General features: G+C 65.8%; 45 protein-coding genes and 1 pseudogene. 17 read left to right on the top strand and 29 right to left on the bottom strand.

The window, feature by feature from the left end:
- Window positions 1-1,229, bottom strand: a 1,229-nt coding sequence (locus tag ACFU4Z_RS19490) for a serine hydrolase (protein ID WP_379064826.1), incomplete at its 3' end; no start/stop codon positions are given.
- Window positions 1,230-1,377: 148 nt separating this feature from the next.
- Here ACFU4Z_RS19490 and ACFU4Z_RS19485 point away from each other — a divergent pair.
- On the top strand, window positions 1,378-1,653 hold the full coding sequence (locus ACFU4Z_RS19485) for a YggT family protein (protein ID WP_379064824.1): 276 nt from the start codon (window positions 1,378-1,380) through the stop codon (window positions 1,651-1,653).
- 207 nt (window positions 1,654-1,860) lie between these two features.
- Window positions 1,861-3,024 carry a CHAP domain-containing protein gene (locus tag ACFU4Z_RS19480; RefSeq protein ID WP_379064821.1) on the top strand — a complete coding sequence of 388 codons (1,164 nt, stop codon included), beginning with the start codon at window positions 1,861-1,863 and terminating at the stop codon, window positions 3,022-3,024.
- Window positions 3,025-3,437: 413 nt separating this feature from the next.
- Here the strand turns inward: ACFU4Z_RS19480 and ACFU4Z_RS19475 are convergent, their stop codons facing one another.
- Window positions 3,438-3,911 (bottom strand): hypothetical protein, encoded by a 474-nt coding sequence (locus ACFU4Z_RS19475; protein WP_379064819.1) that lies wholly within the window; start codon window positions 3,909-3,911, stop codon window positions 3,438-3,440.
- Window positions 3,912-4,119: 208 nt separating this feature from the next.
- Here ACFU4Z_RS19475 and ACFU4Z_RS19470 point away from each other — a divergent pair, with 208 nt between their 5' ends.
- Entirely contained in the window at window positions 4,120-5,073 is a 954-nt protein-coding gene (locus ACFU4Z_RS19470) for a GlxA family transcriptional regulator (protein ID WP_379064817.1), read from the top strand.
- A gap of 4 nt (window positions 5,074-5,077) precedes the next feature.
- On the opposite strand, the gene ACFU4Z_RS19465 is transcribed toward ACFU4Z_RS19470, so the two are convergent.
- The 17 genes from ACFU4Z_RS19465 to hypA form a co-directional block, all read right to left on the bottom strand.
- Window positions 5,078-5,839 carry a DUF6390 family protein gene (locus tag ACFU4Z_RS19465; protein WP_379064815.1) on the bottom strand — a complete coding sequence of 254 codons (762 nt, stop codon included), beginning with the start codon at window positions 5,837-5,839 and terminating at the stop codon, window positions 5,078-5,080.
- A complete protein-coding gene (locus ACFU4Z_RS19460; protein ID WP_379064813.1) occupies window positions 5,839-6,177 on the bottom strand; it encodes a hypothetical protein in 339 nt (112 codons plus the stop codon). The genes ACFU4Z_RS19465 and ACFU4Z_RS19460 overlap by 1 nt, the downstream gene beginning before the upstream one ends.
- A gap of 95 nt (window positions 6,178-6,272) precedes the next feature.
- Entirely contained in the window at window positions 6,273-7,358 is a 1,086-nt protein-coding gene (hypE, locus tag ACFU4Z_RS19455) for a hydrogenase expression/formation protein HypE (protein WP_379064811.1), read from the bottom strand.
- Window positions 7,351-8,463 (bottom strand): hydrogenase formation protein HypD, encoded by a 1,113-nt coding sequence (gene hypD / locus ACFU4Z_RS19450; RefSeq protein ID WP_379064809.1) that lies wholly within the window; start codon window positions 8,461-8,463, stop codon window positions 7,351-7,353. The genes hypE and hypD overlap by 8 nt, the downstream gene beginning before the upstream one ends.
- Window positions 8,460-8,801, bottom strand: a complete 342-nt coding sequence (locus ACFU4Z_RS19445; RefSeq protein WP_379064807.1) for a HypC/HybG/HupF family hydrogenase formation chaperone — start codon at window positions 8,799-8,801, stop codon at window positions 8,460-8,462. The genes hypD and ACFU4Z_RS19445 overlap by 4 nt, the downstream gene beginning before the upstream one ends.
- A gap of 18 nt (window positions 8,802-8,819) precedes the next feature.
- The gene (hypF, locus tag ACFU4Z_RS19440) at window positions 8,820-11,144 is read right to left on the bottom strand and encodes a carbamoyltransferase HypF (protein WP_379064805.1); all 2,325 of its coding nucleotides are present in this window, start codon (window positions 11,142-11,144) and stop codon (window positions 8,820-8,822) included.
- Window positions 11,141-11,383 (bottom strand): HypC/HybG/HupF family hydrogenase formation chaperone, encoded by a 243-nt coding sequence (locus ACFU4Z_RS19435; RefSeq protein WP_379064803.1) that lies wholly within the window; start codon window positions 11,381-11,383, stop codon window positions 11,141-11,143. The genes hypF and ACFU4Z_RS19435 overlap by 4 nt, the downstream gene beginning before the upstream one ends.
- Window positions 11,384-11,386: 3 nt before the next feature.
- Window positions 11,387-11,848 (bottom strand): hydrogenase maturation protease, encoded by a 462-nt coding sequence (locus ACFU4Z_RS19430; protein ID WP_379064846.1) that lies wholly within the window; start codon window positions 11,846-11,848, stop codon window positions 11,387-11,389.
- Window positions 11,849-11,895: 47 nt separating this feature from the next.
- Window positions 11,896-12,015 (bottom strand): DUF6893 family small protein, encoded by a 120-nt coding sequence (locus tag ACFU4Z_RS19425; RefSeq protein WP_379064801.1) that lies wholly within the window; start codon window positions 12,013-12,015, stop codon window positions 11,896-11,898.
- Complete coding sequence (locus ACFU4Z_RS19420; RefSeq protein ID WP_379064799.1) at window positions 11,997-13,409, bottom strand: hypothetical protein; 1,413 nt, start codon at window positions 13,407-13,409, stop codon at window positions 11,997-11,999. Before ACFU4Z_RS19420 ends, ACFU4Z_RS19425 begins: the two co-directional genes overlap by 19 nt.
- Complete coding sequence (locus ACFU4Z_RS19415) at window positions 13,406-14,056, bottom strand: DUF6084 family protein (protein WP_379064797.1); 651 nt, start codon at window positions 14,054-14,056, stop codon at window positions 13,406-13,408. Before ACFU4Z_RS19415 ends, ACFU4Z_RS19420 begins: the two co-directional genes overlap by 4 nt.
- Complete coding sequence (locus ACFU4Z_RS19410) at window positions 14,053-14,688, bottom strand: DUF5947 family protein (protein WP_379064795.1); 636 nt, start codon at window positions 14,686-14,688, stop codon at window positions 14,053-14,055. The genes ACFU4Z_RS19415 and ACFU4Z_RS19410 overlap by 4 nt, the downstream gene beginning before the upstream one ends.
- Window positions 14,685-15,620, bottom strand: a complete 936-nt coding sequence (locus tag ACFU4Z_RS19405) for a NifU family protein (RefSeq protein WP_379064793.1) — start codon at window positions 15,618-15,620, stop codon at window positions 14,685-14,687. Before ACFU4Z_RS19405 ends, ACFU4Z_RS19410 begins: the two co-directional genes overlap by 4 nt.
- Before the next feature lie 31 nt (window positions 15,621-15,651).
- Entirely contained in the window at window positions 15,652-17,448 is a 1,797-nt protein-coding gene (locus ACFU4Z_RS19400) for a nickel-dependent hydrogenase large subunit (RefSeq protein WP_379064791.1), read from the bottom strand.
- An 11-nt stretch (window positions 17,449-17,459) separates the two neighbouring features.
- Window positions 17,460-18,515, bottom strand: a complete 1,056-nt coding sequence (locus ACFU4Z_RS19395) for a hydrogenase expression protein HypE (protein WP_379064789.1) — start codon at window positions 18,513-18,515, stop codon at window positions 17,460-17,462.
- Window positions 18,516-18,603: 88 nt separating this feature from the next.
- Entirely contained in the window at window positions 18,604-19,488 is an 885-nt protein-coding gene (gene hypB, locus ACFU4Z_RS19390; RefSeq protein ID WP_379064787.1) for a hydrogenase nickel incorporation protein HypB, read from the bottom strand.
- Entirely contained in the window at window positions 19,446-19,820 is a 375-nt protein-coding gene (gene hypA, locus ACFU4Z_RS19385) for a hydrogenase maturation nickel metallochaperone HypA (protein WP_379064785.1), read from the bottom strand. The genes hypB and hypA overlap by 43 nt, the downstream gene beginning before the upstream one ends.
- Window positions 19,821-19,987: 167 nt before the next feature.
- Here hypA and ACFU4Z_RS19380 point away from each other — a divergent pair.
- From ACFU4Z_RS19380 to ACFU4Z_RS19370, 3 genes and pseudogenes are all read left to right on the top strand, one after another.
- Window positions 19,988-20,303: pseudogene (locus ACFU4Z_RS19380) on the top strand (BTAD domain-containing putative transcriptional regulator); the annotation flags it as partial.
- 122 nt (window positions 20,304-20,425) lie between these two features.
- Window positions 20,426-20,824, top strand: a complete 399-nt coding sequence (locus ACFU4Z_RS19375; protein WP_379064854.1) for a hypothetical protein — start codon at window positions 20,426-20,428, stop codon at window positions 20,822-20,824.
- A gap of 55 nt (window positions 20,825-20,879) precedes the next feature.
- Entirely contained in the window at window positions 20,880-22,094 is a 1,215-nt protein-coding gene (locus ACFU4Z_RS19370) for an FAD-dependent monooxygenase (protein WP_379064783.1), read from the top strand.
- 15 nt (window positions 22,095-22,109) lie between these two features.
- Here the strand turns inward: ACFU4Z_RS19370 and ACFU4Z_RS19365 are convergent, their stop codons facing one another.
- From ACFU4Z_RS19365 to ACFU4Z_RS19355, 3 genes are all read right to left on the bottom strand, one after another.
- Window positions 22,110-22,700, bottom strand: a complete 591-nt coding sequence (locus ACFU4Z_RS19365) for an NADPH-dependent FMN reductase (RefSeq protein WP_379064781.1) — start codon at window positions 22,698-22,700, stop codon at window positions 22,110-22,112.
- Between the two features lie 104 nt (window positions 22,701-22,804).
- On the bottom strand, window positions 22,805-24,166 hold the full coding sequence (locus tag ACFU4Z_RS19360) for an NtaA/DmoA family FMN-dependent monooxygenase (RefSeq protein WP_379064779.1): 1,362 nt from the start codon (window positions 24,164-24,166) through the stop codon (window positions 22,805-22,807).
- Window positions 24,166-25,260 carry an LLM class flavin-dependent oxidoreductase gene (locus tag ACFU4Z_RS19355; protein WP_379064777.1) on the bottom strand — a complete coding sequence of 365 codons (1,095 nt, stop codon included), beginning with the start codon at window positions 25,258-25,260 and terminating at the stop codon, window positions 24,166-24,168. The genes ACFU4Z_RS19360 and ACFU4Z_RS19355 overlap by 1 nt, the downstream gene beginning before the upstream one ends.
- A 616-nt stretch (window positions 25,261-25,876) precedes the next feature.
- Between ACFU4Z_RS19355 and ACFU4Z_RS19350 the strand changes: the two genes are divergently transcribed.
- The 3 genes from ACFU4Z_RS19350 to ACFU4Z_RS19340 all read left to right on the top strand — a co-directional run bounded on the left by ACFU4Z_RS19350 (window position 25,877) and on the right by ACFU4Z_RS19340 (window position 27,220).
- The gene (locus ACFU4Z_RS19350) at window positions 25,877-26,263 is read left to right on the top strand and encodes a hypothetical protein (RefSeq protein WP_379064775.1); all 387 of its coding nucleotides are present in this window, start codon (window positions 25,877-25,879) and stop codon (window positions 26,261-26,263) included.
- Between the two features lie 102 nt (window positions 26,264-26,365).
- On the top strand, window positions 26,366-26,827 hold the full coding sequence (locus ACFU4Z_RS19345) for a roadblock/LC7 domain-containing protein (protein WP_379064773.1): 462 nt from the start codon (window positions 26,366-26,368) through the stop codon (window positions 26,825-26,827).
- Between the two features lie 21 nt (window positions 26,828-26,848).
- Window positions 26,849-27,220 carry a hypothetical protein gene (locus tag ACFU4Z_RS19340; protein ID WP_379064771.1) on the top strand — a complete coding sequence of 124 codons (372 nt, stop codon included), beginning with the start codon at window positions 26,849-26,851 and terminating at the stop codon, window positions 27,218-27,220.
- Between the two features lie 56 nt (window positions 27,221-27,276).
- Here ACFU4Z_RS19340 and ACFU4Z_RS19335 read toward each other — a convergent pair whose 3' ends face one another.
- Window positions 27,277-28,809 carry an FAD-dependent monooxygenase gene (locus tag ACFU4Z_RS19335; RefSeq protein ID WP_379064769.1) on the bottom strand — a complete coding sequence of 511 codons (1,533 nt, stop codon included), beginning with the start codon at window positions 28,807-28,809 and terminating at the stop codon, window positions 27,277-27,279.
- Between the two features lie 210 nt (window positions 28,810-29,019).
- Between ACFU4Z_RS19335 and ACFU4Z_RS19330 the strand changes: the two genes are divergently transcribed.
- The 3 genes from ACFU4Z_RS19330 (at window position 29,020) to ACFU4Z_RS19320 (ending at window position 31,598) form a co-directional block, all read left to right on the top strand.
- Complete coding sequence (locus ACFU4Z_RS19330; RefSeq protein WP_379064767.1) at window positions 29,020-29,874, top strand: helix-turn-helix transcriptional regulator; 855 nt, start codon at window positions 29,020-29,022, stop codon at window positions 29,872-29,874.
- Between the two features lie 77 nt (window positions 29,875-29,951).
- Complete coding sequence (locus tag ACFU4Z_RS19325) at window positions 29,952-30,722, top strand: SDR family NAD(P)-dependent oxidoreductase (protein ID WP_379064765.1); 771 nt, start codon at window positions 29,952-29,954, stop codon at window positions 30,720-30,722.
- 72 nt (window positions 30,723-30,794) lie between these two features.
- Window positions 30,795-31,598 (top strand): aminotransferase class IV family protein, encoded by an 804-nt coding sequence (locus ACFU4Z_RS19320; RefSeq protein ID WP_379064763.1) that lies wholly within the window; start codon window positions 30,795-30,797, stop codon window positions 31,596-31,598.
- A 15-nt stretch (window positions 31,599-31,613) separates the two neighbouring features.
- Here the strand turns inward: ACFU4Z_RS19320 and ACFU4Z_RS19315 are convergent, their stop codons facing one another.
- From ACFU4Z_RS19315 to ACFU4Z_RS19295, 5 genes are all read right to left on the bottom strand, one after another.
- Window positions 31,614-32,351, bottom strand: a complete 738-nt coding sequence (locus ACFU4Z_RS19315) for a PP2C family protein-serine/threonine phosphatase (protein WP_379064761.1) — start codon at window positions 32,349-32,351, stop codon at window positions 31,614-31,616.
- Between the two features lie 87 nt (window positions 32,352-32,438).
- Complete coding sequence (locus ACFU4Z_RS19310; RefSeq protein WP_379064759.1) at window positions 32,439-33,200, bottom strand: tyrosine-protein phosphatase; 762 nt, start codon at window positions 33,198-33,200, stop codon at window positions 32,439-32,441.
- Between the two features lie 69 nt (window positions 33,201-33,269).
- On the bottom strand, window positions 33,270-33,749 hold the full coding sequence (locus ACFU4Z_RS19305) for a carboxymuconolactone decarboxylase family protein (protein ID WP_379064757.1): 480 nt from the start codon (window positions 33,747-33,749) through the stop codon (window positions 33,270-33,272).
- Complete coding sequence (locus ACFU4Z_RS19300) at window positions 33,746-34,825, bottom strand: dihydrodipicolinate reductase (protein WP_379064755.1); 1,080 nt, start codon at window positions 34,823-34,825, stop codon at window positions 33,746-33,748. Before ACFU4Z_RS19300 ends, ACFU4Z_RS19305 begins: the two co-directional genes overlap by 4 nt.
- 82 nt (window positions 34,826-34,907) lie before the next feature.
- Complete coding sequence (locus ACFU4Z_RS19295) at window positions 34,908-35,336, bottom strand: MarR family winged helix-turn-helix transcriptional regulator (RefSeq protein ID WP_379064753.1); 429 nt, start codon at window positions 35,334-35,336, stop codon at window positions 34,908-34,910.
- Window positions 35,337-35,390: 54 nt separating this feature from the next.
- Here ACFU4Z_RS19295 and ACFU4Z_RS19290 point away from each other — a divergent pair, with 54 nt between their 5' ends.
- The 3 genes from ACFU4Z_RS19290 (at window position 35,391) to ACFU4Z_RS19280 (ending at window position 39,238) form a co-directional block, all read left to right on the top strand.
- The gene (locus tag ACFU4Z_RS19290; RefSeq protein WP_379064751.1) at window positions 35,391-36,428 is read left to right on the top strand and encodes a hypothetical protein; all 1,038 of its coding nucleotides are present in this window, start codon (window positions 35,391-35,393) and stop codon (window positions 36,426-36,428) included.
- A 424-nt stretch (window positions 36,429-36,852) separates the two neighbouring features.
- Window positions 36,853-37,467 carry a hemerythrin domain-containing protein gene (locus ACFU4Z_RS19285; RefSeq protein WP_379064844.1) on the top strand — a complete coding sequence of 205 codons (615 nt, stop codon included), beginning with the start codon at window positions 36,853-36,855 and terminating at the stop codon, window positions 37,465-37,467.
- A gap of 91 nt (window positions 37,468-37,558) precedes the next feature.
- Complete coding sequence (locus ACFU4Z_RS19280; RefSeq protein ID WP_379064749.1) at window positions 37,559-39,238, top strand: hypothetical protein; 1,680 nt, start codon at window positions 37,559-37,561, stop codon at window positions 39,236-39,238.
- Here ACFU4Z_RS19280 and ACFU4Z_RS19275 read toward each other — a convergent pair.
- Complete coding sequence (locus tag ACFU4Z_RS19275) at window positions 39,217-39,789, bottom strand: NADAR family protein (RefSeq protein WP_379064747.1); 573 nt, start codon at window positions 39,787-39,789, stop codon at window positions 39,217-39,219. The two genes, ACFU4Z_RS19280 and ACFU4Z_RS19275, sit on opposite strands and share 22 nt — an antisense overlap.
- Before the next feature lie 359 nt (window positions 39,790-40,148).
- On the opposite strand from ACFU4Z_RS19275, the gene erm reads away from it, so the two are divergent.
- Together erm and ACFU4Z_RS19265 are read left to right on the top strand one after the other, a co-directional pair.
- A complete protein-coding gene (gene erm / locus ACFU4Z_RS19270) occupies window positions 40,149-40,958 on the top strand; it encodes a 23S ribosomal RNA methyltransferase Erm (RefSeq protein WP_379064745.1) in 810 nt (269 codons plus the stop codon).
- 55 nt (window positions 40,959-41,013) lie between these two features.
- A complete protein-coding gene (locus ACFU4Z_RS19265; RefSeq protein ID WP_379064743.1) occupies window positions 41,014-43,260 on the top strand; it encodes a serine/threonine-protein kinase in 2,247 nt (748 codons plus the stop codon).
- Window positions 43,261-43,362: the final 102 nt, after the last annotated feature.

The raw sequence follows: 43,362 nt of genomic DNA, 5'->3' as shown, positions 1-43,362 counted from the left end.
GCCAGATGGTGGTGACCACGATCAGCGGTCCCGCCGCATTCGGCAGCACATGACGCAGCAGGGTCCGTCGCCTTGCCACTGGTCAGAATCGCCCCCGACAGCCCGCGGGCCGGATCGGCCCAGCCGTATTGGGTCGTCAATCCGCTACGCCCGAAATGAGATTCGGTGTGGCGGCCGAACTTCGACCGCCGCCCGCCCAGTTCGAAGCCCGCCCGGCTCACCGCGCCGGCCAGGCCCGGCATCCACTTCGCCGGTTGCACCGCCTGCCGCAATGTATCTGGTTCGATGATCCTGATGCCATCCAGTTCGCCACCGCGCGTGAGGATTTCATAGAACCGCGACAACTCGAACGCCGTCGTGACGAGATTGCCAGAGGGAAGCTCCGCGGTGAGTAAGGCCCGCGTCGCAGCGTCGGACACCCGACCGTTCATCCCGCCACCGAGCGCTTTGCGCGCCAGGAAGGTCGACAAACGGGACGCCCGCGGCCCGGTCTTCACGCTGGGGACCACCTTGTCGACATCCTCGGGGGCCACACCGAAGTTCGTCCACCGGAAGCCGAGCGGGTCGAGCACCTGCTCGGCCAAATGCTCACGCATCCGTTTTCCTGTCGCCCGCTGGACCAGCAGCCGTTGGATGAGACCACTGGTCAACGCGTGATAGACCCGGAACCGCCCCGGCGGCCAGCTCGGGACGAGATCGGCCAGGCCCCGCACCGCCAACTCCTCGTCGACCACCAACTCCATGCCCTTGTACGGCGGCGTGACGAAGGGGACGCCCGCCGAATGGGACAGGACGTCACCGATCGTGATGGCCGCCTTGCCATTGGCGGCGAACTCCGGAATGTATTGGCACACTGGATCGTTCAATGCGAATGCGCCCTGCTCGATGAGCATGAACATCAGTGCCGCCGACACACCCTTCGCTGTGGAGAACCCACAGAACGGCGTTTCCGGCGTGACGAGCACTTTTGCCGCGCCGGGCCCGTCCGCGGGCGCGTTCCCCCAGCCGTGTCCGATGGCCCGGTTCAACACGACTTTCTCGTTGCGTCGCAGACACACCTGGATCGCGGGTGTCGTCCCCAACCGATACCACGCCCGCACCGACGCCCACAGCGACTCGACGTCACCTCGAGTCAGCCCGGCGGTTGCCGGATCGTCCTCGTTCCCTACCGTCGTCACCGATTCCATATCCTCGGCGACCATCACCAACGAGCCAGACGATGTACTCATCCACCCACCATAGGTGCGTTCACACCGTCACCCCTCCCTGGTCAGACCTGATAGTCCGCTGAGAACTTCGCGATTGTGGCACCTTGGACCGCACCGGTCGCGTTGATACCAGCAGGACGGCCGATACGGCCACTACCAAGGAGTCGTGATGACCCTCATCGGATTGCTGATCGGGTACGCGTTGACGGCGTTCGTACTCCTGCTGCTCGCCAGGATGGTGTTGGACTGGGTGGGTGTACTTGCCGATGCCCCCTCCTGGACGAACCGGGCCCACACCCTGACCCGAAACTGGACCGAGCCGGTGATCGCACCGGTGCGCAAGGTGCTGCGCCCGGTGCGGGCGGGTGGATTGTCGATCGATCTGGCGTTCACGGCGGTGTTCGTCGTCGCGCTGGTTCTGCGCACGATCGCCTTCAGTCTCTAGAAGCGCAGATCTCGGCGGCTACCTGCGACCGATCGGACACATCTCGCACTCGGGCTTACCAATGTCGGGAATGCCCGATAATCGAAGGTGTTTCGCAAGGTCGGCCGTGCACGGCCGGATGGGTCGTAACCGAGTGAGGTAACGGATGCCGCTGTTGGTATACCCACGGGTGGGTGCCCCGCTGACCGTCGACGGCCAGGTGCCCCGATGAGCCCGGGACCCACAATCGCGTACAGACCCGAAGAAACAATCCCGGACGTTTTCGAAGTCGACCTGCCGAACGAACTTCCTGGATGGCCTCCCCCGCTCGTCTTGCTCGTCAACTTCATCGACGAGAACCTGCAGGCCAGCGTCCTCAACCTTGCCGCAGGCACGCCGGGCACGCAGCCGGACGCGATGGACAGTCTTCGCAAAGTGGACATCCTCGCCAAATCCGCAGACGGCAAACCCACCTCGACACTGGCAGATGACTACGAACAGAAAATCACCAAGGTCGACGACATCAAGAAACGCCTGCATGCGCAGAACACGAGCGTCGACGCCTCCGCCTTCGCCACGTTCGATAAGTCCAGCACGACATTCAACTCGGTCATGACGAAGGTTCGCGATCTCGAGAACAACCTCCGCAGCTCCGACGGCCCCAAGGAGCCATCGCCGATCATCTCAGCCACTACGTTCAGATACATTCTCGACCAGTTATTCGGCACCCTCAGCTCCGTACACGACGAGATCGCGATGGCGGTCGATGATATTCAGACGGAAGCGGACCGAATTCACCGCTCGATCCCCCCGGGCTTTCCCTCCTACGCTGCACCCTCCTACGGTCCGCGCCCGACCGCGCTCGCCCAACCGCACAGCAACGGCGAGTACGTGCCCGCCAATCCAACGGACGGCGTCGGCAACGCAGTCAAAGCCGCATGGGGCGAACTCAAGCGGGGCGTCCGCGAAACCAATGGAAACAACGTCGTCGACGCGGAGTACAACATCAACGACGCGTGGTGTGCGGCCTTCGCCACCTGGGCGTGGGGGAAGGGAGACATCGACGTGGACTGGAACAACCCGAACTTGGTGTCGTCCATTTGGTCCCAGGCTCAGGGCGGCATCGAGGCGCAGAACGGCATGGGCCGCGTAACGACAGGCCCCATATCCACCGCAGGCGCGGGCGACCTCCTCATCTGGGGCGACCAGGGGCACATCGGCCTCGTGGTCGCCCGTAACGGCAACATGATCACCACAATCGAAGGCAATTCCAGTGACCAGGTGGCCGAACGCACCTATGACATCACCAAGGGTGGCTTCGCAGGTGTCGTCCATCCGCCCCCCGGCTCCAAGTCTTCAGCCGTGGGAAGTTCTGCGCAAGCCGCTATGTGATTCCTTGGCTACGGTCCTCCCACGTCGTCCGCACTGTGACGGCCGCGACGCTGAGGCCCACGGATCGAGCTCGTCGGTATGTGGCGAACCGGTCCGCTGATGTCGCTTCACCTACCGGGATCCACGATCTCAGCGCGGATCCCCCGAAAAGAAGAGTGAGCAATGGATATTCAAGGAATCCTGGGTCTGATCCTCGGTGCGGGCAGCAGCGTGCTCAGCCTCGGTAGCAGCTTGATCCGCTAACGCTCCGACTATAGGCAGGCAATCGCTCACCTGGCGAATGCCGCCGATGCGGAAGACCGGGCGCTCACGCGAGCGTCCGGTTCGCCGATCAGCAAGGCGCCCGTGGATAACGAATATCAGTGCCATACAGCATTATTCGGCTGATTCGCGGGAAGGGGAGCAATCCCACCTCAAGCCGCGGTTGTGGACCCCGGACGAATGATCATCAGGACGGTCACAGTCGCCCACAGCAGGTTGAATGTTCCGGTGTACATCGCCAATTGACTGATCACGGCGCGCGCCGGTGCGTTGGGATGCGGCATCCCGGTGAGTCCGGTGAGAATCTTCGCCTGGTCAGGAAGCACCATCAGGGCAAGGACCCCCGCCGCAGCGGCGGTCAGGACGATCGAGACCATCAACCACCTATCCCCCAGCACGCCGAGGCTGATCGCGGTGGCGAATCCGAACACCGGGACAACGATCCCGACGGCCGCGTACACCCGGCAGATGCGATGCAAGGTCCGCAGCACCACAATGGGTTGTCCGGCAACGGGTTCGGCTACGGCGCGACGCGCGAAGGCGGGGAACATACTGGCCGCGACCGTGACCGGGCCGACCGCGATGATCGCGGCGAGGACATGGACCGAGAGCAAAAACTTGGTCACGACGCGATGACCCCTGACGACACGAGCATGGGCATTCGTTCCTCTCCGTTGACGCTTCCCGCCGACGGTAGCCAGTGCGCGCGATCATCGGAATCGGCTGGATTGCCATATTCCAACGGATTCTCGCCAACTAGCTGAACTCCTTCTTTCAGGGCAACCCCAGGCCGGAATGCTTGGCAGGAATTGTGGTCAGGCCTAGTTTGTAGCCATGCATACCGTCGCCGTCCTGGCGCTGGACAAGGTCATCCCCTTCGACCTGTCCACACCGATCGAGGTGTTCACCCGCATCCGACTGCCCGACGGACGCACGCCCTACCGGGTCCGCGTCTGCGGTGCGACGCGGACAGTCGACGCGGGCGCATTCACACTCCAGGCGCGCTGGGGCTTGGAAGCGCTCACCGGCGCCGACACGATCATCCTGCCCGGCTGCTCCGATCCGGCCGCCCCGGTAGCGACCGAGGTCATCGACGCACTGAAACTCGCTGCGCACAACGGCACCCGCATCGCATCGATCTGCTCGGGCGCGTTCATTCTCGCCGCCACCGGGCTACTCGACGGACGGCGCGCCACCACACATTGGCTCGCCGCCGAACTACTCGCCGCTCGCTATCCGCTGATCGAGGTCGATCCGAATGTGCTCTACGTGGACAATGGCCACATTCTGACCTCTGCGGGAGCTTCGGCCGGAATCGACCTGTGCCTACATCTCATTCGCCGCGATCACGGCTCCGCGGTGGCCGCCGACGCGGCCCGTCTCTCGGTCATGCCGCTGGAACGTGAAGGCGGACAAGCCCAATACATCGTCCGGGACAACCCGCCCGCACCGCGCGGCTCGGTTCTGGAGCCGGTGTTGCATTGGATGGAGGACAACGCGGCGCGGGAGCTCACCCTCGACGACATCGCCCTCCGCGCAGGCATGAGCACCCGCACCCTCAATCGCCACTTCCGCGAACAGACCGGCACCACACCGTTGCAGTGGCTGCACCGCACGCGCGTCCGCCATGCCCAATACCTGTTGGAGGCCACCACACACCCGGTAGACCGGATCGCGGGCCAGGTCGGGTTCGGCTCGCCGACGGCCTTTCGCGACCGCTTCAAGCGCATAGTCGGCACCAGCCCGAACGCCTACCGGTCGGCCTTCCACAACGCCGAAAACATGTGAGGGTTCAGAGATTTCCCGTTGATTGTGCGCGCTGAGCGGACTCGGCGAGCCGAAGATTGGTGACCTTCAGCTGGCGGGCGGTACTGGCCGCCAGATCCCGAGCCTGCTCCGGTGCGAGACGACCGCACAGGCGACCCCAGTGCACGCCGACTTCGTCGCCGACCTCGACGTCCGGCACCGAGCTGTATCCATCTGACCAGATGTCCGCGCGCAGTATCGACGGCGTGGACAGCTCGAGCGTCTGCCCGTTCCACACCAGTGTGCGACAGCGCAATGCGACGCCGGTTCTGTCACGGGAAACGACTGTCCCCCAATTGATCCGGCAATTGTCGAGGACGCTCACCGGAAGCTCGTCCATCCCCCTGCCCAACAGTCGCGACCACGGGTACACACCGAACACATGGAAGCAATGGTTGGCAGCGGCTTCCTCGGCCAGTTCCGGGGTGAGGTGCGCCCAGTAGGCTCCTGCCACCGGGCCGATCACCGAAAGCAGTTCGGTCATGAAGGCCCCTGCGTCGAGATGAGCGCCGATTCCACCACCGTGCCAATAGGATTCGACGAGGCGATGGTCCAGCGGATCGTCGATCCCGGTCAGCCGGGACATCACCCGCAGGTAGGGCCACACGCCGGAAAAACGGGTGGCGACCGCCCGAATCTCGGCACCGGAGCCGCCCCGCAATGCCGCCGCCTCCTCAGGGCCGCAGTAGCCGAGCCGGTTGGGCGCGTAGGTGTATCGCGCGAACATGTCCGTACCGCGGGCGTCCATCACCGCTGCGGCTTCCCGGCCAGGTCGGACTGCCAGCGATGCCCGCCATCGCCGATGCGCCACACCGCAAAGGCAACGATCCAGGTGAGCGCGAACAGTCCGACTATGAGGAAACCCAACGCACCGAGATCGAGAGTCCCGACACAGGCCAGCGGCCCCGTGGTGATATCGAGCTTCTCGGTGAGTATCGAAATCACTTCCTGCGCACCGATCAACAGAGCGACCGCCACCGAGTTGTTCGGGACGACAAGGACGAACAACGTGGCCCAGCCGACGATGTGCAGAGTGAGGACGGCGGCGACCATTCCGGCAATGGCGGCCCACTGCCCAGGTGGCATTGCGATCCACGCAGGCCGCAGCGCCTTCTGATAGCAGGCGATCGAAACGATGGTGTGGACCTCGCTAACTCTCCAGCGGCGAATCGCCGTCTCTCTCAACAAATCCGCGGTAACTGCTCTCCGGCAGGCAGGGCGACCACCCTGGTTCCCCCCAATGCGGTACGCGCGACCACCATGCCCGGATGCTCCGCGACGCACACCCCGATCGCTTCCGCCCGCGCGCCGAGCGGATGATCGCGCATCGCTGCCAGCACCCGATCCGCGTCCCGCGGTGCGACGAAGGCGATCAGCTTGCCCTCGTTGGCGACGTACATCGGGTCCAATCCGAGCAGGCCGCAGGCGTCGCGCACCTCGGCGGGCACGGGCAGATTCCGTTCATCCAGTGAGACACCGACTTTCGCCACACTCGCGATCTCATTGAGCGTCGCCGCCACACCGCCGCGGGTGGGGTCGCGCAGCACGTGCACATCCGCGCCGGTCGCGAGCATCGCCGCGACCAGACCGTTGAGTGGCGCGGTGTCACTGACCACGGTGGTCCCGAATTCGAGCCCTTCGCGACAGCTCATCACCGCAACCCCGTGCACACCGATGTCACCGCTGACGAGCACGACATCGCCCGGTGCGGCACGCTGCGGCCGGATATCGACGCCTTCGTCGACGATGCCGATCCCCGCGGTATTGATGAAGATGCCGTCGCCGTGCCCGGCATCGACCACCTTGGTGTCACCGGTGACGAGCGTGACCCCGGCAGCGAGCGCCGCCGTGCCCAATGCCTTGGCGATGTGCGCGATATCGGCGAGTGCGGTGCCCTCCTCCAGGATGAACGCGGTCGAGAGCACCATCGGCCGCGCGCCGGCCATCGCGAGGTCGTTGACGGTGCCGTTGACGGCGAGCTCGCCGATCGAACCGCCAGGAAACACCAGAGGCTTCACCACGAATGAATCCGTCGAGAAGGCCAGCCGGGCGCCGCCGAGGGTGATCACCGCGGAGTCGCCCATGCCCGCCTCGGCGGCAGACCCGAACGCGGGCAGGAAGAGATGCTCGATCAACTCGCCCGACATCGCGCCCCCGCCGCCGTGCCCCATCACAATGTTCGGTGAGTCCCGCAGGGGCATCGGGCACACCCAGTTCTCCATGTCGATCGTCGGAGCCGGCGAGGGCATTCCGATGTGGTCAGGCATGAGCCACCTCCGCGGGTTGATCGAGGCGCCGGTAGAGGTAGTAGGCGGCGCACGCGCCCTCCGAGGACACCATCGTGGCGCCCAACGGGTTTCGCGGTGTGCACTCCTTGCCGAATGCGGCGCACTCGTGCGGTTTGATAAGGCCCTGCAGCACCTCGCCGGAGCGGCAGATCGACGATTCCGCGGTATGCAGGTCGCCCACCGAGAACCGCTGCTCGGCGTCATAGTCGCGGTATCGTTCCGAGAGCCGCCACCCGCTCTGCGGTATCACCCCGATGCCACGCCAGGCACGGTCGGTGACGTCGAAGACATCCCGCAGCATCGCTTTCGCGGCGGTATTGCCCTGGGCCATCACGGCGCGGGGATACGCGTTCTCCAGTTCGTGTCTGCCTTCCTCGAGCTGAATCACGGTGCGGCGGATGCCCTCCAGGATGTCGAGCGGCTCGAAGCCGGTGACTACCATCGGCACCCGATACTTCTCGGCCAGCGGCGGATATTCCTCGGTGCCCATCACGCTGCACACGTGCCCGGCCGCGAGGAACCCCTGCACTCGACAGCTCGGTGACTCCATGATCGCGGCGATCGCGGGTGGCACCAGCACATGCGAGACGAGCAGCGAGAAGTTCTCGATGCCGAGCCGCTTCGCCTGATAGACGGTCATGGCGTTGGCAGGCGCGGTTGTCTCGAATCCGATACCGAAGAACACCACCTGGCGATCCGGGTTCTCCCTGGCGATATTGAGCGCGTCCAGCGGTGAATAGACCACTCGGACGTCGCCACCCTCGCTCTTGACGTGGAAGAGGTCCTTCTTGCTGCCGGGCACGCGCAGCATGTCACCGAACGAACAGAAGATCACACCGGGTCGTGCGGCGATAGCCAATGCCTTGTCGATCACCTCGAGCGGGGTCACGCAGACCGGGCAGCCCGGTCCGTGGATCATCTCGATCTGATCAGGAAGCAGCTGGTCGATACCGTGCCGGATGATCGAATGGGTCTGGCCGCCACAGACTTCCATAATGGCCCAGCGTTGTGTGGTGACCTCGCGGATCTTGTCGAGCAGGTGCTTGGCCAGCTCCGGATTGCTGAACTCGTCGAGATACTTCATGGCGCCACCTCTGTGTCGTGTTGCGGCTCTGTTGGTTCGGTCTCTTCGGCCGTGGGGTCGGCGAGGCCGGCTTGTCTGGCGGCCAGCGCGAAACCGTCGCCGAATTCCTCGTTCAGCACGCCGAGGTGCTCGAATTCGGCCAAGGTCCGCAGCGCGGACTCCTCGTCGAGGCGCTGGATGGCGAAGCCCACGTGGACGACCACGTAGTCACCGACAGCCGCGTCCGGGATGTATTGCAGGCACACATCTTTGTGCACGCCGCCGAAGTCGACGACGGACATCAGCGTGCCGTCGCGCTCCTGAAGGCTGAGCACCTTTCCTGGGACTGCCAGGCACATCGTCGGCTCTCCTTTCGCTCAGCCCGCGCCCGCGGCGAGTATCTGCCCGAACGCGAGACCACCATCATTCGGCGGCAGCCGACGATGACAGAGGACGTGGAATCCATTTCCCCGCAACAATGTTCGCGACTGCGACAACAACAGGGCATTCTGGAAGACCCCGCCCGACAGGGCGACGGTCGTCGATTCGCTCGCATAGGCGAGCGCCAGTTCGAGGACAAGGCGCGCGACGGCCCGGTGGAATCGCGCACCGATCACAGCGGGTGCGACGCCGCGCGTCGAGTCGGCGACCACGGCAGCGATTACCGGCGCCGAGTCGATCACGACGGGTTCGACGTCGTAATCCAGCGCGAACCGATAGGTCTCGCCGGCGTCGGGAGCGCCGGCCCGAGACATGCCTTCCAGCTCGATCGCGGCCTGCGCTTCATAATCGGCGACGTGGCGCACGCCGGCCAGCGATGACACGGCGTCGAACAGCCGCCCCATGCTCGAGGTCGGCACACAGCCGAGGCCCGTCTCGAATTGATGAGACAGCACACCTCTTTCGTTCACCGGACATGCCGCGACCGACGCGATCGACGGCGACCACTCGATGCCCGCCGCCCGCAGGTGCGCCAGCGCCATCCGGTACGGCCGACGCACACTCGCATCGCCACCGGCCAGCGGCACGTATTTCAGGTGCGCGAGTCGCCGGAAGCCTTTGTAACCGGCGAGCAGCACCTCACCGCCCCAGACCGCCCCGTCGGGACCGAACCCCGTCCCGTCGAAGGCAAGACCGACGACCGTCGCCGATTCGCCGAGCCCGTGCTCGCCCATCACCGCGGCGATGTGGGCGTGGTGATGCTGGACCGTCCGGATGGGCCGGCCGCCCGCGTGCTGCCGCGCCCACGCGGTGGATCGGTAGAGCGGGTGCGCATCGACCGCCAGCTGCGTCGGGCGGACGCCGGTGAGGTCCTCCAGATGCTGTTCGGCAGCGCCGAACGCGCGCAGGGTCGCCAGGTCGTCCATATCCCCGATGTGCTGGCTGAGCCACGCGTAGCGGCCATCGGCCACCGCACAGGTGTTCTTGAGGTCGCCACCCACCGCCACGGTGGGCGGCACGGGGACCGGTAGCGCCAACGGCATCGGCGCATAGCCACGCGAGCGCCGGATCGGGAGTTCGATCCCGTCGACCAGACGCACCACCGAGTCGTCGCACGGTACGAGGATGCGGCGGTTGTGCGAGAGCCAGCCGTCGGCGAGATCGGCGAGCCGCTCGCGCGCATCGGCGTCGTCGTAGCAGATCGGCTCGCCGCCGAGGTTGCCCGAGGTCATCACCAGCGCCTGTGGGCCGGGTGGATCGCCCGGCAGACCGAACAGCAGCACGTGCAGCGGGGTGTAGGCGAGCATGACGCCGAGATCAGGGTTGCGCGGCGCGACGGAATCGGCGAGCGCGCGGTCGCCGCGGGCCAACAGCACGATCGGTTGTTGCGGACAGGTCAGCAGGGCGGCACCGGTCTCGTCGACATGGACGATCGAGCGCGCCGCGGCCAGATCCGCGACCATGACGGCGAAAGGCTTGTCGCCGCGGCGCTTTCTCCTGCGCAACTCGGCCACCGCGGCCTCGTTTCCGGCATCGCAGGCGAGGTGGTAGCCGCCGATACCCTTCACCGCCAGAATCCCGCCCGTGCGCAGCAGTTCCCTCGCGGCGGCCAACGGGTCGTCGGCACGGCAGCGCAGATCGGCCGAGACGATGTGTGGCACAGGTGCATTCATGTCCCTGTCGACATAGTCGAGAGTCGGGCCGCAGTCGGGGCACGCGATCGGCTGGGCGTGGAAACGCCGGTCGGCCGGGTCGGCGTATTCGCGAGCGCAGCGCTCGCACATCGCGAAATCGGCCATCGAGGTTTGTGCGCGGTCATAGGGCAGACCGGCGATGATGGTGAACCGTGGTCCGCAGTTGGTGCAGTTGATGAAGGGATGGCGGTAGCGGCGGTCATGTGGATCGCGCAGTTCGCGAGCGCAGTCCGCGCACATCGCGACATCGGGCGAAGCCAGGGTGCGTCCGCCGCCTTCCCGGGTGGTGTCCGCGATGTGGAATCCGGTGCCACCGCGCACCGCGACAGCGACCTCGTGCACCGATTCGACTACGGCCAGCGGCGGGGGACGATGTCGAACCCGGCGCGTGAACTCGTCCAGATCCGCTGGCGCGCCTTCGACCTCGACTATCACACCGGAACTGTTGTTCGACACGCTGCCGGACAGCGCCAGTTCGGCCGCTGTGGTGTAGACGAACGGACGGAATCCGACACCCTGCACCACGCCGCGGATGATCAGCCGCCGCCGGGCTCGCGCGCCGGTCACGGCTCGTCACCGCTACCCAGCAGGCGAAGCCCGTCCAACGCCTGCGCCGCGCCTGCCTCGTCGGTCTTCTCGACCGCGAAGCCCATGTGAATGATCACCCAGTCGCCGGGTTGCGCCGGATCATCCTCGAGGAGGCCGATATTCACCTTCCGCTTCTCGCCGGAGACATCCACCAGCGCGATCTGGTTGTGGTAGCCGTCGAGAATCTCGACGACTCGGCCCGGGATACCGAGGCACATCGTTCACACCTCCTGTCGTGTGCTCAGCAGGTCCGCGACGACCCGATCGACGGCGTCCACCGCCGCGTCCACCGCCGCGGCGACCGGCCCGGTCAGGCCGATTCCCTCCGCAACGGACTCGATCTGGCAGCCGACGACGACCGTCGGCGGCACTGTCCCACCGAGCGCTCGCACACCCGCGAACACGGCATCCGGATTCATGGCATGGGCGTCCAATTGCGCCGCGCTCGCCGGATCGGGCTCCGCGTGAAAGACCACGAGCGCACCCGGAGTGCCGCGATTCGGCACGGCGTCGATCAGCACCAGCGCGTCCCACTCGTCGAGCAGGTCGTAGGCGAGGTGCATGCCACGGATGCCGTAGTCGACCACGCGCACGGCACTTTCGGGGTGCGGCGGCAACCGCCGCACCACCTCCGGTCCGAATCCGTCGTCGCCGAGGAAGATATTGCCGATCCCGGCGACCAGTACCTTGACCGTCTGCTCGCTCCTTTCCCGGTGCGCTTCGGCGTCGGCTACATGTGCCGAATCTTGAAATAGCGCCTGAGGTCCGGTATCGACCGGACACCGAGGTAGAGACCGCCCACTACTATCAGCGCGACGACTCCTGTCGCGATCAATCCGACCGTTTCCATGGCGGACCTTCCTTTCCGTTCTCGGGGCTGCTGAGTGGTTCGATTTCCTCCGGTGCGAAATACAGGTAGCGGCCGTACCATTCGTGCAGATCGGCGGCTGGGTCGTCCGCGATGACAACCCCGACATGGGCCTGACCGTCGACGTCTTCATGCACCGAGGTGACGCGTGCGAGCTTGCCGTCGAAGAACAAATCCTGGGCGTCTGCGCGCCGTGACGGATGCAGCCTGACCAGGCTGCCTCGGCTCACGCGAACACCCTGAACCGAGACCGCGTCCGATTCCGGCGCAACGGCATTGTCCGCCAATGGATCCCACCAGTCGACGCCCTCTGGGATTTCCGGCACCAGCCGCGGCGGCGTCGAGCCCGACTCGCTGAAGTCCAGCGGACCGGGATCCGGTCGGCCAAGGTGTGGGTTTCGCAGCACACCGTGCAGCAGCTGCATCGCCTCCGGAGTCATGCCGTCACAGCGATCGATGATCTGCGCCGCGCGCACATCGGTGGCCCGGGCCTGCGCTTTCTCCTGGTCGGTCATCGTCATCACGCGCAAGGTGAGGATCTCGTCGATCTCGGTGGAATCGAACAGCGGTCCCTCGCTCTGCTCGGCGATCTCGGGGTGGTCGTAGAGAATGATCGGGGAGATCAACAGCAGGCTGTCGTCATCGGGCGGGCCCGCCAGCACCGGAAAACAGCGGTGCTGGTGGCAGCGTGCGATGGCGTCGGTCGCGTCCGAGGGCGGTTCGAGCAGCGAAAGGAACCGCGCGCCATCGACTTCGGCGATGACGTGGGCGCCGATCAGGGAGCGCGCGATGGCATCGTCCTTGTCGGTCGCTGCCGGGCCGGCATTCCGGACCTCGACCGTGAGACGCAGGTAACCCTCGTCGCGCTGCACCGACATCGCCAGCCGGCCTTCCACCGGCAGCCGGGTGCGCACCAATCGGCCCGCCGTCCGGCCCTCGGCGTCGGCGATCTCCTCGACATCGAAGCCACCGGGAACGTGCACCGGCTGGGCCGTATCGGTGGCCGGAAGCGGGCCGAAGGTCAGTTCACGCTCGACGGCTTCGTCCCACGCGATCCAAGACCGCGCGCCGACCACTAGTTCGTCGACCGAGTGACCGTCGGCGTCCACCGCCAGGCGATGTTGCAACTGTAGAAAACGGACGGTCAGCGTGATCGATGCCGCATCGCCTGCGGCGAGCAGACATTGCGCCGACAGGCTCGACTCCTCGCCGAGACCCGCCTGCGCCGCGCCCTCGGGCCCCAGCACACCGAACTGCCAGCGGGACCGATTCTTGCTCGAATTCGCGCGATAGGGGTAGAGCAGATAGCCCTCGTAGAGCACCGCATCGGCGACCGCTCTGGCCCGCGCCGCGCCGGGAGATACGGTGGCGCTCATGGGATCTCCTCGGTCGAGGAAGCCAACAGGTGTGTGACCGTGTCGTCGAAGCCGAGCATGCCGTGGCCGGACTTGTACGCGGCGAGGGCGTCGAGGGTGTCCTTGCTCAACCGCACCCAGCCGGAGTTCGGGAAGTGCGCGGCCACGAGGTCGTGCCAGACCGACACCGGCATATCGAACTTGTCCTCGCGATCCCACGGAATCTGCTGGACGGCGAAACCGGTCTGCCCCTTGAAGAAGACGGTGCCGCTGAACAGAAAGATCAATGGGACGGTGCCGCCGCGCAGCGCGTGCAGATACTTGGACCCAGTCACCTCGAAGTCGTAGGTGCACGGCATCGGCATGTCTACCTCGGTGCCGCCATTGAATCCGGGAATCATGGTGGCGCAATGCATCCAGAGAAACGAGCGCTGCGTGTCCTTCCACCGCTCACGCGGACCGAACAGGTCGGCCAGACCTGCGCTCTCCTCGTCGGTATAGGCACGGCGGTACGGCTCGATGCGTACCTGCGCTCGCAGTGCGATCGCATGCACCGGGTCTTCGCCGAGCGCGGCGATGCCGACGCGCGCCGACAGGATCGGCGCCACCGCGTAGGGCTCCGGCTTGATCCCGAGGACAGCGAAGGTCGTCGAGTAGACGGGGCTCATCGCACACCACCTGGCCGTGCACGGGCCGACATCTCGGTGAAGAATTCGTCCATATAGCGGCGAACATCCTGGCCGCCATCGAAACCGCGCCACAGCATCCGCATCCGGCCGACGAATTCGTAGCACGCGTCGATCGGCAGCAGCAGGCATACGGCGTCGGTGGTGCCGCGCTCGGGCACGCGAATCAGTAATGCCTCGACATCGGCGGCGAGCACGTCGAGTTCCGGATGTCGCTCCAGCACCGAGCGCCACTGTTCCAGTGGCAGTTCCGATTCCGTCGCTCCCGCCGGACCGGGATAGAACGCGACGGTCTTGCCGAGCTCGGAATTGCGGAAGAAGAACGCCAGGCCCACCGGGATCTCGAGCGCGTCCCACTCACCCTGGCTGATGGTGAAGTCGGGGAAGAACAGGTAGCGGTCGGGCACCGCCCGATACCGCAGTGCGGCGTTCTGCGCGGTGAACAGCAGATAGCAGCCTCGGCAGACGCACATCAACTGTCTGCCTTCGATATCCACCACGTGCTGATGGGCATCGGCGATCGGCTCGGCACACATTTCACACCGCTCGCCCGCACGCACCGCCGGTTTCCGGTCGGCGGTGATGCGCTGCAGGACATGGAATGGTGTCGTCACCCGTGCACCCCCACCGGCACCGCCACCGACAACTCACCGGAGCGCACCAGCACGGGCAGCGGATCGAGGTGCCCGTCACCGTCGACTCGGGCGCCCGCGTGCACGACATCGAAATGGGCGAGGCAGGTCGGGCACCGCAGTACCGCGTCGCCGACCGGGAACCCGACCCGGCGCTCCAATGCCGCGCCCGCCAGCGATTTCCCACACGCGGGACAATGGTCCCGGTAGGCGAACACACCGTCACCGATCCGACAGGCCAAGATCGGCAGCCCGCCGACGGCGAACCCACCGACCTCGCCCGGCTGCAGCTGCGCGAGCTCTGGCACGGCGATCCAACTGCCCGACTGTGATTCGGGCGCGTGCACCCGGGCGAACAACGAGTCTGCCGAGATCAGACTCGACGCCGACTCCTGTTGCGCGGCAACAACTTCTATGCGCTCGATCTCCGGTGCGGCCGCACGCACCGCGTCCTCCACCGCCAGCTCGAGCGTGACCGACGACGACGGGCAGCTGCGGCAACTGCCCGCGAATTCGAGCCGCACCACCCCGTCGGCGACACCGAGCAACTCCACATCCCCGCCGTGCGACCCGAGGTAGGGCCGCACACTGTCCAGCGCGGTCAGCACTCTCGTGTGCAGGTCGTGCGGATGCAGGCCGTGCACGAGGAGCAGGCTGGCCACCAGGTCGTCACGCGCCAGCCGGTCGACGGCGGGGCCGTCGACCAGCTGCACTACGCGTGCCAGCGCGGCGCCGTACAGATCCGCGACCTCACGCACCAATTGCTCGGCGCGTTCGCGCGCTACTGTGCCGCCGACGGCACTGGCTTCGAGCAGGGCTTCGATGCGCTCGCCCGCATCTCGCCAGCGACCCGATTCCGCCTGCTCTGGTTCGTGTGCCGCAGCGACGTGCTGTTGCCCCGGGCGATCGTCCACTGTCGTCTCCTGTCGCGTCGCCCGGTTCGGCTCACTCAGCGGTGAGCGTTTGTGTCGGGGAGTGCAGCTTCTCCACTGTCTTTCCATTGCCTAGATACATGTGCACGCCGCACGGCAGGCACGGATCGAAACTGCGCACAGTACGCATGATGTCGATGCCCTTGAAATGCTCCCGATCGTTCTCCTCGAAGATCGGTTGACCCTGCACCGCGTCCTCATAGGGGCCGGGCGTGCCGAAGCTGTCGCGGGGGTTGGCATTCCACGGCGTCGGCGGGTACGGGTGGTAGTTCGCGATCTTGCCGTCCCGGATGACCATGTGGTGCGACAGCACGCCGCGCACGGCCTCGGTGAAGCCACAGCCGATACCCTCGTCGGGCACCTCGAACTTCTCCCAGGTTTTGGTGCGGCCCGCGCGAATCTCCGCCAAAGCCTTCTCGGCGAAGTGCAGGGCGCTCGCCGCCGCGTAGGCCTGGAAGTACGTGCGGGCGCGGTTGCGTTCGATGGTGTTGCTGCCGTATGCCGGAATCTTCCATTCGAAGGTCACCGGGCCTTTGAGCGCGGTCTTCGGCAGGTTGATCTGGACACTCTGCCCCGTCGACTTCACGTAGCCGTTGTCGACAAGGCCGGCCAGCGCCGTCACCCACAGCCGGGCCAGCGGCCCGCCGCCGGTGTCGAGTGCGAGATGGTCGGTGCCGTCGAACCAACGAGGTGACATCACCCAGCTGTACTTGTCGTCCATGTCGCGCTTCTGCGGCTTGGGATTGGTGTGCTGGTTCCACGGGTGGCGACGATCGATCGGATTACCGAGCGGGTCGGTTGTCACGAACATCTCCTGATCGGTCCAGTCCTCGTAATACGAACTGCCCAAGAGAATTCGGATGCCGAGGTTGATGTCGATCAAGGAGGTGGTGATCAGCTTGCCGTCTACCACGATGCCCGGGCTGACGAACATCTTGCGGCCCCACGCCTCCATGTCTTTGTAGTCGAAGTTGCACACCTCGGGATCCTGGAACGAACCCCAGCATCCGAGCAGCGTGCGGCGCAGGCCCACCTGGTCGTAGCCGGGTAGCGCCTCGTAGAAGAAGTCGAACAGATCGTCGTGCATCGGCACGACCTTCTTCATGAACTCGACGTAGCGCATCAGCCGAGACATGTAGTCGGTCATCAGCTGAATCGTCGCGACCGTGCCGACACCGCCGGGATACAGCGTCGACGGATGCACATGCCTGCCCTCCATCAGGCAGAACATCTCGCGGGTGTAGCGGCTGACCTGAAGTGCCTCGCGATAGAAATCGCCGGTGAACGGGTTGAGGGCACGCATGATGTCGGCGATGGTCCGATAACCGTGTTCGCCGGAATGCGGTGACAGTGTTTTCTCCGCCATCGCCAGCACGCCGGGATTGGTTTCGGCGACCATCTTCTCACAGAAGTCCACGCCGACGAGGTTCTCCTGAAAGATGTTGTGATCGAACATGTACTCGGCGGCCTCGCCCAGATTGACGATCCATTCTCCCAGGTTCGGCGGCTTCACTCCATACGCCATGTTCTGGCAATAGCAAGAGCAGGTCGCGTGATTGTCACCGCAGATTCCGCAGATGCGGCTGGTGATGAAGTGCGCGTCACGCGGATCCTTGCCGCGCATGAAGATCGAGTATCCGCGGAAGATGGACGAGGTGCTGTGGCACTCGACCACCTCACGATTCTCGAAATCTATTTTGGTGTAAATGCCTAGGCTGCCGACGATTCGAGTGATCGGATCCCACGCCATTTCGACGAGATTGTCGGGATCGATCTTTCGGTGTGACGGCTCCGGGATGATCTGTGTCATCGAAGTTTCTCCTACCAGGTGCGCGACGCGCCGGATTCCAGCTTCAAACCCTTGTGCCGCCAACGGGGTTCTTTGTCGAGTGTGTTGCCGGTGATATGACGCAGGCTGCGAATCACCGACCCGTAGAGGCCCGATGCGGTGGAGGAGATCTTGCCGCCCGGTGGCTCGTCCATGAACGGCATGAACTTGTCGGGGAAGCCGGGCATAGTGCAGCCGATGCAGATGCCACCCACATTCGGGCAGCCGCCCACGCCGTTGATCCAACCGCGTTTGGGCACATTACATTTGACTACCGGTCCCCAACATCCCAGTTTCACAATGCATTTCGGCGAACCGTACTCCGTGGCGAAGTCACCCTGCTCGTAGTAGCCTGCCCGGTCACAGCCTTCGTGCACGGTAGCCCCGAACAGCCACTTCGGCCGCAACGCCTCATCGAGCGGGATCATCGGCGCCTGGCCGGTCGCCATGTAGAGCAGGTACGTCAGTGTCTCCGACAGGTTGTCGGGCTGGATCGGGCAACCGGGAACGCAGACGATCGGGATATCCGCCTTGCTCTTCCAGTCCCAGCCGAGATAGTCCGGCACGCCCATGGCGCCTGTCGGGTTGCCTGCCATCGCATGGATGCCGCCGTAGGTGGCACAGGTGCCGACCGCGACAACAGCGGTCGCTTTGGGTGCGAGGCGATCGATCCATTCACTGGTCGTCATCGGCTGACCGGTGGCGGGGTTGTTGCCGAACCCGCACCAATAGCCTTCTTCGTGCAGCTGCTCGTTCGGAATCGAGCCTTCCACGACCAGCACGAACGGTTCCAATTCACCGCGATCGGCTTTGAAGAACCATTCGAGGAAGTCGTCGGCACCGCCCGTCGGGCCGCATTCGAAATCGATGAGCGGCCAATGAACCGCGATCTTCGGCAAGCCGGGGAGCGCCCCCAGTGCAATTTCTTCGATACTCGGTTGAGTGGCTGCAGTCAGCGCCACCGAGTCACCGTCACAACCTAGGCCGGCGTTGATCCACAAGACATGGATCAACGTTTCTTCGGCTCGGACTGCTTCCTGAGTTGGCACGAGCGCCACCTTCCGAAGTCCGGACACTTGGTGACGGTCTCGCCCATTTTGAAGAACGTCACCTCTATGTGACCCTGATCACAAGAGTTTAGGCTCGCTCGACTACATGATCAAGACTGGCCGACGCTGCGGCACCGCGTTCCTTCGCAAGCCATTCATACCAGCGCGCCATGCCATCACCAGTAGTCACCGACATCGGCAGCATCTCGACGCCCGGGTTGATCGAACGGACATATTCGCGACATTTGTCGATGTCGAAGTCCACATAGGGCAGCAGATCGGTCTTGTTGACAATGACAAGCCCCGCCGCCGCGAACATGTGTGGGTACTTGAGTGGCTTGTCGGTCCCCTCGGTCACCGAGATGACCACGACCTTGCTGCGCTCACCCAGATCGAACAACGCAGGGCAGACCAGGTTGCCGACATTCTCGATGAACAACAGGGTGCCCGGCGCGGGCGCCAAGGCATCGAATGCGCGCCGCAGCATATCGGCGTCCAGATGGCAACCGGCGCCGGTATTGATCTGCACCACCGCGCAGCCGGTCGCCTTGATCCGCTCGGCATCCAACAGGGTCTCCTGGTCGCCCTCGATGACCGCGATCGGCACATCGCCCAGTTCCCTGATGGTGCGCTCCAGCAGCGTTGTCTTGCCCGCGCCCGGCGAACTGGTCATGTTGAACGCCACGATATTTCGCTGTTCGAGCCACTCACGATTATGACGAGCCAGCAGGTCGTTCTTCGCCAGGATCTTCTGCTCGAGGGTGATCGTCTCGGTCACCGGCAGGTGCACATGATCAGCGCCGTGATCATGGTGGTGACCATGACCGTCGCCGTGATCATGGCGATGACCGTCGCCGTGATCGTGATCGTGATCGTGATCGTGATCGTGACCGTCGCCGTGATCGTGATCGTGATCGCGCGGGACGCTGATCATGGCTGTTGCGTCGTTACCACATCCGCAGGTTGCGCACATTCTTCGCTCACTTCCATCGACCGGATTCGCAGTTCCCGCCCGGAAATCACATCGACGTCGGCGCTTCCACAGTGACACAGCACAATCAGGTCGGTCAGCGTGAAGTCCGCGCCACAGGACCGGCAGACCGCCCGGCCCGGTACCTGCTCGATCTCGAGCCGCGCCCCTTCCGCGACTGTGCCTTCGGCGGCGAGCTCGAAGCAGAACTGCATCGCCTCCGGAACCACCGCGCAGAGTGCACCGACCGCAACGGTGACACTGTGCACCTTCCGTCCCGCCGCGTGCCCACACACGGCGTCGATGACACTCTGCGTAATCGCCATTTCGTGCACGACAGCCTCGGCTCGGTAAGAGAGAGTGGACCGACAACGTTACTCCTGCCCACCACCCGCTCGAAGGCGTTCCTTGTCCCGACACGGGACTCAGATCCGTATGGTGTCGATGATGTCGGCGGCTCGCCGTCGATCCGGAGAGGGTCGACGCGCAGCGCTTCGGTTGTTTGGCCGAGGACGGACGTCGGGCACTTGCCGCCGGGGATCCGGCGGCCGCGGCGACGCTGTTGACCGAGGCGCAGAGCTTGTGGCGCGGCGGTGCCCTCGCCGACGTCTTGGATGCCCCATTCGCCGTGCCGCATGCAATACGCCTTGCCGACGCACCGACCGCCCCGCTGGAGGATCGCGCCGCGGCACTGCTTGCGCTGGGCCGTCACGGCAGACTTACCGGAGTTGTCGGGCTCGGACCCGCTGCGTGAACGAGCCGTCGCGCTGTTGATGCGGGCACTGTCTGCGAGCGGGCGGCAGGCGGCGGCGCTTGCCTTGTTCGCGCAGACCAGGCAGCTGCTCGACGATGAGCTGGGCGCCGACCCGCTGCGGAGCTCACGGCGGCACACCTGGCTATCCTGCGGGCCGAGTCCGCAGCCACCCCGATTGCATGCCGCATGCCTGCTCAGCTCACTAGCTTCGTCGTCTCGATCAGCGCGCAGGAGACGCGGGCGCGGATCCTCATCGGGTCCGGCTGGGTTGCCGCGGGGCACGGCAATGCACCGCAGGCCCAGTCGGCGCACCGGGCCGGTCTCGCCGCGGCCATGGCCAGCGGCAACCTACCCGTCACCTCGGGCGCGGTGGAGGGCTTGGCCGATACTTGCCTGCTGGCAGGCGACGCTGAGCGCGCGGCCGTGCTGCTCGGCGCCGGAGCTGCCCTGCGCGGTGCGCCACCGTCGGACGACCGCGATGTCGCGCGGGTTCTCACCGAAGCCGAGCGTCTGCTCGGGCCGAGACACTACCTCGATGCCCGGCAGCGTTCTCGCACTTCATCAGGTGCTGCAACTAGCCGGTGAGTGATGGTGGGCAGACGGTGAGCGTTCGGTGAGCGCCGACGCCGACGCTTGCCATATGACAACGACACAGCGTCTCGCCAATAAGACAGTCTTGATCTCCGGCGCCAGCGTAGCGGGCCCGGCCCTCGCCTACTGGCTGCACCGATACGGGTTCACCGTCACCGTCGTCGAGCAAGCTCCTGCTCTTCGGGACGGCGGCTACAAGGTCGACCTGCGTGGTGTCGCGATGAATGTCATCGAGCGGATGGGTCTGCTGCCCGAGATCCGGAAAGCGAGCACCCAGATGCGCGGCGGCGCATGGGTGAACAGGGCGGGTAAGGCGCTCGCGACGCTCGGCCCCGATCTGATCGGCATGCGCGCCCCAGGCGACGAGGAAGTACTGCGCGGTGATCTCGCTCGAATCATGTTCGACGCGAGTAAGAGTGGGGTCGAGTATCTGTTCGGGGACTCGATCACCGATATCGCCCAGGTGCCGCACGGGGTGCACGTGAGCTTCGAACATGCCCCGGCGCGGGTGTTCGATTTGGTTGTCGGCGCCGACGGATTGCATTCGACCGTGCGGCGCCAGGTGCTCGGGCCCGAAACCGAGTTCGTCCGCCACACCGGGATGCACGCATGCGTATTCAGCGTACCCAATCACCTCGATCTGGACCGTTGGGAACTCATCTATCCCACACCGGGCAGAGTGGTGCAGGTCTACAGCACCCAGCAGTCCGCCGCCAAGGCCCAATTCGTCTTTCCGACACCGAAAACCCTGCCCGACCGCCGGGATGTCGCCGGGCAGCAGCGCCTGGTCACCGATACGTTCGCCGACGGTGGGTGGGAGACCGCGACACTGCTTCAGGCGATGCCCCACTCCCCCGACTTCTATTTCGACTCGGTCAGTCAAGTCCGCCTCGACCGGTGGTCGCTGGGGCGCATTGCCTTGGTCGGCGACGCCGCCTACAGCCCGTCGCCATTGTCCGGCCAGGGCACCAGCCTTGCCATTGTCGGTGCATATGTCCTTGCGGGGGAACTGAAGTCGGCCGGAGGCGACCACCACGTCGCTTTCCCGAGGTACCAGGAAAGGATGCGCGACTATGTCGAGCTGAACCTGACCCTCGGTTGGAACAACGCCGGCCAGATGGTGGCGGGCAGCAAAAGCGCCATTCGGATGCAGACCATCATGATGCGCATGCTGCGCTACCTGCCGTGGAAGGACCTCGCACTGCGCCCGATCATGAAGCCGCTCAACCACGCTGCCAACGCCATCACCCTCGAGGACTACTGAACCGAACGTCGCAGGTCAAGCGATATATGGGCGCTCGGACCTGGCCGATTGAAGCGCTTCTCCGAACCAGACGAGTTGGTCGAGCAGCTTGGTAGCGGCGGCCTTGCTCGGCGCGGGGTCGACCGGCTGGCCGACGGAATCGAATTGCTGTGCGGCGCCGTGGAAGCTGACGGCGTCACGCACGGTGACCGCGTGCAACTCTGTGAAGACCTGCTTCAGGTGTTCGACAGCACGCAATCCGCCCGAAATGCCACCGTAGGACACAAATCCGATCGGTTTCGCCTGCCACTGGGTGAAATGCCAGTCGATCGCGCTCTTCAGTGGCGCGGGATAGCTGTGGTTGTACTCCGGTGTCACCACAACGAACGCGTCCGCTTTCGCGAGGCGGGCACCCGTTTCCACCAAGGCCTGCGCGCCCCGCTCATCCATGTCTTCGGACATGTGCGGCGGCAGCTGCGCGTCTGCGAGGTCGATGAGGTCGATACTGAGCTCTTGGCGCTGAGCGGCGAGTTCGACGAACCACTTGGCGACGGTCGGGCCGAATCGCCCGGAGCGGGTACTTCCGACGATGACGGCGAGCTGAAGCGGACTAACTGTTGGGGTCATGCACGAAGCATCGAACATCAACGAAGCTTGAGGTCAAATCGGCATGTGCAACAGCTCTCGAACACCACCCACCACCCCACGCAGCCGAGGCGAATCCGGCGCGCTCAGCGCCTGGTGAGCGGTGGGCGCAGGCCGAGGTGATGGCGGAGTGTCGTTCCGGTGTATCCGGTGCGGTAGGAACCGCGTTCCTGGAGTTCGGGAACCAACCAGTCGACGATCTCGTCGAGGCCGGTCGGCACTAGGTACGGCGAGATGTTGAAGCCGTGGGTCGCGCCGTGCCTGACCCAGCGAGTGAGTTCGTCGGCAACCTGGCCGGGCGTGCCCTGGAATCCGGATCGCTGCGAGGTTTCGATCGCCACCTGCCGCAGCGACAGGTTCTTCGCTTCGGCCAGTGCCCGCCACTGCCTGGCAATCGACACCGGGTCCTGGCCATCACGCTGTGCGCCACGGGCTCCCGAGATCACCGTCGGCACCGGGTCCTCCGCGGGCAGCGGACCGTCCGGATCGAGATCGGAGAGGTCGCGCCCCCACACCTGTCCGACCAACGACAGTGCGGTCTGGCCGGTGAACTGACTCTCCAGCACCCAGCGGGCCTTCTCTTCGACCTCGGATTCCCGCTCCGCCAACACAATCTGAGTGCCGGGCAGGATCTTGATGTCGTCGTCGGGGCGTCCGACGGCGCGCAGTCTTGCCCGGATATCGTCGGCGAACGCGAGCGCCGCATCGAAATGCGTTCCGTGCCTGGAAAAGATGACATCGGCGTTCGCAGCGGCGAACTCGCGACCGGCGGGTGAATCGCCGGCTTGGAAGATGACCGGATGCCCCTGCGCGGAGCGCGGCAGTGTCGGGGTGATCGAGACCTGGAAGTGTTCGTTGTCGCGTATCACAGTGCGCACCGCGCCCGGTTCCAGCCAGGTGGCGCTGTCGCGTGCGGTAGCAATGGCGTTGTCCGGCCAGGCATCCCACAGCTCGCGGGCGATCCGGATGAATTCGCCCGCGCGCTCGTAGCGCTGGGCGTGGTCGAGGTATCCGCCACGCCGGAAGTTCTCGCCCGTCCAAGCATTGTCGGTGGTGACGGCGTTCCAGCCGGCGCGTCCGCCCGAGAGCAAATCCAGTCCGGCAAGGCGGCGCGCGAGGTCCGCCGGTTCGTTGTAGGTGGTGTTCTGCGTCGCGACCAGTCCGATGTGGCTGGTGATCCCGGCCAGCGCCGCGAGTTGGGCGATCGCGTCGGGACGGCCCGCGATGTCCAGGTCGAGAATCTTGCCGTTCTGCTCGCGCAGGCGCAGACCCTCGCCCAAGAAGAAGGCGTCGAAGAGTCCCCGTTCAGCGGTGGCGATGATGCGCCGGAAGGTCTCGAAGTCGATCTGGGACCCGCTGGCGGGGTCCGACCAGATGGTGGAGTGGTTGACGCCCTGGAAGAAGACGCCGAAATGCACCTGCGCGTCGGGGAACGGAACGTCGGTCATCAGTGCTGATCCTTCGCGTATCGATTGTCCGGCCGGGCAAGTCCGAGGTTGGCGCGCAGTGTCGAACCGGGCACGGGACGGTGGGCGAGGCCGGATCGGAACAGAGCGGGCAAAACGAAGCGGGCGAGCACCGGCAGGTCCTCATCGATGACCGCCAGGTGCAGGCGCACACCGTCAGCGTGGTTGGCGAGTTCGGTCAGCAGCGCGACCAGATCCTTCGATGTGCCCGAGAACCGCAGGCGGGTAGTATGTTTCACGGCGGCATAGCGGTCCAGATCGGCGAGCCGCTGCGCCGCCGACACCTGCGGAAGGTCGAGGGCGACATCGAGTTCCACCAAAGCCAGCGCACCGGACTCACGAGCCCGATCGGCCGCCGTGAGGGTCTGGGCTAGATCCACACCCGACACCAGTGCTACATCCGCTTGCCCGGGTTCGGCTGCGCCGTCGGCGAAGACGACCACTTGACCCTGCGGCGGGCGTGGCACAATCGCGGGACCCTTCACCGAGAAGCTCTCGCCGACGAAGTCGGCGTAGTGCAGCTTGTCGCGGTCGAGGAACTTGCCTGTCGCATAGTCATGGATGACCGCGTCGTCTTCCCAGGAATCCCACAGTCGGCGCGCGACCTCGATCGAATCACGGTGTTCCTGAGCAAGTTCCGCCTCGGTGGTGCGGGCCGGTCGGCCCCAGGTCGTCGCCGCGGCGGGATCGGCGATCGTTGTCGCGATCCAGCCGCCGCGACCGCGCGAGGTGTAGTCGAGGGTGGCCAGTTGCGAAGAGGTGTGGAACGGCTCCGCGTACGTGGTCGCCACCGCGGGAACGAGGCCGAGGGTGCTGGTCGTCGCCGCAACGAAAGAGGCACGGGTCACGGCATCGATCCGCCCCGCGGGTTGATCGCTCGGCACCAGGATCGAATCGTCGAAGGTCGCCAGCGTGAAGCCGGCATTCTCGACCGCGGCCACACGCGACTGCACCGTGCGGCCGGTCAGGAATCGATCGGGTTCGTGCGTGGCCCGGCGCCATGCGGCCGGGTGGTAGCCCTCGCCGTCCACTTCGACACCCAACGCGAAGACTCTTCCACCGTTGCTCACCGCCATGGGTATGACGATCGTCAAACTTGTCCGACACCGCCATGTTTTGCGTCGCAGTGATCGCAACCCTCGGCGACCGCACCGGGCCGGCGCGCACCCGGCGGCGAAATTCGATCGCGGTGGGGCCCGGCCGGTGCGACCCACGTGGTGCTGCGCCCCGGCTCCCTCGACGCACGCAACCTGTTGGCCGCGATAGCCGACGCGCTCCTGCCTGCGCCGCACACCGTGCCGACACCGTAGTCGTCGCCACACAGGAACCCAGATCGGTAGCGCGGCTACCCGACCGGCGAAAACGCCACCGACTTCGCAATGATCATCGACGCGTAGCCACTGACGCCTGCCCGCCGCAGCAGCGCGATGACGTGTCGAAATTATTAATACCGAACGGTATTCGAGTACTCGCAGTGACGGAAACCGAAAGGTATTGATACCGAATGGTATTCGATCGCTTTTATCCAGCCGGATACCGAAAGGTATTGATACCGAGAGGTATTCTTACGCCATTTCCGGGGGAAATGCTCGCCCGATCGGAATTCTCCTGACATTTGCTGTACATCACTCGTGACGGTGTGTAGCGTCTGGAATCCTGAAACCCTCACAGGACAGGACAGGCCAGGGGCGCGTGATCGGAATCGACGGCTGTGTGCAACGCATTATGAACATTCCCGGTGCGCGCAGCGTGACGCTTGTGGACGCGAGCGGCCTGGCGATCGCCGCAAGCGGCAGGCATGCTCTGGTGGACGAGCACGAAGACGCCGCGGCCACCGCCGACGTTCTCCGAGCGGTGCTCGACTGCCCGGCGCTCGCCACCGGCAGTGACGACGCCATCACCGAGCTCATTGTGTGCGGTACCCGCGGATATCACCTGTTGAATCTGGTGAACGGCGACTTCGACGATCGACTCTTCGTGCACGTGCTATTCGACGACGACACCGGAAATCTCGGGATGGCGCGATTTCAGCTCCAGGGCATTCTCGCCGAATTGGCAGCGGACGGTCATGCGCGTTGAGCTCGCGGTCGACCTACATCGGCTCGAACAGGAAAGGCGCACCGGGATGTTGGAAACTCTGGCGTTGCTACCGGAGTCCGAGCCGTGTCCTGCGGAGCTGGCGTGACCGCGCGCAAGAAACTGTTCGGCGAACTGATGGGAAGGTGGACCAAGGTGGCGATGGCAGAACCCGAACCGAACGCGATGGTGCTCGCGGAACTGCAAGCGCTACGCGATCGCGTCCCGCGGCTGACCGGCTCGCTGGTCGCATCCAGTGACGGCCTGCTCGTCGCCCACGACCTGCCGCCGCACATCGAGCCCGACACGATGGCCGCGATGGCCGCCGCACAACTGTCGTTGTCGCACCGGTTGGCCACCACCGCGCACGGCGGCGGCTTCCACGAGGTCGTGGTGCGCGGCACCGACGGGCATGTGGTGATCTACGCGGCGGGTTGGACCTCGCTGACGGTGCTGGCGGGCCCCGAGGTGAATGTCGGCAGGCTCCATCTGGAGTCGCGCCCGGTGGCCCGCGCGATCGCCGACCAGCTGACGGCGACGTCGAACGAACTCGGCAAAGACAACTAACATCGATTGAAAGGAACAGACATGTCCAACATGGATCTTGCGCTCAAGGACATGATGGTGATCGACGGCGCGATCGGCGCCGCCGTCGTCGACTACAACAGCGGCATGGCGCTCGGCATGGTCAGCAGTTCCAAGGCTCTGGATCTGCAGGTCGCGGCAGCGGGCAATACCGAAGTGGTGCGCGCCAAGATGCGCACCATGGAACAGCTCGGGCTCAATGACGGTATCGAGGACATCCTCATCACCCTGTCCGGCCAGTACCACATCATCCGGCCGATGACCGGCCGGAAGTCCAAGGGCCTTTTCCTCTACCTCGCCATGGACCGGGGCCGGGCGAACCTCGCGATGGCCCGCCACCGCCTCAGGGGCATCGAGGAAGAACTCGACGTGTGATCGGCTCGCTTGCGGCTCCCTGGCTCGGGTCCGGGCGCCGCAAGCGCAACGCCGGCCTACTGTTCGGGCGCGCCGAACCAGCGAGTCACTGCGCTCGACAGCCCGTCGATCTCGGTCGAGTTCGCGGCCCACACCACATAGCCGTCGGGGCGGATGAGCATTGCCGCGAGAGAGCGCGATCGGGCGGGTTTCGCGGTGACGACTCGGACTCGGGAAGACCAGGGGGCCACCAGGTTTCGGAGTTCGGCGGAGTCGGCGAGGTCGAGCAGGATTGCGGTGCCGTCCACGAAATGGTCTTCGACGCGGCTGCCATCGGACAGTTCGAAGTCAGGGGCGGACGCTCCGGTGAGTTCGTGGCCGCCGCCGAGGTCGTAGCGGTGGCGAACGCCCGAAATGTTCTTGAAGACGGTCGTTGCCCCGTCGGTAGTGGCCAGTAGTTCGGTGAAGACGGCGCGCAGTGCCCGGCTTCGCTGGTCCAACCGCATCAATGCGACTTGCGCGCGGGTCCAATCCAGCACCCAGGCGCCGATAGGGTGCCGCTCGGCGGTGTAGGTGTCCAGCAGATTCACCGGCGCCCAGCCGTGCACGACGGCGGCGAGCTTCCATCCCAAGTTCACCGCGTCGCCGATGCCGAGGTTGAGCCCCTGGCCGCCGAACGGGGAATGCACGTGCGCGGCGTCGCCTGCCAGCAGCACCCGGCCCTGGCGGTAGTCGGTGACCTGCCGAGTGTTGTCGGTGAATCGGGTAGCCGAGTGCACCGCCGTGATTTCGACCGGCACGCCGGACACGGCGCGCAAACTTGCCTGCAGCTCGTCCGCCGTGATCGGTGCGTCGCGATCGGCGGGCGGCCCGTCCATCTCCACGGTGAGGAAACGACCCGGCGTCGGCCCGTACGCGTAGATGCCTGTGGGCGTCGTGCTCCAACCCGGCGCCAGTCCTTCCGCGCCCGCCATTTCCACAACCGCTTGATGCCCGGTGATCTCAGGATCGAGGCCGGGAAATTCGAATCCCGCCAGCTTGCGTACAAGGCTGCGGCCGCCGTCGCAACCCACCAGCCACGCCGTGCGAACCTCGGCATCGCCGAGCTGAACGACGACGGCATCAGCGTCGTCGGTGAAACCGGTCAACTCGACACCACGGCGAATCACCACACCGAGTTCTTCGGCACGCCGGGAGAGGATTGCTTCGATGCCCTGTTGCGGCACCAGAAACACCGCGGCGGCCGGACCGAGATCAGCGAGCTCCTCGTCGTCGTAGTCGATATCCTCGAGATCGAGGAACACCCCGGCGAAATGACCGGCGCCCGGCCGCTTACTCGTCGTCCCGATCACGGTGCCACCGTGCTGCGCCTGAAACTTCCGTACCACCGCCAGCGTCTGGTCCTGCCGCTCGACCAAGTCGGGCAGTAGGCCGCGCCGGGCGAGCGCTCGCGCCGTCGGTACATTGATCGCACCGGCCTTGAGCGTCATATCGGGTTCGTTCAGCCGTTCGACCACCAGCACATCGACTCCGGTCAGCCGCAATTCGCACGCCAGCATCAAGCCGACGGGCCCGGCTCCGGCAATCACCACATCGAATGTCTCGTCCATGAATCACACTGTGCCGAGACCTGATTGCGCCCACCTTGCGTCTTCTTGCGTACCGCTTGCGTCGAAATCGCCGGGGCCGTGCGACACAACGCTGCCGTCCTCGGGACCACACGCCGACGCTCGGATCACCGCATTGCCCGGCGTCGGCGGCGGCGGCGCGGTTGTCCCGGCACGGATTCTCGAACGACCGGTCATTGCTACTTTGGTCGTATGACCAGCGAATCGCCAGCGGTAGCACAGCGGCGCCGCGAACAGCTCCGCGACTTCCTGCGCACCCGCCGAGCGCGGCTCTCACCCGGTGATGTCGGTGTGGCGGCGGCGGGCAGGCGACGGACGCCGGGGCTGCGGCGCGAGGAGGTCGCCGTGCTGGCCGGAGTCGGCGTGTCCTGGTACACATGGCTCGAGCAGGGACGCGACATCAAAGTCTCGGCCGAAGTGCTCGACGCCATCGGCCGCGCATTGCGACTGACCGAGCCCGAGCGTACGCACCTGTATGTGCTGGCCGGGCTCAACCCGCCGATGAGTGGCGGGCAGCGGGATGCCGTGGTCACCCCGGAGCTGCGAGCGCTGCTCGATGCGTGGGCGCCACGGCCCGCGGTCCTGCGGGACCGGTATTGGAATCTGCTCGCGATCAACGACGCGGCGCATACGGCGCTCGGCTACGACGACGTCGACCACAACTGCCTTTTCACCTTCTTCACCAATGCTCGGCACCGCGCCATGCACCTGCACTGGGAGTCGGTCGCGCCCGATGTCGTCGCGGCGTTTCGCGCCGAAGCAGCGCGCGCGCCCGGCGACCCGGAGTTCGACAGGGTGGTCGACGAGCTCACCGCGATCAGCCCCGAGTTCGCCGAATTGTGGGCCCGCCACGACGTGGCAGGCCCTACCCAGGCCGTGAAGGCGGTGCACCACCCCGAGGTCGGCGACCTGATCTTCGACATGCTGCCCTTGGCGGTCGCCGATCACCCCGACTGGCACGTGGAGTTGTACAACCCGCGGCCGGGCACCGGAACCGAGGTTCGGCTCGAACGCCTGACGCGCGCCCGGCTCGCCGCCCCGGCCTGAGCACCCAGCCTGGTGGTGCCACACCCTGGATAACTGCACACTGTTTGTCCTGCGCGGCGTTGGGGAGGCTGATTGCCATGACGCACAGCAACTCCCGTTTCGGCAACAAGATCGCACTCATCACGGGCGGCAGCAGCGGCATGGGGCTCGCCACCGCACGCCGGTTGCTCGCCGAAGGCGCACAGGTGGTCATCACCGGGCGCGACAAGGTGAAGCTCGACACCGCGGTCGACGAGCTGGACGGCGGGGACCGCGTCCTCGCCATTCGCGGAGACGTGGCGAACCTCGCCGATCTCGACGCCATGACGACCACGATCCGCGAACGCTACCGGCGGCTGGATGTGGTCTTCGCCAATGCGGGCGTCGGCGCGTTCCAGCCGCACAGCGAGATCACCGAGGCCGAATTCGATCGGGCCGTCGGCGTCAACGTCAAAGGCGTGTTCTTCACTATCCAGCGGACCGTTCCGCTGCTGCCCGAGCACGCGGCGATCGTCATCAATGCCTCGTGGACACTGCACCGCGGCCTGGCCAATGCGTCCCTCTACTCGGCGACCAAAGCGGCGGTGCATAATCTGGCGCACACGCTCGCGGCCGAGTTGGGGCCCAAGGGAATCCGGGTCAATTCCGTCAGCCCCGGCTACATCGAAACCCCGATGTTCCACGACAACGTCTCCGCGGCGGTGGCCGCCGCCGTGGTCGCCGAGGTGGCCGCCGGTCGCATCGGCACCGCCGAAGATGTCGCCGACGCGGTCGCCTTCCTCGCTTCCGATGCAGCGTCCTACATCAATGGACAGGACCTCATCATCGACGGCGGCCTGGTCGCGGCCGTCGGCGGGCCGAGGACCTAGCCGGATCGCTCCACCGGGCGCGGCAATGCTCGCGCTGCGGCTATCTACGACACGACTACTCCGGGAGAATCCATGACCGCCTTCATTGTTCAGCGCAACGGCCGGGCAGCGACCGTCGAAGAGTTGGCGCCACTCGCCTTCGCGGGCTACGCCCACTTCACGGCAATGCAGGTGCGCGACGGCCGGATCCGGGGCCTCGACCTGCATCTGGAGCGGCTGCGGGTGGCTTCGGTGGAATTGTTCGGCCAGGCCTTACCCGACGATCGGGTCCGGTCCTACTTACGGACGGCATTGGCGGCGAGCCCGCCCGACGTCTCGCTGACAGCCACGATGTACTCCCCCGCGGGCGAATTCACCACGACCGGAATCGATGTCGAGCCCGACGTGCTGGTCCGCACCGGCCCGGCGGCTGCTGGTCCGCAGGGCCCGTTGGCGCTGGCGACGGTCGAATACGAACGGGTCCTGCCCGCGGTGAAACATGTCGGCGAAGTCGCCAAGACGTACTTCCTGCGCAACGCCGTCGGGCATGGCCTCGACGACGCGGCCTTCGTCGACCGCAAGGGCAGGCTCAGCGAGGCCTCGATCTGGAATCTGGCTTTCTGGGACGGCACGGCGGTGGTGTGGCCCGTCGCGGCGATGCTGGGCGGGACCACCATGGGCGTCGTGCGCAGGCAGCTCGATCGCCTGGGCATTCCGCAGCGCGACCGGGAGATCACGCCCGCCGACCTGCCCACGCTGACCGGCGCGGTGGTCATGAACTCATGGACCCCGGGCATCGCGGTATACCGCATCGGCAGTGCCGCTGTGCCCGAGGCACCGGCGTTCGTGGATCTACTGCACAAGGCCTACCACGCCGAACCACTCACTGCGCCATAGCGGCTGCGAAGTGCCTCAGCCTGCGTCCACCACCAATGCCGTGGCGTTGTCGGTTCCGCCGGATCGCAAAGCATTGTCCACCAACGCTTCCGCGGCGCTCCCCGCTGTCGGCACGCCGGCGAGTATCGCCTTGATGTCGGTCATCTCCAGACGCTTGTGCACACCATCGGTGCTCAGCAACAGCCTGCCTCTGCTCGACCCGGTGGCGGCGTGCCCGACGGCCGCCGGGCACACGGTGCGCGCCGAAGTGGTGACGAGGTGATGCAGCCGTGGCGCCGCGCGCAGTCCTCTGGCACGAAAAAGCTCGGCGACAGTGTGATCCGTCGTGATCTGGTGCAGCATCCGGCCGTTCCACCGGTACGCGCGACAGTCGCCGACCCACGCTATATCGCAGGGACCGTTGGGCTGACCGGTTGCAAGCACGGCGACGACAAGCACACTGTCGGCGCCCTCCTGCGGAAACTCGTGCAACAATTTCTGCTGGGCGCCGAGGATTCCCGCAATCGCCCCGCTGCGCGCGCCCACCCGCGCCGCGATATTGGCGACGGTGCGCGCCGCTCGCGCCGCGAGCAGGTGATCACCGACACCATCGGCGACGACGAAAGCAGTGCGTCCCACTGTCGAATCGGTATAGGTGGCCGCGGCATCGGCGTTGATCGACCGCGGGCCGCGTCTGCTCACCGACTCCCCCGCGAGACCGGTGAGCAACACCGGCTCGCGAGGAATGATGGCGGTCGTCACTGCTGTGTGCACGGCCTGACCTCCTCGGACTGCACCCTGCCAGTGCTGCCGATCAGCACCGCCTCAGTCAACCGCACCTTTTTGAGGACAGCACCAGAATCACCCGTGCAGTTCCTGTGAATGTGGCGACCGCCCGCAGCTGAGCAGGCGCGCCCGCAACTGCTCGAGCACCGGCTCCCCGAGCCCGACCTGCTCGATGAGATATCGGCGCGCTGATCCGTAGGCAGCGGTGAGGTCGTCGAGCACAAGGCGCATCACCTCGGCAGGCGCCCGGCCATAGCTCGGCCAGGTGAGCACCCGATGCGGGTACGCGGCTCGCCAGTCCGCGGTGAGCCGCGCCGTCGCCAGCTCCGTCAGCGCGAAGTCGGCGAGAATCTGGTCCTCGGACACGTCGAGCGCGGTCAGCACCAGCGCCGCGATCAGCCCGGTGCGGTCTTTACCCGAGGCGCAGTGAAAGACCACCGGCCCGTCGGTGCCGGCAATCAACTCGATCACCTGGCCGATCTCCGCGACTCCGTCGGCGGCGACCTCCGCGAACCGGTCGGCGAGAAACCGCCACGGATCTACATTCGGGTCGACATCGGCCTGGTCATAGGGCCGATGCTCGATGCTGCAGTTCGCGTAGACGAACCGCTCCCGCTCCGGCACCGCGCCGCCCGCCTCGACCTCCCACGGATATCGCAGGTCGATGACCGTTCGAATACCCAAGTCCAGGAAGCGATCCCAATCCGCATCGCGCAGCTTCCCCAACGAATCGGACCGATACAACCGCCCCCAGACAACCGCACGTCCGTCACCGGCCCGATAACCACCCAGATCACGGAAATTGTGCAATCGCTCGAACTCGATGTGCCGCTTCATGTTCCTGTCTTACTCGATACGCGAGCAAGGGCGGAGTGTCCGCCGGCGCATTCGACCCGATGCGACCGCTCAGTGCCCCGGGAGCACGCAGACAGCGTCGAGGCCGAGGACGTGGTTGAGGCGGCCGAAAGCCAGCCATGAGCCGATGCTCATGCTCAGTTCCACGATTTCGGTCTGGGTGTAGTGCGCGGTCATGCGGTCCCAGAACTCTTGGTCCAGGTTGTGGTGGTCGAGGGCGTAGCGTTCGGCGTATTCGGCCGACAGGCGGGTGCGCTCGTCGAAGGCATCGGTGGTGCGCCAGTTGGTCACCGCGTCGGCGAAGCCCTCTTCGACCTTTGTGCCCTCACGTTCGGTGCGCCAGTCCAGGCAGAAGATGCACCCGTTGATCTGGGCGATGCGCAGCCGTGCGGCCTCGAATTCGCGCAGGCCGAGAGTGGTGTGCGAGTAGACCGACAGGGAGAAGTTCGATGCCGCGAGGCCGATGCCGGGAACCATTTCGCCCCAGACGTAGCCGATGGGATCTTTGCCTTCGGGGATGTCGATGTTCATGAGTGTTTCCTTCCGAGCTTGCCGACCGCGGGACGCAGTGGCACATCGAGTGCGTCGTAGAGACCTGGTCCGGCGTCGGCCAGCCAGTCGATGGCGTTGACCAATCTGCCTACGGCAGTGGCGTTTCCGCCTGCTGAGCGGTTGCCGTCCTCGTCGCCGGCCTCGATGGTGACCTCGATGCGGGGGTGGCCTTCGATGATCACGCGGTGTGCGCCCGCCCCGTCGGGTGGTGTCGGCCAGTCCGGCGCGCAGGAGGGATGGATGCGGGTGACGTGCTCGATGACGATGCGCGGCTCCCCTTCGACAATGCCCTGCACCTCGAACCGCACCGCGCCCTGCGTGCCCGCGTCGAATTCGCCCATGGTCGTTGTGGTGACGGTGGATTCGAGGGCTCGTCGGTCCAGCGTTTCACGGATCTCGTCGAGTTCGACACCGAGCGCCCGCGCCATCAATCGAATCTGCCCGCCCCACACCATTGTCGGGATGCCAGGCGCGGTCATCGGCGGCTGGTAGTCCATCGGCTGACCCATCCCGACCAGGTATCGGACCGAATCGGGCTGGTTGTAGGTCGAGTAGTCGAAGATCTCCTGGCAGCGGATCACCTCGACGCTGTGGCCGAGGCCGCTGAGCAACAGCGGCAGCACGTCGTTGCCCCAGCCGGGGTCCACCCCGGAAACGAAGAGCGATCCACCGCCCTCCGCGATCGCGGCCAGCACCTGGTCGCGAAGTTCCGGTGGCGCGTTGTGCGGATCGTAGAGCGCATACAGCGCGGGCGTGACGACAACGGCACCGGCACGCAGGGCCCCGATGATGTCGGCGAGCGCGTCATCGGGCCGGATATCTCCCGACGCCGCGTAGACGACCGCGCGCGGTCGCGCGGCCAGCATCGCATCGACGTCAGCCGACGCCGCGACACCTATCTCGTAGTCGAGCCCGGCCAGTGTGCCCGCATCGCGGCCCACCTTCTCCGGGTTGTGCACGAGCACACCCGTCAGTTCCAGCTCGGGATGGGCCTCGACGGCACGGATGGCCGATCGGCCGACATTGCCCGTGCCCCAGACGATCGTGGGGATCATCGACCGAGACTAGCAAGCGCTTGGTTCGGTGTCCGGGATATGCGCAATGTCGAAGTGCGGCCGGGCAATTCGCGCCGAGCAGTCAGGACGTGGCGTTGTACCTGGCCAAATATTCGGCGAGGCGCCGCAGATCGTCGTCGTCCCACCCGAGGAAGCGCTCGGTGAACGCGTCCCGGCGCCGCTGTTCGGCCTCGCCCGCGATGCGACGACCCTCCGGCGTCGGGCGCAGGTGATAGCTGCGCCGATTGTCGGGGTCGACCTCGCGGGTGAGATACCCGAGCCGTTCCAGTGCACCGACCTGCCTGCTCACCGTGGATTTGTCCAGCAGAAAGTGATCGGCGACGTCAGCGGCCTGGCAGCCGTCCCGCTCGATGATCACGTCGAGGATGCTGAAGGCGACCAGCGACAGCTCGGGATGCAGCTCGGCCGCCTTGCCGCGGGCTCGACGCGCGAACGCGGTGAGCTCGCGCTGAATGGTCTGGATCGCCGCCGCGCGGGAGGTCTCTCGCATGGTTGTATGATACAACAATAATAGTTGTATTTACCAACCATCTGGAGTCGACCCATGGTTTCACACCAACTTCGGCATGTCGCCCTGCACCTGCTCACCCCGCTGCTGATGTGCCTCGGCATGGCGCTGGCCTATCTCGGCGCGTTCCACCAGCCGGCGCCGAACCACCTGAAGGTTGCCGTCGTCGGCACCGCGCCGCAGCAGAAAGTGCTCGCGCAGACGATGAAGGACAGGGCGGGCGACGCCCTCGAAGTCGTGACCTTACCCAGCCGGGCGGACGCCATTACCCAGTTGCGCGAGCGCACGTTGGCGGGCGCGTACATCCCCGATGCGCAGCATCCCGAATTAGTCGTGGCGAAGGCCGGGTCCGACACCACCGCCATGGCCGTGGAACTCGTTTTCGACCAGGTCGCCGGGCAACAGGGCGTGCCGTTGACCGTTACCGACGTCGCGCCGCCCGCCGACGGCGACCCCACCGCACAGGGAATCTTCTTCCTGCTGGTGGCATTGAGCGTCGGCGCGTACGGCAGCGTCGCGGCCATCGGCGCAGCCGGTACCGGGTTGCGGATCGGCGTGCGGGCGCTCGTCGGCGTGGCGACCTCGTTGATAGTGAGCATTATCGGAATCACCGTCGCCGGACCGATATTCCATGTGGTCGACCACGACTACGCCGCAATCTGGGCGTTGTCGTGGCTCTACTGCGCGGGCATCGCCCTGGTCGGCATCGGACTGCACACCTTCCTGAAGCGCTGGACCACACTGGTCCTGATGATCCTGTTCGTCATGCTCAACTTCACGACCTCCGGCGGCATCTATCGCCCGGAACTCCAGAGCGGATTCTTCGGTGCGCTGCACAGCTTCTGGAACGGCGCGGGTTTCGTCGAGGGCGCACGCAGCCTGCTCTACTTCGACGGCGGCGCCGGCTTCGACGGACGCCTGGTGAGCCTGTTCCTATGGCTGGCCGTCGGCGCGGCGCTTCTGGTCGCGGCAAGCCGCCACGAGAAGCGCTGGTCTCCGATCGTCGCACAAGCCGACCCGACAACCGTTCGACACGAGGCCGAAGAAGAGATGGAGGAGGCGGTCGGTGTCTGATCGACGATCCCGCGGCACCTGTCGACATCGGCACGGTATGCTGTTGTGCATCGGCTGCCGAATGTGTTGAGTAGGCTCGCCACCGGGGCCCTCTCCCTTCCTTCGCAACAGACAAAGTATCTGTAACTACAAGTAACAGATACGTGCACTCTCCCAGCCCGACCCCTTCCATCAATGCGGGGCACGATCAGCACCCACGATCCCCCGGCGGTGCGTTTCGGATTGCATCAGTCCCGAATCGGTCATGCATCCACCGTGCCGCGACCGGGTTGATCGCCGGTCCGCTGTCGTGCTAATCATGAACCGTGCCGCGTGGTGCCGCCGAGTGGACGGCGATCGCCATGGAGGCACCGTGATCGAGGAGACCGCCATGCGTCCACATTCGCGTCCGCAGTGACGCCGAGCCGCGCCTTCAGCGCCGGCCATATCGCATAACGGAGCCCGCTTTTCGGGCCATACACCGCCGGTCGACCGCGACCGGTCGGATTCTCCTCGATCGAAGGACTTCCCATGCCTGACAACGTTCCCGCGCCCCGAAACAAACCGGTCGGTCGACCGAGTCCGCGCCCTCGGGCGTGAACTCACCGAGGTACACCACGACCTGCGCACCGAACTGCGCCGTGTCCGTGGCGAATTCGACCGCTACCTCGCGGGCGAGGAGGTACCGCCCACGCAACTTCGCACACACTGCACAGCCTTCTGTACGGCCTTGACGCAACACCACACCAGCGAGGACACCACGGCCTTCCCCGTCCTTGGCAACCAATTCCCGGAACTGGCACCGGTGCTCGCCGAGCTCAGCGCCGACCATCACCTCGTCGCGAACATCCTGCGCAGGCTGCAACAGCTCCTCGCCGAGATTGGACCGGACAATGCGGACACCGCCAAGCGCGAACTCGACGGCCTCGCCGCGATCCTCGAATCCCACTTCCAGTGGGAAGAGCGCCGACTCGTCGAGGCGTTCGATGCGCTCGAAATTGCTGCCGTGACGGGCGAACAGCTCTTCGGCGTAACGGTATGCGCCCCAGCGGAGGATTGAGCCGCGGGCCTTCTGGCCCGCCGAGTACGGTATACCCCGCCACACCGCACAGGACGGGGGCGACAACCATCGGCGGAAAGGCGGGGCGCGAATGACTGAGCCGTATTCACAGTGGCATGCGCGGAATTCGGCCGACAACCTACCGCTGGCCGCCCGCTACCAGTCCGCCGATCCGATCCGCTGGAGCGGCAGCATGGTCTATCCCATGTACACCGAGCAGGTCGGACCCGCACCCATCTGGGTCAGCATGACACTGCTGTCGGCGGCACCACCGGCCGGACTGCGCGGGCACGGGATCGGTCTGTCGATGACCGATGGCCATATCCGCCTCGCGGGCAGGCAACTCGGCGGCGTCGATGTGTGGAGTGATGCTCTCGCCTCGGGCATCACCTTCGAACTGTTTCCCAACAACCCCGGCGCCCTGTTCAGTCTGACGCCGGTCTGGGTCGACCCCTTCGGAATCGAACAGTCGTACTCTGGCAATTACGGCATGCTGATCGAACAACCGCCGAGCGGCCGACTCGTGCTGTGGTGCAGCGTCGGCGAAGGCCCGCCGAATTTCGCCAACCTCGTGGTCGAGATAGAGACGACACTGGCCGACACCGTGGTCCCCGAAACCACCGCCGCGCAGCGACCGCCGACCCACAGCTCGCCCACGCGCAACCCGCTCCCGCAGCACCCACCCGTACCCGATCCGCTCCCGCAGAGCCCATTGCCCTCGAGCTCCCCACACAACCCACCGCCGCAAGACCCTCTGCCGCATAACCCACCTCAACACGACCCGCGCCTGCAGAACCCGTCCCAGCACGACGCGCCCCTGCAGAACCCCCTCTCACAGAACCCGCCCCAGCACAGCGCCCCATACAACCCGCCCCCGCAGGACCCGCCCCGGCACGACGTCCGCTTGCAGAACCCTCTCCCACAGAACCCTCCCCAGCACGACGCGCGCCTGCAGAACCCGCCCGAGCACGACGCGCCCCTGCAGAACCCCCTCTCACAGAACCCGCCCCAGCACAGCGCTCCACAGAACCCACTCCCGCAAAGCCCCCCGCACGACCCAGCCCGGCACGATCCCCTCCCGACGGGCCCACTCGTGCAGAACCCATCCCAGCACGTCCCGCCTCAGCAGGACTTCCTTCCTCAGAACCCGTTCGTGCAGAACCCATCCCAGCAGGAGCCACCTCAGCAGGATCTCCTTCCCCAGAACCCATCCCAGCACGAGCCGCCCCGGCAGACCGCGCTTCCCCAGTACTCACCCCCGCAAGGCACACCTCTGCACGCGCCATCCCTGACCAGCCCGGCCGCGCAAGGTTCACCCCCGCAAACCCCATCCATTCCAAGCTCTGCCGCGCAAACCGCGCCCATTCCGGTCACAACCGCGCCCGCGCCCATTCCGGTTACAACCGCGCCCGCGCCCATTCCGGTCACAACCGCGCCCGAACCCCGATATCGCAGCGCCCTCTACGATCTCGGCGTCGCCATGTACAGCCGCGGCGAGGAGGACGGGGCGTGCAGCCTATGGGCGCAGGCAGCCGAAGCAGGCCACGCCGGTGCGGCCTACGACCTCGGCGTTGTCCGTTTTCGCGTCGGCGACCTCGCCGGGGCCGAACACTGGTGGCGTACGGCCGCCGATCGCCGCGAGTCCCGCGCGATGATCGGACTCGCCGAACTACTGGAACGCCAGGGCAATTCGTCAGAGGCCAGAGTCTGGCGCGCGTGCGCCACCGAGGAGCACACGGCCGAGAACGATCATTCGGTCAGCTCCGGCTGAGCCATCCGCAATTCGTGGCGCGCCGCCATCAAGGCGAACCCGAGCAGATTCGATCCGCGCCAATGCGCTGGGTTCTCGGCCCGTGGATCGTCGGCGGCCAACCCGATACCCCAGATCCGGTCCACCGGACTGGCTTCCACCAGCACGCGGTCCCCTGTACCGAGCAGATACTGCTTCAGCTCCTCGTGCTGCCCGAACTTCGCGATGCTGCCGGCCACTACAATATCGAAACGTTGTGCATCCCAGATGATGTCGTTGAATCCACGCACTTGCCTGCCCAGCTCCTTCGCCTGCTTCGGATGCTCCGCCGCGACAACCCGCTCAGCAGTATCGGTGTCGCCGAACAACTTCGCCTTGCCCCACATCATGTAATGCTCGGCGGTGGCGAAGGTGAGTCCGTCGACCTGGAACGGCGCAGGCCACCACTGACTGAAACAGCCGGGCCCGACACTGCCGTCCTGCTGCGGCTGATGCCCCCAGAACCGCACGTATTTCACCCGCCCTGCACCCTCGACATAGCTGATCAACTCCGTAACCGACCGCACGCGCATGCCCGACAGTGTGCCCGAACAGCATCGCTGCCGCAGGTCGGATTCTCGGTCACCGATGGGCAACGCCGCCGCCCGCATACATTGGGCCGATTATTCATTCGCGCACCGAGACACGGTGTCGTAAGTTGGCCGACATGGGAACACTCGGCATGAGCGGAGCGTGCGCGGCCGGCGTGCACTACATGCGGCTGCGCGCGGAGGCCTGGGCTCTGCCAGCGCATCGCACTGCTCCGGTTCCCCGTCACCGCTGATCGGGGCCTGCCCGCACGGTCGATAGCGACCGGTACTGCACTGTGACCTGGCATGGGTCCGGGCGAATCACACCTTCCTGATTCGACCACTCCGTTCGGAGGACACCCATGTCCCGCAACCGTTCTCTTACGCGTGCCCGCGACACGCACACCCGTTCCGGCAGCACCCGCAAACGGCTGTCGCAGAACTTCCTCACCGAGGTCGACACCGCACGCATGCTCGTGGCATCCGCACATATCGGGCCCACCGATCTAGTCGTCGAAATAGGTCCCGGCGACGGGATGCTGACTCGGCAACTACTCGGCAGCACCGGTCGGGTGCTCGCCTACGAGAAGGACCGCCACTTTGCGGACCGCCTGCGCATCAGGTATGCGGACAACGACCGCATCCGCTGCGTCCACGCCGACTTCCGTGATATGCGCGCGCCGTCCGAGCCGTTCATGGTGGTTGCGAATATCCCGTTCGCCAGTAGCACCGACATCGTCCGCTGGTGCCTCTCGGCCCAGTGGCTGACCTCCGCGACATTGCTGACCCAACGCGAGTTCGCACGCAAGCATTCCGGCGACTACGGGCGGTGGACAAAGCTCACCATCACCCATTGGCCAACAGCGACAATCGAATTGGGAGCCACCGTCGATCGCCGAAAGTTCCGTCCCGTCCCTGGCGTCGATGCGGCGGTGCTGCGGCTCGTCAGGCGGCAGCAACCGCTGCTCACGCCGGAAGCGATGGCGGATTACCGCCGTGTGGTCGAGCTCGGCTTCGCCGGTGCCGGTGGTTCCTTTGCCTCGTCCCTACGGCGCGCGTTCCCGACCAGAATCGTGCGCACGGCGTGCGCAAACGCTGGAATAGCCGACGATCTGCCGGTGGGTTTCGTACCGCCGGACAGCTGGCTCGCTGTGTACCGGGCATTGAGGTAGCAATCTCCCTGCTCAACAGTCCGCCGATGTGGCGGAGCGGGGATACGATGCGCAGATGGCGCACCCCGCTCCGCCGGTACCGGGGGCGACGGTCACCCCGGACCGATCGCCGAATAGTTCGCGCGGGGTCGCCGAGGTCGTCGAGCGCTTCGCCGAGGCGTGGCGGGCCTCGGACACGCCGCCGGACCTGCCCGCGTACCTTCCGGACTCCCCCGCCATCCGCCGCGTGTCGCTGATCGAGTTGATCAAGATCGATCTCGCCAACCGGTGGATGCGAGGGGCCGAGCCGAAGCGGCTGTCGGAGTATGTCGAGGAGCTGCCGGAGTTGAGGACCTGGCCGTTGCCGCCGGATCTGATCTACGAGGAGTTCCACGTCCGCAGGCGGGCAGGCAGTTCGGTGGAGGTCGCCGAATACACTGCCGCGTATCCTGAACAGGCCGAACAGCTTTCCGAGATGCTGGCCACCGACGATTATCGCAGCACGCTCGTGGCAGGGGCAGCCGAGCCTGCGAACCTCGACGATATCGAGGTCGGCCAGAAGATCGACGACTTCGACCTGATGACCGGCCTGGGACGCGGTGCGTTCGCCAGGGTGTTCCTGGCTCGGCAGCGATCGATGCAGCGCCTGGTCGCGGTAAAGATCTCGCAGGACAAGAGCGCCGAGCCGCAGACCTTGGCGCAGCTGGATCACGACTACATCGTGCGGGTGTTCGACCAGCGCGTGCTGGAAGGCCGCGGGCTGCGGCTGCTTTATATGCAGTACGTGCCGGGCGGGACGCTGTTCACGGTGCTCGAAAAGGCGCGGGCGGCACCGGCCGGGGAACGCAGCGGCGCATTGCTGGTGGATGTCATCGATTCGGTGCTCACCGACAAGGGCGAGATCAGGCCGAGCGAGTCTGTGACGCGGGCCGAATTGGCGACGTTGTCGTGGCCGGAAACCATCGCCTGGCTCGGTCGCAGATTGGCGCAGGCGCTGGACTACGCGGGCCGCAGCGGGGTGTTGCATCGCGATATCAAACCGGCGAATGTGCTGCTGACCGCCGAGGGCATCCCCAAACTCGCCGATTTCAACATCAGTTTCAGCGGCAATGTCTCCGGCGACAGCCCGGTCGCCTATTTCGGTGGTTCGCTGGCCTACATGTCCCCGGAGCAGCTGGCGGCCGTACATCCGGACAAATCGGCCTCGGCCGCCGATCTCGACACCCGCAGCGACCTCTACGCGCTGGCCGTCATGCTGTGGGAATTGCTCACCGGCCGAAAGCCTTTCGACGACGACCCGGCGACCGGCGGTGACCGCACCGCGCTCGACGACATGTTGCTGCGCCGCTCGGGCAGCCCGCAATCGCTGCCGTACGAGGATCTTCCGCCCGACTGCCCGGCCGCGCTGCGCCGGGCGCTGGTGCGCGCGCTCGACCCCGATCCGGACAAGCGGTGGCCGCGCGGCGCGGATATGGCCCAGCAGTTCGACGTCTGCCTCGATGCCCGCGCCCGCGATCTCGTCGATCCGCCGCCGCACAGCGGGCGCCTGCGGGCCAGGCCGCTCATGCACCCGATCATGGCACTCGCCATCGCGGTGCCCAACGCGCTGGCGATCCTCTACAGCTACAACCACAATCGAACGCTGATCATCGCCAAACTGGACGAGCAAGCGCGGCACCGCTTCGACCAGGTCGCCCTCACCGCCTACGGGATCTGCTTCTTTATCGGATTCGTGGTCACCAATGTGCTGCTCGCCCATCTGTGGTCGGTCTCGCGCGGGTTGCGCGCGGGCAAGCCCTGCGATGCGGCCACCCTGGCCCGTGCTCGCACCGACACCCTGCAGCTCGGTCGGCGTAATGTGCTGACCTGCTTCGCTTTATGGGCTCTTGCGGGGATCGTCGTACCGGTCTCCGTGCAGCTGTCGGGCAATCAGCTCAGCGCCGAGGCGTACGTGCATTTCTTCATCACCCAGATCGTCTGCGGCGCCATCGCCATGGCCTACCCGTACTTCCTGGTCACCTTCTATGCCGTGCGCAGTCTGTACCCGATGTTCCTTCCGCACGGTGGGCTCGGCGCCGACGACGCGCGTCAGCTGGAGCAATTGGACCGGGCCAGCACCTACTTCCTCGTCATCGCGGCCGCCGTTCCGCTGCTCGGTGTCGCAGGCGCGACCTTCATTCCGCCGGAGGACATTCCCTCCGTAATCGTTGCCTTACGTGTGCTGTGTGTCGGCAGTGCCCTGGCATTCATCGGCGTCTACTGGCTGTTCCGTATGCTCGAGCAGGATCTCGCGGCGCTGCAGCGCATCGTCTCGCGCGGTTGATCGGCCAGCTCGGCAGAACAGGGTGCGCTCGACGATCTTGCCGGTCGTGTCGCGGGGCATGGCATCCACGAAGCAGCTAGGTCAAGCCCCCGGCGCCTTGCT

Source organism: Nocardia sp. NPDC057440 (assembly GCF_042802915.1).
In the GTDB taxonomy this organism is placed as follows: domain Bacteria; phylum Actinomycetota; class Actinomycetes; order Mycobacteriales; family Mycobacteriaceae; genus Nocardia.
This window is presented reverse-complemented; position numbering and strand designations above follow the sequence as displayed.

Excerpts from the sequence above, each read along its gene's own strand:
- ACFU4Z_RS19320 (WP_379064763.1), top strand. The coding sequence starts at position 30,795 with ATGACCGCCTTCATTGTTCAGCGCAACGGCCGGGCAGCGACCGTCGAA.
- ACFU4Z_RS19445 (WP_379064807.1), bottom strand. The coding sequence starts at position 8,801 with ATGTGCCTGGCAGTCCCAGGAAAGGTGCTCAGCCTTCAGGAGCGCGAC.
- ACFU4Z_RS19290 (WP_379064751.1), top strand. The coding sequence starts at position 35,391 with ATGGTTTCACACCAACTTCGGCATGTCGCCCTGCACCTGCTCACCCCG.
- ACFU4Z_RS19335 (WP_379064769.1), bottom strand. The coding sequence starts at position 28,809 with ATGGACGAGACATTCGATGTGGTGATTGCCGGAGCCGGGCCCGTCGGC.
- ACFU4Z_RS19265 (WP_379064743.1), top strand. The coding sequence starts at position 41,014 with ATGGCGCACCCCGCTCCGCCGGTACCGGGGGCGACGGTCACCCCGGAC.
- erm (WP_379064745.1), top strand. The coding sequence starts at position 40,149 with ATGTCCCGCAACCGTTCTCTTACGCGTGCCCGCGACACGCACACCCGT.
- ACFU4Z_RS19340 (WP_379064771.1), top strand. The coding sequence starts at position 26,849 with ATGTCCAACATGGATCTTGCGCTCAAGGACATGATGGTGATCGACGGC.
- ACFU4Z_RS19485 (WP_379064824.1), top strand. The coding sequence starts at position 1,378 with ATGACCCTCATCGGATTGCTGATCGGGTACGCGTTGACGGCGTTCGTA.
- ACFU4Z_RS19365 (WP_379064781.1), bottom strand. The coding sequence starts at position 22,700 with ATGACCCCAACAGTTAGTCCGCTTCAGCTCGCCGTCATCGTCGGAAGT.
- ACFU4Z_RS19420 (WP_379064799.1), bottom strand. The coding sequence starts at position 13,409 with ATGAGCGCCACCGTATCTCCCGGCGCGGCGCGGGCCAGAGCGGTCGCC.
- ACFU4Z_RS19305 (WP_379064757.1), bottom strand. The coding sequence starts at position 33,749 with ATGAACATCGACATCCCCGAAGGCAAAGATCCCATCGGCTACGTCTGG.
- hypE (WP_379064811.1), bottom strand. The coding sequence starts at position 7,358 with ATGCCTGACCACATCGGAATGCCCTCGCCGGCTCCGACGATCGACATG.
- ACFU4Z_RS19355 (WP_379064777.1), bottom strand. The coding sequence starts at position 25,260 with ATGGCGGTGAGCAACGGTGGAAGAGTCTTCGCGTTGGGTGTCGAAGTG.
- ACFU4Z_RS19435 (WP_379064803.1), bottom strand. The coding sequence starts at position 11,383 with ATGTGCCTCGGTATCCCGGGCCGAGTCGTCGAGATTCTCGACGGCTAC.
- ACFU4Z_RS19465 (WP_379064815.1), bottom strand. The coding sequence starts at position 5,839 with ATGGACGCCCGCGGTACGGACATGTTCGCGCGATACACCTACGCGCCC.
- ACFU4Z_RS19460 (WP_379064813.1), bottom strand. The coding sequence starts at position 6,177 with ATGCCACCTGGGCAGTGGGCCGCCATTGCCGGAATGGTCGCCGCCGTC.
- hypB (WP_379064787.1), bottom strand. The coding sequence starts at position 19,488 with ATGTGCGCAACCTGCGGATGTGGTAACGACGCAACAGCCATGATCAGC.
- ACFU4Z_RS19295 (WP_379064753.1), bottom strand. The coding sequence starts at position 35,336 with ATGCGAGAGACCTCCCGCGCGGCGGCGATCCAGACCATTCAGCGCGAG.
- ACFU4Z_RS19400 (WP_379064791.1), bottom strand. The coding sequence starts at position 17,448 with ATGACACAGATCATCCCGGAGCCGTCACACCGAAAGATCGATCCCGAC.
- ACFU4Z_RS19370 (WP_379064783.1), top strand. The coding sequence starts at position 20,880 with ATGACAACGACACAGCGTCTCGCCAATAAGACAGTCTTGATCTCCGGC.
- ACFU4Z_RS19325 (WP_379064765.1), top strand. The coding sequence starts at position 29,952 with ATGACGCACAGCAACTCCCGTTTCGGCAACAAGATCGCACTCATCACG.
- ACFU4Z_RS19375 (WP_379064854.1), top strand. The coding sequence starts at position 20,426 with ATGCCTGCTCAGCTCACTAGCTTCGTCGTCTCGATCAGCGCGCAGGAG.
- ACFU4Z_RS19310 (WP_379064759.1), bottom strand. The coding sequence starts at position 33,200 with ATGAAGCGGCACATCGAGTTCGAGCGATTGCACAATTTCCGTGATCTG.
- hypD (WP_379064809.1), bottom strand. The coding sequence starts at position 8,463 with ATGAAGTATCTCGACGAGTTCAGCAATCCGGAGCTGGCCAAGCACCTG.
- ACFU4Z_RS19280 (WP_379064749.1), top strand. The coding sequence starts at position 37,559 with ATGACTGAGCCGTATTCACAGTGGCATGCGCGGAATTCGGCCGACAAC.
- ACFU4Z_RS19415 (WP_379064797.1), bottom strand. The coding sequence starts at position 14,056 with ATGAGCCCCGTCTACTCGACGACCTTCGCTGTCCTCGGGATCAAGCCG.
- ACFU4Z_RS19470 (WP_379064817.1), top strand. The coding sequence starts at position 4,120 with ATGCATACCGTCGCCGTCCTGGCGCTGGACAAGGTCATCCCCTTCGAC.
- ACFU4Z_RS19480 (WP_379064821.1), top strand. The coding sequence starts at position 1,861 with ATGAGCCCGGGACCCACAATCGCGTACAGACCCGAAGAAACAATCCCG.
- ACFU4Z_RS19275 (WP_379064747.1), bottom strand. The coding sequence starts at position 39,789 with ATGCGCGTGCGGTCGGTTACGGAGTTGATCAGCTATGTCGAGGGTGCA.
- ACFU4Z_RS19425 (WP_379064801.1), bottom strand. The coding sequence starts at position 12,015 with ATGGAAACGGTCGGATTGATCGCGACAGGAGTCGTCGCGCTGATAGTA.
- ACFU4Z_RS19330 (WP_379064767.1), top strand. The coding sequence starts at position 29,020 with ATGACCAGCGAATCGCCAGCGGTAGCACAGCGGCGCCGCGAACAGCTC.
- ACFU4Z_RS19360 (WP_379064779.1), bottom strand. The coding sequence starts at position 24,166 with ATGACCGACGTTCCGTTCCCCGACGCGCAGGTGCATTTCGGCGTCTTC.
- ACFU4Z_RS19300 (WP_379064755.1), bottom strand. The coding sequence starts at position 34,825 with ATGATCCCCACGATCGTCTGGGGCACGGGCAATGTCGGCCGATCGGCC.